This window comes from Roseibium sp. AWQ4_290 (assembly GCF_056160985.1).
The window spans coordinates 56,649-114,095 of sequence record NZ_JBSWYG010000021.1; the positions used below are offsets into that span (position 1 = coordinate 56,649).

The 57,447-nt window shown below is 57.9% G+C and carries 49 protein-coding genes and 1 tRNA gene; 32 read left to right on the forward strand and 18 right to left on the reverse strand.

Annotation, left to right across the window (positions count from 1 at the left end; all coding sequences use genetic code 11):
• Window positions 1-531: 531 nt before the first annotated feature.
• Window positions 532-1,341 carry a substrate-binding periplasmic protein gene (locus ACXAH0_RS20045; protein WP_475194488.1) on the forward strand — a complete coding sequence of 270 codons (810 nt, stop codon included), beginning with the start codon at window positions 532-534 and terminating at the stop codon, window positions 1,339-1,341.
• A 121-nt stretch (window positions 1,342-1,462) separates the two neighbouring features.
• Here the strand turns inward: ACXAH0_RS20045 and ACXAH0_RS20050 are convergent, their stop codons facing one another.
• Window positions 1,463-2,497 carry a GlxA family transcriptional regulator gene (locus ACXAH0_RS20050; RefSeq protein WP_475185756.1) on the reverse strand — a complete coding sequence of 345 codons (1,035 nt, stop codon included), beginning with the start codon at window positions 2,495-2,497 and terminating at the stop codon, window positions 1,463-1,465.
• A gap of 521 nt (window positions 2,498-3,018) precedes the next feature.
• On the opposite strand from ACXAH0_RS20050, the gene ACXAH0_RS20055 reads away from it, so the two are divergent.
• Window positions 3,019-3,831 (forward strand): ferredoxin--NADP reductase, encoded by an 813-nt coding sequence (locus ACXAH0_RS20055; protein ID WP_475185759.1) that lies wholly within the window; start codon window positions 3,019-3,021, stop codon window positions 3,829-3,831.
• Between the two features lie 201 nt (window positions 3,832-4,032).
• On the opposite strand, the gene ACXAH0_RS20060 is transcribed toward ACXAH0_RS20055, so the two are convergent.
• Window positions 4,033-4,176 carry a hypothetical protein gene (locus tag ACXAH0_RS20060; RefSeq protein ID WP_475194489.1) on the reverse strand — a complete coding sequence of 48 codons (144 nt, stop codon included), beginning with the start codon at window positions 4,174-4,176 and terminating at the stop codon, window positions 4,033-4,035.
• Window positions 4,177-4,647: 471 nt separating this feature from the next.
• Here ACXAH0_RS20060 and ACXAH0_RS20065 point away from each other — a divergent pair, with 471 nt between their 5' ends.
• From ACXAH0_RS20065 to ACXAH0_RS20110, 10 genes are all read left to right on the forward strand, one after another.
• Complete coding sequence (locus ACXAH0_RS20065) at window positions 4,648-5,616, forward strand: polysaccharide deacetylase family protein (RefSeq protein WP_475194491.1); 969 nt, start codon at window positions 4,648-4,650, stop codon at window positions 5,614-5,616.
• A gap of 231 nt (window positions 5,617-5,847) precedes the next feature.
• On the forward strand, window positions 5,848-6,912 hold the full coding sequence (locus ACXAH0_RS20070; RefSeq protein ID WP_475194493.1) for a LuxE/PaaK family acyltransferase: 1,065 nt from the start codon (window positions 5,848-5,850) through the stop codon (window positions 6,910-6,912).
• Between the two features lie 7 nt (window positions 6,913-6,919).
• A complete protein-coding gene (locus tag ACXAH0_RS20075; RefSeq protein ID WP_475194494.1) occupies window positions 6,920-8,116 on the forward strand; it encodes an acyl-CoA reductase in 1,197 nt (398 codons plus the stop codon).
• Between the two features lie 41 nt (window positions 8,117-8,157).
• Window positions 8,158-8,397: a phosphopantetheine-binding protein gene (locus ACXAH0_RS20080; RefSeq protein WP_475185782.1), complete on the forward strand. Its 240-nt coding sequence runs from the start codon at window positions 8,158-8,160 to the stop codon at window positions 8,395-8,397.
• Window positions 8,398-8,406: 9 nt separating this feature from the next.
• Window positions 8,407-8,883, forward strand: a complete 477-nt coding sequence (locus ACXAH0_RS20085; RefSeq protein ID WP_475185786.1) for a 3-hydroxyacyl-ACP dehydratase FabZ family protein — start codon at window positions 8,407-8,409, stop codon at window positions 8,881-8,883.
• Window positions 8,880-10,661 carry a thiamine pyrophosphate-binding protein gene (locus ACXAH0_RS20090; protein ID WP_475194497.1) on the forward strand — a complete coding sequence of 594 codons (1,782 nt, stop codon included), beginning with the start codon at window positions 8,880-8,882 and terminating at the stop codon, window positions 10,659-10,661. Before ACXAH0_RS20085 ends, ACXAH0_RS20090 begins: the two co-directional genes overlap by 4 nt.
• Window positions 10,662-10,681: 20 nt before the next feature.
• Window positions 10,682-11,725 carry an N-acetylneuraminate synthase family protein gene (locus ACXAH0_RS20095; RefSeq protein ID WP_475194499.1) on the forward strand — a complete coding sequence of 348 codons (1,044 nt, stop codon included), beginning with the start codon at window positions 10,682-10,684 and terminating at the stop codon, window positions 11,723-11,725.
• A gap of 65 nt (window positions 11,726-11,790) precedes the next feature.
• On the forward strand, window positions 11,791-13,254 hold the full coding sequence (locus ACXAH0_RS20100; protein WP_475194500.1) for an AMP-binding protein: 1,464 nt from the start codon (window positions 11,791-11,793) through the stop codon (window positions 13,252-13,254).
• 261 nt (window positions 13,255-13,515) lie between these two features.
• The gene (locus ACXAH0_RS20105; protein WP_475185801.1) at window positions 13,516-14,217 is read left to right on the forward strand and encodes a class I SAM-dependent methyltransferase; all 702 of its coding nucleotides are present in this window, start codon (window positions 13,516-13,518) and stop codon (window positions 14,215-14,217) included.
• Window positions 14,218-14,358: 141 nt separating this feature from the next.
• Window positions 14,359-15,450, forward strand: coding sequence for a hypothetical protein (locus ACXAH0_RS20110; protein WP_475194503.1), 1,092 nt, complete (start codon window positions 14,359-14,361; stop codon window positions 15,448-15,450).
• Window positions 15,451-15,566: 116 nt separating this feature from the next.
• Here ACXAH0_RS20110 and neuC read toward each other — a convergent pair whose 3' ends face one another.
• The 3 genes from neuC to ACXAH0_RS20125 form a co-directional block, all read right to left on the reverse strand.
• Window positions 15,567-16,688 carry a UDP-N-acetylglucosamine 2-epimerase gene (gene neuC / locus ACXAH0_RS20115; protein WP_475194507.1) on the reverse strand — a complete coding sequence of 374 codons (1,122 nt, stop codon included), beginning with the start codon at window positions 16,686-16,688 and terminating at the stop codon, window positions 15,567-15,569.
• A gap of 13 nt (window positions 16,689-16,701) precedes the next feature.
• Complete coding sequence (locus ACXAH0_RS20120) at window positions 16,702-17,733, reverse strand: N-acetylneuraminate synthase family protein (RefSeq protein ID WP_475194509.1); 1,032 nt, start codon at window positions 17,731-17,733, stop codon at window positions 16,702-16,704.
• A gap of 138 nt (window positions 17,734-17,871) precedes the next feature.
• Window positions 17,872-19,737, reverse strand: coding sequence for a tetratricopeptide repeat protein (locus ACXAH0_RS20125; protein ID WP_475194513.1), 1,866 nt, complete (start codon window positions 19,735-19,737; stop codon window positions 17,872-17,874).
• A gap of 300 nt (window positions 19,738-20,037) precedes the next feature.
• Between ACXAH0_RS20125 and ACXAH0_RS20130 the strand changes: the two genes are divergently transcribed.
• From ACXAH0_RS20130 to ACXAH0_RS20140, 3 genes are read left to right on the forward strand one after another with little or no spacing between them, the layout of a single operon-like run.
• Window positions 20,038-20,991, forward strand: a complete 954-nt coding sequence (locus ACXAH0_RS20130; RefSeq protein WP_475194517.1) for a Gfo/Idh/MocA family protein — start codon at window positions 20,038-20,040, stop codon at window positions 20,989-20,991.
• Window positions 20,988-21,686 (forward strand): acylneuraminate cytidylyltransferase family protein, encoded by a 699-nt coding sequence (locus tag ACXAH0_RS20135; RefSeq protein WP_475194518.1) that lies wholly within the window; start codon window positions 20,988-20,990, stop codon window positions 21,684-21,686. Before ACXAH0_RS20130 ends, ACXAH0_RS20135 begins: the two co-directional genes overlap by 4 nt.
• A complete protein-coding gene (locus ACXAH0_RS20140) occupies window positions 21,676-22,458 on the forward strand; it encodes an SDR family oxidoreductase (protein ID WP_475194520.1) in 783 nt (260 codons plus the stop codon). The genes ACXAH0_RS20135 and ACXAH0_RS20140 overlap by 11 nt, the downstream gene beginning before the upstream one ends.
• Window positions 22,459-22,511: 53 nt before the next feature.
• On the opposite strand, the gene ACXAH0_RS20145 is transcribed toward ACXAH0_RS20140, so the two are convergent.
• From ACXAH0_RS20145 to ACXAH0_RS20160, 4 genes are all read right to left on the reverse strand, one after another.
• Entirely contained in the window at window positions 22,512-23,198 is a 687-nt protein-coding gene (locus ACXAH0_RS20145) for a class I SAM-dependent methyltransferase (RefSeq protein WP_475194523.1), read from the reverse strand.
• 390 nt (window positions 23,199-23,588) lie between these two features.
• A tRNA-Val gene (locus ACXAH0_RS20150) sits at window positions 23,589-23,663 on the reverse strand.
• Between the two features lie 127 nt (window positions 23,664-23,790).
• The gene (gph, locus tag ACXAH0_RS20155) at window positions 23,791-24,459 is read right to left on the reverse strand and encodes a phosphoglycolate phosphatase (protein WP_475194527.1); all 669 of its coding nucleotides are present in this window, start codon (window positions 24,457-24,459) and stop codon (window positions 23,791-23,793) included.
• Window positions 24,460-24,597: 138 nt separating this feature from the next.
• Window positions 24,598-26,382: a methyl-accepting chemotaxis protein gene (locus tag ACXAH0_RS20160; protein WP_475194529.1), complete on the reverse strand. Its 1,785-nt coding sequence runs from the start codon at window positions 26,380-26,382 to the stop codon at window positions 24,598-24,600.
• 381 nt (window positions 26,383-26,763) lie between these two features.
• On the opposite strand from ACXAH0_RS20160, the gene rpiA reads away from it, so the two are divergent.
• The 3 genes from rpiA (at window position 26,764) to gor (ending at window position 29,649) form a co-directional block, all read left to right on the forward strand.
• A complete protein-coding gene (gene rpiA / locus ACXAH0_RS20165) occupies window positions 26,764-27,456 on the forward strand; it encodes a ribose-5-phosphate isomerase RpiA (RefSeq protein ID WP_475194531.1) in 693 nt (230 codons plus the stop codon).
• A 56-nt stretch (window positions 27,457-27,512) separates the two neighbouring features.
• Window positions 27,513-28,028, forward strand: coding sequence for a DUF2059 domain-containing protein (locus ACXAH0_RS20170; RefSeq protein ID WP_475186250.1), 516 nt, complete (start codon window positions 27,513-27,515; stop codon window positions 28,026-28,028).
• Between the two features lie 244 nt (window positions 28,029-28,272).
• On the forward strand, window positions 28,273-29,649 hold the full coding sequence (gene gor, locus ACXAH0_RS20175; protein WP_475186253.1) for a glutathione-disulfide reductase: 1,377 nt from the start codon (window positions 28,273-28,275) through the stop codon (window positions 29,647-29,649).
• 227 nt (window positions 29,650-29,876) lie between these two features.
• Here the strand turns inward: gor and ACXAH0_RS20180 are convergent, their stop codons facing one another.
• A complete protein-coding gene (locus tag ACXAH0_RS20180; RefSeq protein WP_475186255.1) occupies window positions 29,877-31,415 on the reverse strand; it encodes a sensor domain-containing diguanylate cyclase in 1,539 nt (512 codons plus the stop codon).
• A 563-nt stretch (window positions 31,416-31,978) separates the two neighbouring features.
• A complete protein-coding gene (locus tag ACXAH0_RS20185) occupies window positions 31,979-33,187 on the reverse strand; it encodes an aminotransferase class V-fold PLP-dependent enzyme (RefSeq protein WP_475194533.1) in 1,209 nt (402 codons plus the stop codon).
• A 54-nt stretch (window positions 33,188-33,241) separates the two neighbouring features.
• On the opposite strand from ACXAH0_RS20185, the gene ACXAH0_RS20190 reads away from it, so the two are divergent.
• Complete coding sequence (locus ACXAH0_RS20190; protein WP_475194537.1) at window positions 33,242-33,835, forward strand: gamma-glutamylcyclotransferase family protein; 594 nt, start codon at window positions 33,242-33,244, stop codon at window positions 33,833-33,835.
• 255 nt (window positions 33,836-34,090) lie between these two features.
• On the opposite strand, the gene ACXAH0_RS20195 is transcribed toward ACXAH0_RS20190, so the two are convergent.
• Window positions 34,091-34,819, reverse strand: a complete 729-nt coding sequence (locus ACXAH0_RS20195; RefSeq protein ID WP_475194538.1) for a VIT1/CCC1 transporter family protein — start codon at window positions 34,817-34,819, stop codon at window positions 34,091-34,093.
• Window positions 34,820-35,093: 274 nt separating this feature from the next.
• Here ACXAH0_RS20195 and ACXAH0_RS20200 point away from each other — a divergent pair, with 274 nt between their 5' ends.
• The 5 genes from ACXAH0_RS20200 (at window position 35,094) to ACXAH0_RS20220 (ending at window position 41,053) form a co-directional block, all read left to right on the forward strand.
• Entirely contained in the window at window positions 35,094-36,476 is a 1,383-nt protein-coding gene (locus tag ACXAH0_RS20200; protein ID WP_475186266.1) for a class II 3-deoxy-7-phosphoheptulonate synthase, read from the forward strand.
• A 160-nt stretch (window positions 36,477-36,636) separates the two neighbouring features.
• Window positions 36,637-37,182: a response regulator gene (locus ACXAH0_RS20205; protein WP_475194541.1), complete on the forward strand. Its 546-nt coding sequence runs from the start codon at window positions 36,637-36,639 to the stop codon at window positions 37,180-37,182.
• Between the two features lie 84 nt (window positions 37,183-37,266).
• Complete coding sequence (locus ACXAH0_RS20210; protein ID WP_475186270.1) at window positions 37,267-37,992, forward strand: LysE family translocator; 726 nt, start codon at window positions 37,267-37,269, stop codon at window positions 37,990-37,992.
• 94 nt (window positions 37,993-38,086) lie between these two features.
• Complete coding sequence (locus ACXAH0_RS20215) at window positions 38,087-39,754, forward strand: NAD+ synthase (protein ID WP_475194544.1); 1,668 nt, start codon at window positions 38,087-38,089, stop codon at window positions 39,752-39,754.
• 93 nt (window positions 39,755-39,847) lie between these two features.
• On the forward strand, window positions 39,848-41,053 hold the full coding sequence (locus ACXAH0_RS20220) for an MFS transporter (RefSeq protein WP_475194548.1): 1,206 nt from the start codon (window positions 39,848-39,850) through the stop codon (window positions 41,051-41,053).
• 304 nt (window positions 41,054-41,357) lie between these two features.
• Here ACXAH0_RS20220 and ACXAH0_RS20225 read toward each other — a convergent pair whose 3' ends face one another.
• The gene (locus ACXAH0_RS20225) at window positions 41,358-43,496 is read right to left on the reverse strand and encodes a hypothetical protein (protein WP_475194553.1); all 2,139 of its coding nucleotides are present in this window, start codon (window positions 43,494-43,496) and stop codon (window positions 41,358-41,360) included.
• Window positions 43,497-43,835: 339 nt separating this feature from the next.
• Here ACXAH0_RS20225 and gltX point away from each other — a divergent pair, with 339 nt between their 5' ends.
• Window positions 43,836-45,197 (forward strand): glutamate--tRNA ligase, encoded by a 1,362-nt coding sequence (gltX, locus tag ACXAH0_RS20230; protein WP_475194557.1) that lies wholly within the window; start codon window positions 43,836-43,838, stop codon window positions 45,195-45,197.
• On the opposite strand, the gene ACXAH0_RS20235 is transcribed toward gltX, so the two are convergent.
• The gene (locus ACXAH0_RS20235; RefSeq protein WP_475194562.1) at window positions 45,160-46,506 is read right to left on the reverse strand and encodes a DUF2865 domain-containing protein; all 1,347 of its coding nucleotides are present in this window, start codon (window positions 46,504-46,506) and stop codon (window positions 45,160-45,162) included. The genes gltX and ACXAH0_RS20235 overlap by 38 nt on opposite strands.
• A gap of 670 nt (window positions 46,507-47,176) precedes the next feature.
• Here ACXAH0_RS20235 and ACXAH0_RS20240 point away from each other — a divergent pair.
• The 3 genes from ACXAH0_RS20240 (at window position 47,177) to ACXAH0_RS20250 (ending at window position 49,316) form a co-directional block, all read left to right on the forward strand.
• Window positions 47,177-48,364, forward strand: coding sequence for an MBL fold metallo-hydrolase (locus ACXAH0_RS20240; RefSeq protein WP_475186829.1), 1,188 nt, complete (start codon window positions 47,177-47,179; stop codon window positions 48,362-48,364).
• A gap of 154 nt (window positions 48,365-48,518) precedes the next feature.
• Window positions 48,519-48,776 (forward strand): hypothetical protein, encoded by a 258-nt coding sequence (locus ACXAH0_RS20245; RefSeq protein WP_475186826.1) that lies wholly within the window; start codon window positions 48,519-48,521, stop codon window positions 48,774-48,776.
• Between the two features lie 24 nt (window positions 48,777-48,800).
• Window positions 48,801-49,316, forward strand: coding sequence for a CreA family protein (locus ACXAH0_RS20250; protein ID WP_475186825.1), 516 nt, complete (start codon window positions 48,801-48,803; stop codon window positions 49,314-49,316).
• Between the two features lie 96 nt (window positions 49,317-49,412).
• On the opposite strand, the gene ACXAH0_RS20255 is transcribed toward ACXAH0_RS20250, so the two are convergent.
• From ACXAH0_RS20255 to ACXAH0_RS20265, 3 genes are all read right to left on the reverse strand, one after another.
• Window positions 49,413-49,754 carry an ArsR/SmtB family transcription factor gene (locus tag ACXAH0_RS20255; RefSeq protein ID WP_475186821.1) on the reverse strand — a complete coding sequence of 114 codons (342 nt, stop codon included), beginning with the start codon at window positions 49,752-49,754 and terminating at the stop codon, window positions 49,413-49,415.
• Between the two features lie 74 nt (window positions 49,755-49,828).
• Complete coding sequence (locus tag ACXAH0_RS20260; RefSeq protein ID WP_475186819.1) at window positions 49,829-50,017, reverse strand: sugar transporter; 189 nt, start codon at window positions 50,015-50,017, stop codon at window positions 49,829-49,831.
• A gap of 139 nt (window positions 50,018-50,156) precedes the next feature.
• The gene (locus tag ACXAH0_RS20265; RefSeq protein ID WP_475194566.1) at window positions 50,157-51,833 is read right to left on the reverse strand and encodes a L,D-transpeptidase family protein; all 1,677 of its coding nucleotides are present in this window, start codon (window positions 51,831-51,833) and stop codon (window positions 50,157-50,159) included.
• Window positions 51,834-52,108: 275 nt separating this feature from the next.
• On the opposite strand from ACXAH0_RS20265, the gene cysS reads away from it, so the two are divergent.
• Genes cysS through rarD form a run of 4 tightly spaced genes read left to right on the forward strand, consistent with a single transcriptional unit; the run spans window position 52,109 to window position 56,604 of the window.
• Window positions 52,109-53,524, forward strand: a complete 1,416-nt coding sequence (cysS, locus tag ACXAH0_RS20270) for a cysteine--tRNA ligase (protein ID WP_475194570.1) — start codon at window positions 52,109-52,111, stop codon at window positions 53,522-53,524.
• Window positions 53,521-54,033 (forward strand): GFA family protein, encoded by a 513-nt coding sequence (locus tag ACXAH0_RS20275; protein WP_475186811.1) that lies wholly within the window; start codon window positions 53,521-53,523, stop codon window positions 54,031-54,033. Before cysS ends, ACXAH0_RS20275 begins: the two co-directional genes overlap by 4 nt.
• Window positions 54,034-54,062: 29 nt before the next feature.
• Window positions 54,063-55,658 (forward strand): citramalate synthase, encoded by a 1,596-nt coding sequence (cimA, locus tag ACXAH0_RS20280; protein ID WP_475186809.1) that lies wholly within the window; start codon window positions 54,063-54,065, stop codon window positions 55,656-55,658.
• A gap of 28 nt (window positions 55,659-55,686) precedes the next feature.
• Window positions 55,687-56,604: an EamA family transporter RarD gene (gene rarD / locus ACXAH0_RS20285; RefSeq protein WP_475194576.1), complete on the forward strand. Its 918-nt coding sequence runs from the start codon at window positions 55,687-55,689 to the stop codon at window positions 56,602-56,604.
• A 110-nt stretch (window positions 56,605-56,714) separates the two neighbouring features.
• Here the strand turns inward: rarD and ACXAH0_RS20290 are convergent, their stop codons facing one another.
• A complete protein-coding gene (locus ACXAH0_RS20290; RefSeq protein ID WP_475186805.1) occupies window positions 56,715-57,356 on the reverse strand; it encodes an LOG family protein in 642 nt (213 codons plus the stop codon).
• Window positions 57,357-57,447 lie beyond the last annotated feature (91 nt).

Below are 57,447 nucleotides of genomic sequence, written 5' to 3' on the forward strand. Positions count from 1 at the left end.
AACCTGAATAGATAGAAACCCATCTGATGGCGCTGGTCCGGATTGGCCGGCAAGGAGCGTTGTGCAGGACGGCCTGGTTGGCCGTTCAAGCGGCGCAACGCAGTCCGGCGGGCCTGAGCAGGCCACCGAGGCCGTGTTTGAGGACTGTTCAGCTGCGTCCCAGGTTTTGAACGATAAACCATATCGCCCTGCAACCTGCTCCTTGCCGAACAGTCCCCAAAAACGGTCAGATCGGTTCCTAGCTATTGAGGTTGGTATTAAGGGATTTCCAAGGCTTGTGAAAAGATTGATTGCCCCAGAGGCAAGGGGGGCGCCACGATGATACCCGTTAAAAGAGAGAGTTCCGGCGCTTGCATTCACGATAAGTGAAAAAGACGAAAGTTTAATTGTTTAGCCACAACTTAAACGAAAATCAGATGGATGCACGAATGAAAATCAAGTAAATTATTTGTTGAAAATAATTTTTAATTGTAAAAAATGCCAGTCTTTCACAGAGTTGGCAGAAAAGGTGAAAAACGAACTGGTGCGAAGATGCGTAAGGAAAGCAAACTCTATCTTATCAGGCTGAAATGCATAGCAATTTTTCTTCTCTTCGCGCTGGGAGGTGCCTCTCATGCCGAGGTGAAAGAATGCACCGATGCAACGGTGAATGGGTCGAGCCTCTGGTTTCCTGTCTCCATGCGCGACGGATCTTCAGAGAGCCTGATGGGGGTGTTTCCGGATCTTGCCAGATCCATTTTTCAGGAACTGGATGTTGCCGTGACGGTTGGGCGCAGTGTGCCCTGGAAACGGCTTTTTGTTCTGTTGGACCAGGGGGACATTGACGTGGTGGCAGGAGCCTACCGGACCCGGGAGCGGCTGGAAAAATATGAGCTGTCTTATCCGGTCATGGCGGAAGATGTCGCGGTTTTTGTGCGCGCCAGCCTGGCGCGTGAGCCGTCAGGTCTCAAGGATCTGGAGGGGCTGCATGGCATGGCCCCCTTCGGAGCCTCCTTCGGGGAGGGCTTTGAGCAATATCTGTCAGAGAATCTGACTATCCGGCGGGTGCCATTTGAAGACTTCCTGACCAACATGCGTCTGGTAGCTGAAGACAAGATTGACTATCTGATTGTGGCGCGCCGCGAAGGGCAGCGGATGATCGAGCAGCTTGGGGTGGAAGGTCAGGTTGTCGAAATGCCCTGGGCCGCGACCGTGAACACCTTGCATTTCATGTTCTCCAAAGCCTCACCCTGTGTGGATCTTCTGGACCGGTTCAACGCGGTCCTGAAACAGCGGGTTGAATCTGGTGAGATCCGTGACCTTCTGGAAGCCTATCGCGCCGGCGAAGTCAAAATGGACTGATCCTCAGACATGGCGGCTGCCAGACTCTACTCTTCATGATCAGTCCTTTACCCCGGGCTCTGCCTTTTGCCCTCTGCCATCGGGGCGTCCAGCTGACCACTCAAGCCTTAGGGGTCAGCTTTTATTTCGCAATGAGCCGCATCGGCGAGGCCGGGCTGTGGCCGGTGCCGGATTTGGCATTGGCCCACTGATAGGATTGCCGTTCTTCCGTCGGGGTGCACAGGAACCGCTCCCGGTAGCATTTGGTGAAATGGGAGGTGGAGGCAAAGCCGCAGGCAAGCGCCACATCCAGCACCGGGCGGCTGGTCCGGCGCAACAGGTCGCGTGCGGTTTCCAGGCGCAGGCGCAGATAATATTGCCCCGGTGTGCAGTTGAAATGGCGTCGGAAAAGCCGCTCCAGCTGGCGCGGCGACAGGCTCACTGTCATGGCAAGCTGCTGGCAGCTGAGCGGGTCTTCGATATGCAGGTCCATGATCCGGATCGCGTCAAGGATCTTGGCGTTGGAAATGCCGGTGCGGGCTTCAATATCGTGCCGCTGGGCGGATTCGCCGGAGCGCATATTCTGATAAAGCGCGACTTCCGCCACCTCATGGGCCAGATAGGCACCGTGCTGAATGGCGATCAGGCGCAGCATCATGTCGAGGGATGCCAGCCCGCCTGCGCAGGTGATGCAGTTGCGGTCAATGGCAAAGAGGTCGGAGGTCACGTCCACATTCGGAAATTCCTCGCGCAAGGAGCGCAGGTTCTCCCAATGGATCGTGCAGCGGCGGCCATCAAGCAGGTTGTAGCGCGCCAGAAGATAGGCCCCGGTGCAGATGGCGCCGAAGGTGCGGCCCATCGCATTCAGGCGGCGCAGCTTGTTGCCGAGATCTGCGTCGAGGGGCAGTCTTTCCACGTCGATTCCGGAACACAATAGAGTAATATCGGCGTCATTAAAGTCTTTGATAGATTTATTGACGGACACCGCGCAGCCGTTGCTCGCGGTAACCGAATTTCCATCGAGGGAAAAAGTTGTCCATGTGTAATAGTCGCGGCCAAGCAACCGGTTTGCTAGGCGCAGAGGTTCGATCACGCTCGCAAATGCATTCATGGAAAACCGGTCCATGAGCACAAATGCTATGGATTGGCCTGTTTCTTCGTGTGCGCGTCCGGACATTTACTTTGCCTCATTGGAAGGAAATATTGCACAAATTTTTCTTATTGCAGTAATTGTTCCCGTTTTTATTTGGCTGTCAAATAGAAAACGAGACTAGTACAGATAATTTCCAAAAGTGTCATAAATAGGCAGATGCACGGTCTTTCACCAGTGTGCCAGAATGGGATGTCCGGCCCTGCGGTCTCTCCGCAGACCTGCGGAGGGGCTGCTATCATCTTGTTGTTTTTAAAAGGCTATTTTGTCTAAGTTTGCAAAATATATTTGGCGATCATTGGCGTGTGGGGCGGTTTGATCCCGACCCCGGAGCGCGCCAGGGATTTGCTCGCCAAGGCCCTTGGGTGCGGGCTGTCTTTGGGGTGATCTCCCAAGGCAGGTCAGGTTCTTTGCCGGTGCAGGGAAATTTGGGATGTTTTTTTGCAAATTCGCGGATTTGTGGGTCTGCGTTGCTTCACCTCAAAGCGCTTGTGGAGTACATCAGGTACTCTTGATCCAAGATTTTAGACCTACGGACCCTGACTGAGATGAACGTTCTTGCCAAACCCGCCGATCTGGAAGCCGCCGCACCGGCTGGCGCTTTCGTGGAAGAAGTGACGGCTGTTCAGCACTATACCGACCGGCTGTTCCGCTTCCGGATGACGCGCCCGGCAAGCTTCCGCTTCCGCTCCGGCGAATTTGTCATGATTGGCCTGATGATTGATGGCAAACCGCTCTACAGGGCCTATTCTATCGCCAGCCCGTCCTGGGACGAGGAACTGGAATTCTTCTCCATCAAGGTGCCGGACGGCCCGTTGACCTCGCATCTGCAGAAGATCCAGCCGGGGGATGCGGTTCTGATGAAGAAGAAGCCGACCGGCACCCTGGTCAATGATGCGCTTATTCCGGGCAAGCGGGTCTATATGTTCTCCACCGGCACGGGCATTGCGCCTTTTGCCAGCCTGATCCGCGATCCGGACACGTATGAGAAATTCGATCAGGTGATTCTGACCCATACCTGCCGGGAAGTGGCTGAACTGAAATATGGTGAGGATCTGGTCGAGGAAACTCTGAATGACCCGCTGATCGGGGAGTTGGCCAGGGACAAGCTGGTCCACTACACATCCGTAACCCGCGAGGACTTTCCGCGCATCGGCCGGATCACGGACCTGATCCAGTCCGGCAAGTTGTTCGAAGACCTGGGCGTCCCGCCACTCGACCCGGCTGTCGACCGAGGCATGATCTGCGGGTCCATGGACATGATCAAGGACACCAAGACCCTGCTGGAACAGGCAGGTTTGAGCGAAGGGGCCAACAACAAGCCTGCAGAATTCGTTGTTGAACGGGCCTTTGTCGGCTGACAGTCCGCGCAGCCCTTGCTATGTGCCTGCCGGAGACGGGTTTTCAGAAGAAGGGGCAGCGGCCCCTTCTGTCTTCTCCGGGAGGCTGTTGCCAGCGCCCCATAGCGTGTCATGTCGCACGGGCTCAGAGCGTTTTGTCTTTTGCGCCGGCATCTTTGATGGCAGGCCGCGACAGGCAAATCCGATGAAACGCGAAGTGCGTCAGTTGCTGCTCAGACAGGTGAGCGACAGGATCATGGCCTTCTGGCCAAGCGCATTATAGTCTGCCATGTCAAAGCCTGGGTCTGCCTTGATGGCGGTTTGCGCCTTCTTGTCCTTAAGGAGATTGGCGATGGCCAATTCCATTTGCTGTTCGTTCAAAACGGCTGCGTTGCCCTCGTAGAAACATTTACACACCCTCGCTTTTTTCGTTTTCAGGCAGAAATTCATAAATCTCTGCTTCTGCTCATGCGTCGGGGCATCTGCCCAAGACGGGCCGGTGAAGGCCGCAGACACCAGCAGAGCAAGGACGACGGGCGCGAGAGTCCTGAAGTTCATCATTGTTTCCGGTTGTTTTCCAGAGAAGTGGCAGTGCGGATCCTTTCTATGCCATCCGCGTGCAGAACCTGCAATCTGAAATCATGGGTTTGGGGAGCTGCTTCCGGTTTTCCAAATGACCGGCTAAGCCGCTTTGACGGCGGACGGGGAGGGCTCTCGCCCAGCAAACTGTCCTCCAGTGTGGTAATCCACATTTGTTGTGCTGCATTTCTTCTTTTGTCTGGAGAATTTCTTTAAACTGCAGGACTGACAAATGCGGCGCTGAAGGAAAACAAGGGCATGAGATTTGAACGCCCGACCGGATTGATGTTTCACCATTTCCATGGGGGCGGTCATCCTGTGGCGCAAGGAAGCATCAGTGCCGCAGAATTCGGAGATCTGCTCGATTTTGTCCAGACAGGCCACGAGATTCTGAATGCAAAAGCATGGTTGGAGCGGGCGCAGCAGCGAACATTGACCCCCCATGAGGTCTGCATCACCTTCGATGACGCGCTGGCCTGTCAATATGACATTGCCTTGCCGGTTCTTCGGGACAGAGGGCTTACTGCATTCTGGTTTGTCTACACGTCGATTTTGAGCGGCGGTGTCGAGCCCCTGGAAATCTACCGGCTGTTCCGCACAACGGGTTTCCCGGATATCAGTGCGTTCTATGAAGCATTCTTCAGCCGCGCCGCCGTTGAATTTGCCGGGGCTTATCAAAGCGCCAAGGCGGTTTTCGATGCTTCTGACTATCTCAAGCAGGCAAGCTTCTACACCCGCGAGGACCGATGGTTTCGTTTTCTGCGCGATCAGGTCCTTCGGGATGCCGACTATCAGAGGCTCATGGAGGGGTTGATGGAAGAGGCGGCTTTTTCCGTTGAAGAGGCTGCACGGCACTTGTGGCTGACCCCGGCACAGGTCAATGAGCTGGACGCTGATGGCCACATCATCGGGCTTCACTCCCACACTCATCCAACCACCATGGCCAAACTTCCAGTCGCACATCAGCGCCGCGAATACGAGGCAAATGCGGCAGGGTTGGAGAGACTGCTGGGACACAAGGTGGACACTGTTTCCCATCCCTGCAATTCTTACGGTCCCGAAACCTTGGGTATCCTGAAGGGTCTTGGGGTGAAAGTTGGCTTCCGGGCCAATATTGTGGCTGTTGAAAGCCGGTCTATGCTGGAATTTGACCGCGAAGACCATGCCAATATTATGAAAGAGATGACCGCTGCTTCGGGAGCAAAGATCGCAAGCGAAGCAGGCTAGTCATTGATAGGTTGCGATGGGGCGGAGTGTTCCTGTCTCTTTCGGAAGGTTTCTCACTGAAAAGATGACCGATTCCGGGCCACAGACTTTCAGAGGCCTGTAAAATCACGTTTAGTTCCAACAGAGACAAAGATCAGCGAATCGCGCTCAGGAGCGGGTCAGGCTTTCAAGCGGGCGGCGCGAAGCTTCGGGGCGCGGGGCCATTTGCTTGACGTCGAACAGGGCCATAAAATGATGGATGAGGTTTTGGACATTCCGCCATTTTCGATGGCCCGGGCCGAAAAAGCGGCCTTGATGTGTGAGACCCTCAACGCCCTGACGCAGCACCACTACGCCCATTGCAGTCGATACAAGCAGATTGTGGACGCGCTCTTTGGCGGCCCTCGGCTGGTTACGGCTCTCGAAGATGTGCCGTTTTTGCCCGTAAGTGCCTTCAAGCGCTTTCGGCTGCAAAGCATTCCGGAGGATCAGGCGTTCAAAACCATGCGCTCCTCCGGCACGAGTGGCCAGGCGCCATCTCAGATCGTTCTCGACAAACAGACGGCCAATCTCCAGACAAAAGGCCTGACACGCACTTTGCAGCCGGTTCTGGGGGGGCGCCGTTTGCCGATGCTGGTGATCGACACACGCTCAGCGCTTGGTGCAAGCGGGGCGTTTTCGGCGCGCGGTGCGGCGATCCGGGGATTTTCCATGTTCGGGCGCAATCCGGTTTTCGCTCTGGACGACGATTTGCAGCCCGATGCGGAGACAATCGCCGCCTTCTTTGAGACCCATCGGCACAAGCCCGTTCTTGTCTTCGGTTTCACCTTCCTGATCTGGTCCAGCCTCTGCGAGGCTCTGGCGGCCGAGGGGCGGACAATCGACATGTCCAATGCGATTGTTCTTCACGGAGGTGGCTGGAAAAAGCTCGTGGACAGAGCTGTTTCAGCAAAAGAATTCAAGCAACGCTTGAAGGAGCAGTTCGGGATTGCCCGGGTTTACGACTATTATGGGATGGTCGAACAGACCGGGTCGATCTATGTGGAGTGTGAAGAAGGGCACCTGCATAGCAGCGTTTTCAATGATGTCCTGATCAAGGATCCGGTGACCCTTGAAACCCTGGGCCCCGGCGCGGAGGGTCTGATCCAGACCCTGTCCGTTTTCCCGCATTCCTATCCGGGACATTCTCTTTTGACAGAGGACAGGGGTGTGCTCCTCGGCGAGGATGATTGTCCTTGCGGGCGGAAAGGCAAATATCTGAAGGTTCTGGGCCGCGTGGCAGCGGCCGAGGTCAGGGGGTGCAGTGACACACTTTGATCCAGGTATGACGTTGCACAGGCGGGCGGGCGCCGCTTGCCCGGAGGCCGTCCTTCAGGCCGGTCCGTTGCCGGTGTTCGATGACGCGGTTCTGGCCATGCTGGCGGATCTGTCACGGCAGCTGATGGCGCCCGATATGCGGGCCTTTCCTGCCGTTGTCAGTCTCGGGTTTTTCTGCCGCCCGGGCCATTTGAACCGTCTGGCAACTGAAGCGCGCGCGCAGGATGTCTACCGTCTGGGGCGCGGCGTGTCCCTGCACTATGCGCCGTCAAATGTGCCGCTCAATTTCTGCTATTCCCTGATTGCGGGGCTGTTGTCGGGAAACAGCTGCCTCATCCGGCTGTCGGACAAAGCCTCGGTTGAGGCGGACAAGGTGCTGGACGCTTTGGACCGGGTGCTGTCGGCTCAGGAACATCACCCGATCCGGGACCGGTTGTTTCTGTTCCAGGCCCCCCATGGGGAGGGGCTGAACAAGGCTTTGGCGGGGGTCTGTGATGTCCGGGTCATCTGGGGCGGTGATGCGACCGTCACGACCATCCGCAAGGCGCCGCTGAAACCGCAAGCGTTTGATGTCACCTTCGCCGACCGTTATTCGATCTGTCTTGTTGCAAGCCAGGCCTATCTGGAGGAGAGCGAGGCCGGGCGCGTGGCGGCCGCGTTTTTCAACGATACGTTTGTGTTCGATCAGAATGCCTGTTCCTCGCCGAAAGCGGTGTTCTGGGTGGGCCCAAAAGCTGTGACGCTAAAGGCCAAGACCAGGTTCTGGACGGTTTTGCATGATCTGATGGCAGAGCGGGAATACCGGTGCCCTGAAGGGGCCGCGGCAACGAAGCTGATGACAGTTGCCAGCCTTGCCGTTGACGGTCATCAGCCGGAGCTTGAGATCTGCCGCAAGACAGGAAACTTTGTGGTTCAGGCCGCGCCGGAGCAATTGTGCGATCCAACCTATGTCACCGGCAGCGGGTTTTTCCTGCAGGCGGATGTGGACCAGCTCAGCGATCTGCCGGACATGCAGCATCCGAAATTGCAGACGGTCACCTATTTCGGTTTCGACGGTGCGGAGCTTGCGCCGCTTCTGGTGCAACCCTCCCTGAAAATCAGGGCCGACCGCGTGGTGAAAATGGGCACCGCAACGGCCTTCGAGCTTGTGTGGGATGGCTATGACCTGATCAGCCACATGTCCCGCCGTGTGGCCATACACTAACACTGCGCCGAGGCATTCAGCGCTTTAAAACAGGACCCAAAATGTCAGAGAATATCGAAAAATACATCAAGTGCTTTCAGGACGCCTTTCCTGTGGCCAAGGAGGATCTGGACGGGCTGAAATATCAGGACATTCCCGAGTGGGACAGCATTGGCCACATGAATCTGGTGGCCGCTCTGGAAGAAGAATTCGGGATTGAAATGGATATTGACGATATCACGGATATTTCCGACTTCCAGAAGGGCAAGGAAGTGCTGTCACGATACGAAATCACGGTTTGAGCAGCGCTGATGGCCTTGAGTTTTGATATTTCAGGGATCAAGGAATGCCAGCAAAACCGGCATCCGATCCTGTTTCTGGACAAGGTGGTGGATGTGGAACCGGGCGCTTGCGCGACCGGGATCAAGGCCTTCAGCTACAATGAATGGTTCTTTCCCGCCCACTACGAAGACGAGCCGTCCGTTCCGGGGTTCATCATGATTGAAACCATGGTGCAGACCTTCATCATGACGTTTTTGACCTTGCCCGAACACAAGGGTAGCAAGACCAATTTCCTCAACCTGAACAATGCCAGTTTCCGGCGCCAGCTGGTCCCGGGCGACACGCTTGTGGTGCGCGCCACGCTTGAGAGCCTGAAGCGGGGCATCGCGCGGGGCCGGGCAGAGGCGCATGTGGGCGAGGAATTCGCCTGTTGCGCCGATTTTGTCGTGTCGATCCGCTCGGCGACGGACGCCATCTTCAAGAAAATGCGGGAGAAGCATTCTTGATCCGGGTCGCTGACTATGTGTTCGACTTTCTGGCCGCGCAGGGCGCCCGCCACATCTTTCTGGTGACCGGGCGGGGGGCTCTGTTTCTCTCTGATGCGGTGGCAAAGAACGAAGCGCTTGTTCCCATCTGCCCCCATCACGAACAGGCGGCGGCTTTTGCAGCGGTTGCCTATGCGGCAGCTTCGGGCCGTCCCGGTGTCTGCCTGACCTCCACCGGATGTGCCTCGACCAATGCGCTGACCGGAGTGTTGACGGCCTGGCAGGACGGGATCCCGTGCTTTTTCATCTCCGGCCAGAACACGCTTGCGGAGACCACGCGCCACACGGGAGAGCCGATCCGGACTTATGGCCAGCAGGAAGCCGATATTGTTGAGATCGTCTCACCGGTGACCAAACACGCGGCCTTCATCAGCGATCCCGGCCGGATCCGCTACGAACTGGAAAAGGCGGCCGCTCTGGCACAGCAAGGCCGTCCGGGGCCGGTCTGGATCGACATTCCCCTTGATGTTCAAAACATGCGGATCGATCCTGAGGACCTGGAGGGATACCGGTCTGAAACAGCCAGATCGGCCCATCCAGACGCCGGAGATATGGCGTTTTTGAAGCAGAAGCTGGAGGCGGCCGAACGCCCTGTGCTCCTGATTGGCGGGGGCGCGAAACTCGACGGCGGTGCCGAGATCGTCAAGCGGTTGGCTGAAGCGGCCGATATTCCGGTGACCTACACATCTGCTGCTGTGGATGCCTATGGGGCCGGCCACAGCCACTCCATCGGCTCGGTTGGCGTCATGGGATGTTCGCGGGCCGGGGCCTTCGCGGTCCAGAATGCGGATTTCCTGCTGGTGCTCGGCTCCCGCCTGCCGTCGTCGGTTCTGGGCGCGGATGTTGAAAAATTCGCGCGGGCTGCGGAAATCGTGGCCGTTGACGAAACCACGGCGGAATATGAGCGGCACAAGGATCTGTTCGCCAGGGTGATCCCCCAAAGACCGGCGCCGGTGCTGGAACAGCTTGTGACGCTGGAACTGGAGCCCAAGACGCACTGGCTGTCCAAATGCCAGCACTGGAAGGCGTTCTTTGAGGGCCTCGATCAATGGCAGGATGACGGGGCCGCCATTGATCTGCACAATCTGGCAAATGTACTGTCGGCGGTGCTGCCGGAAGAGGCCAATTTCATCTGTGATTCCGGGTTCATTGATGTCATTCTGCCCACGAATATCCGTTTCTCACAGGGCCAGAACTGTCTTCACCCGGTTTATCAGGGGGCCATGGGATTTGCCTTGCCCGCGGCGGTGGGGGCATTTGCTGCAACAGAAAAACCGACAGTTGCCGTGATCGGGGACGGGTCTGTGATGATGAATTTGCAGGAGCTGCAAACCATCGCCCATCACGGATTTCCGGTGAAGCTCATTGTGGTGAACAATAATGGCTATGCCATCATCAAGCGCCGCCAGAACGAGTTGTTCCGCAAACGCACCATCGGCACCGATTTGTCGAACGGTGTCAGCGTTCCGGATTTTGGGAAAGTTGCTGCCGGGTTCGGCATTGAGCATGTTCTCCTGGAGGACTTGTCAACGCTTGAGACCCGGCTGCACAGCCTGCTGCGGGCGCCCGGGCCCATGCTGATTGAGATCGGTGGACTGGCTGATCAGGTTTATCTTGAGGTGGCGTTTGCCAAGAACCAGGACCGGAAATTTGTCCGCCGGCCCCTGGAGGATCAGTTTCCCTTTCTGGAACGCGAGACATTCTTGCGGGAAATGATTGTTCCTGTGATCGACCAGTAAACAGAGAGAGGCACAAGCTCTTGACCCAGACCCATGTGCCGGCCCCGGCGAGCGGGACCGCGCCCTATATCGTGGCCGAACTGAACACCAGCCATTTCGGCAAGACCGATCTCGCCCGGGACATGATCACGTCCTGCAAGAACATGGGCGTGGACTGCGTCAAGTTTCAGTCCTGGACGGAAGACAGCCTTTATGCATCGTCCTATTTCAAGCAGAACCCGATCGCCAAAAGGTTCTTTAAGAAATATTCCATGGGTCCGGACGAGCTGAAGGAACTGGCAACATTCTGCCACGGGATTGGGATCGGGTTTGCCTCCACACCCTATTCAACAGATGAGGTGGATTTTCTCGTCGAGGAATGCGGGGCAGCCTTTGTCAAAATCGCGTCGATGGATCTGAACAACCTTCGATATCTGGAGTATATCGCGCGCAAGAATGTCTACACGATCCTGTCGACCGGCATGGGCAGTTTGGAGGAAATCGAACAGGCGGTGGGCGTGTTTGAGGCACAGCAGACATCCGGTGGCCTGTGTCTGCTGCATTGCGTGTCGCTTTACCCGTGCCCGCCGGAGGCTTGCAATCTGAACAACATTTCCTTGTTCAAGGAGCGGTTTCCCAGGATCGATATCGGCTATTCCGATCACACCAAGGGCCCGGAAGCGGCCATTGCCGCCGTCGCGCTGGGGGCGCAGGTGATCGAAAAACACTTCACGCTCGACAGCAGCCAGATCGGTATGGACAACCAGATGGCCACAGAGCCGGATGCGTTTGCCCAGATGGTGACCTTCTGCCGGAGCGCGGCCCAGGCACTGGGCAGCCGGGACAGGGTGCTGACGGAAGACGAAATTGCACAGCGGCAGGTGATGCGGCGCAGCGCCGTCGCGCTCAGGGATCTTGCGGAAGGCGAGGTGGTGAGCGCGGACGATATCGTCTTCAAACGTCCCGGGACCGGACTGGCACCGGACCGGATCGCGTCTTTCCTCGGCAAGCCGCTCCTGACCGCCCTTGGCGAAGGGGAGGTTCTGACCGAGGCGCATGTCCAGCCTGTGGAAGGGAAATCGTGACACGGCGGGCAAGACCGGGCGCCTTTGCGCCCGAATTCCGCTCGATATAAGGGACTTTGGCCGGAATGTTTGATCTTCAAAGATTTGCCGGACGGGTCGCGCTGCACACAGAAACCGGCCAGACGATCCGCTATGAGGAGCTGATTGCGTCCGGCGAAGCCCTGTCCGCGCATTTGGAGACGTCCGGCGCACAGCTCGTGATCTGTCTGTGCGACACCAGCGCCGGTTGCCTTGCCGGCTATCTGGCCTTTCTGGAGACAGGCACCGTGCCGGTGATGTTGAGCGCCACAATTGAGCCTCCGGTTCTCAAAGGCTATGTGGATGCGTACCGCCCGCGTCATATCTGGTGTCCGGCCTCCTATGCGGCCGGGCTTGAGGGCTATCTTCCGGCCTTTGAAAGCGAAGGCTATCGGCTGTTGACACGGCGCGGCGGCGACAGCGTGGCCTGTCATCCGGATCTGGCGCTTCTGGCCACAACGTCAGGGTCCACGGGAAGCCGGAAGCTGGTCCGCCAAAGCCGCCAGAACCTTTTGGAAAACACCGCCGCCATCATCGAAAGCCTTCGCCTTGAGGCCGATCTGTCAGCTGTCACGACACTGCCGATGAATTACACATTCGGCCTCTCGGTCCTGCACACCCATCTTGCCGTTGGATCGACCCTTCATCTCACCAACCACGCGGTCGTCCAGCGGCCCTTCTGGGATCTCGTGAAAGACCGGTCTGTGAGATGCCTTTACGGTGTGCCGTTCACCTTCGATATGCTGAAGAAGTTCAAGATCAGCCGGCAGGACCTGCCGGATCTGAAGCTTCTGGCCCAGGCAGGGGGAAAAATGCAGCCGGATACGAGCGCCTATTTTCTGGATTGGTGCCAGACCACCGGGAAACGGTTCTTCATCATGTATGGCCAGGCGGAGGCGACAACCCGCATCAGCTGTTTTTGCGTGAATGACTTTCCGCACAAGATTGCCAGTGCAGGCAAGGCCTTGCAAGGGGGCAGGCTTCAGGTGGACGCCGGGCGCGGACCGGAAATGAGGGCGGAGACAGAAGCAGAGCCGAGGCCGGACATGAGCGCGGTGGCCAGCCCTTCCGGAGAGATCCTCTATCAGGGCCCCAATGTCGCCATGGGCTATGCTCTTGGCGCCGAAGATCTTGCCCGGGACGACGACTGGCAGGGCACGCTCCGGACAGGGGATCTGGGCTATCTGGACGCGGACGGATTTCTGTTCATCACGGGCCGCAAGAAACGCTTTGCGAAACTCTATGGCCACAGTCTTTCCCTGGATGACATTGAAACGATCCTGACCCGTGAATTGGCCTTTCCGGCGGCTTGTATCTGTGTGGAGGACCGCCTGATTGTCTTTCATGAACCGGCGGATCAGGCACAAGCGGTGAGGGGCCAACTGGCCGCAAGGCTAAAGCTTCAGACACGGGACCTTGTCTTCAAGGAGATTGCCATGCTCCCCAGAACGGACAGCGGCAAGGTGGCCTATGGTGAGCTGCAAAGTCTTGAGGAGGGGGGGCGAGGGTGAAGGCCCGTAGAACCAGGAGCCTGACGGCATTGAAACGACTAATCACTTGCCAAGACCGCTTGATATGGTCGCCCAAGCGGGGCTGAAAGTGCCGATCTGTTGAGATGCAGCAAGCTTGATGGGCTTTGGAGACTTTGTATAACCGGTTTTGAAGAGGCTTAAATGTTGGAAAGTGGATTCTCGTCATTGCAAGCTAGGGATAAAAGGCTGATATTTTTGAGATCCTAGAATTCGATCATTCCGAACAGAAAAGCAATCCGCATGAGTGAGGCAACCAGACAAGAGCACTGGGACCAGTCGTACCTACGCAAAGAGAACCACTATTTCTATCCTCATGAAGAGATAGTTCGCCTTTTCTCACATCGCGTGGCGCGCAGGGTCGGACCAAACGAAACGACATATCTCGATGGGTTTACCGCCGGAATGCGGGCATTCGATTTTGGATGCGGCATGGGGCGTTATGTGAAGATGTTCCATGAATTTGGCTTTGAAGGCTATGGAATAGATCACTCATCAGAGGCAATCGAGGCGGGAAGAAAATGGCTCGGGTCGGCTGGCATTTCGGATGTTGAAAAGAAGTTGAAACAGGCGGATGGGAGAAAGTTGCCTTTTGATGACAATTTTTTCGACCTGGCATTTTCAACGGGCGTGCTGGATTCAATGAAATTTGAGATTGCTCAGGAGTGTATGCCCGAAATTCACCGGGTGGTGAAACCAGGAGCTATGGTTTTTCTTGACTTGATCAGCAACGAGGATAGTGATCTAGATCCAGGATTTTGCGGCGAAGTGACAGTTAGTAAAAAGACCGAATTTGGAACCATACAAAACTACTATGATCGTATAAAAATAGAAAAACTTTTAGAAGGAAGAGTTAAAATTCTCGAAATGGTGCATGTAAGGCGCGATATTATTTTGACGAAAACTTATGCGAGCCGATACTATCTTGTAGGTGTTTTTAATTGATGGGTCATGCGCAAGAAGCCAGCTTCAATCTATCCGAAGAGAATAGAGCTGCTATCGAGCGCATTGCTGCTTCAAACCGAGGCTGGAGAGCCCTCTAACTTGTTTCTTTGATGCAATTCCAGATACAAATAGGTGCCTATATTGCTGGAATTGTTCTCGTTAGCCTCTCCGGCAGCTGCCTGCCAGAGAAGTGGTGGTCCGGAAATGGTGTCAAAACCTCAAGTATCTCGAAGAGTTCTTAGACTTGATGAGCTGGATCTCTTTCGTGATTTTGTTGCGGAAAACTATTCGGTAGACCATAGCTATGTGAGAAGTCCCGAACTTTTACGCCACTTCTTTGAAGATGAGAGTGGTCTTAATATTTACGGCGCATTCTTGCAAGATGAGCTTGTTGGAGTGTGGCCCTTTCTTTATTATAATATAGGGCGCAAACATGCAGCTGGATGCTTATTTTTGTTTAAGCCCGTTGAGGGCGTTCCTTTTTTAGGTCAAGCTTCAATGAAGTTATTTTTGGAAGATCTTAAGGTAGAGGCTTTTTTTACCGCAGGAATAATTGAGAGGCTGTTGCCGTTTTATAGACGGGTCGGTCATGTATGTTCTCAGTATAAACAATTCTATTGGCGACCTGAATATTGGGAGAGCGACGAAAGAATTGGCGCTGGTGGACAAATAAAGAAGATTGACCCGAATGATGAAACGTTTCTCAACGATTTGAAGCAGGATTTCCCGCAATCAGACTTCTTGCCTGAGAAAGATTTTTGGTACTTTAAAAAAACATATATCGAAAATTTATCTCAAAAATTCGAGACGTTTAGTGGTTTCACCTTGGGAAGGCGAATTTTGTTCGCAACCGCGATCTACTCTACGCCTATCGGAAAAATTCTTAGGCTTTATGATTATTTTGGAAACCTTATCGATTTCCCTATTGTTCTTTCGTTTTTAAAAAACAAAGCGATGGTTGAGGAATGCCGTCACGTGGATGTGATGGTTTCTGGGATGGATGATGAAGTCTTCCTTCACGCCGGTTTCCGCTTCCTGGATCCAGATCAGTCTGAAGTCATAGTTCCCAACAATTTTTTTCCTTTTGAGGAAAAAAACTCCAAAGTATTTTGCGGTATTCGGATGAATGTTTCTGGCTCCGAAGAAAAGCCTGTCGTCCTTTTTAAAGGAGCTGGAGATCAGATTGTTCCCCGGCATATCCATGGATGGGCACTAGAGAATCGGGCGGGATAAGGGAACCCCTCACGATTCTCTTATCTCGCCCGATGCTCAAGCCGAAAGTTGCAGCTGGAATCTTTGCCTTCAGTAAACCGAATAGTCTTTTTAACTGATTGCAAACAGCAACAAATTCATTCCGTTGGTTGAAAGAAATATTTCTGCTGACTGACTGACCAAAACGAATCCAGGCTGAGCACCTCGACAAACCGCCTGGCGGCGTTTCCCGTCCCGAAGGAGACGTCCGCCTCATGGCGCTGTCCCCATTTGGACAAGAGAAAGTCCTTGATCGTGTCTGCCTCAAAGGCTGTCGCGTCGGTAATGGCCCCGGATTGAGAACGCAGATGCTGACGCGAGCCCACATTCAGGCTTGGCAGGCCAAGGAAGGGCGCCTCGCGGACCCCGGCGCTGGAATTTCCCACGATGACACTGGCGTGTTTCATGAGAGAGGAAAAATAGGAGAACCGCATACTCGGCAGGCAGCGGAACCGGTCTTTCGGAAGGCTATCGATTTCCTTGAAAATGTCTTCCCCCCCGGGGTCATTGTTCGGCAGGATGACGACAAAGTTGCGCCCGCTTTCTTTGAGCGTTCCAAACAGCGATTTGGCCTGGGCCGCCATGGTGTCGCGCTCTGACGTGACCGGGTGAAACACAGCGATCCCGAAATCCTCAAAGCTGATTTCATAGTGCCGCTTCACGTCTTCAATCGGAACTTGCGCCCCTTGAAGATGAATATCGAGTTCAGGCGAACCGATGGGAAAGACCGTGTCAGGATCTTCGCCAAGCTTGATGACCCGGTTGCGGGCATCCTGAGAACTGACAAAATGGTAGGTGCACAGCTTGGTGTTGCAGTGCCGGTAGACCTCATCAATCGTCCCGGAGACTTCCCCGCCTTCAATATGCGCACAGCGGATATAGTTGGTTGCACAAACGAGTGCACCGGCAAGCGCCTCGATCCGGTCTCCGTGGAGGATGGTCAGATCCGGCGGATTCTCATGGACCCAGTCCGACAGGCCGATGATCGTTTTGGACAGGATAATGTCCTGGCTGTCGCCAATGCGCTGGTTGATATATTCCTGCCGGGACACGCCCTTGATCCGTTCCACTTCCTGCCGCGTGGAGCCGTAGCGCGCCAGCATGTGCATGCCTGTGACGAAGAAGGTGACATCATGCCCGGCATCTCTGGCCGCAGCGGCCAAAGGCTCGAGCTTGCCGAAATCGGCTCGTGTACCGGTGAGAAACAGCAGACGTTTCATGGCCGGGTCCCGCCTAGTCTTCCAGATCGTCCCAGCGCAATTGTGTATTGCGCTTGAGAGCATGTTTGAGGGTGCGCCCGACCAGCTTGTCAAAGTCATGCACTGCGATCTCGCCAGTGCCGGGGCGGCGGGCCCAGATATCGGCCTCAGAAATTACGGTCCCAGCCGACAGGTCCCTGTCGGCCACGATGGAGCCCCGGGCGAAGCGGTAGACATCCTCTTCCGGACCGGTACGCCGTTTCGGATTGCGGAGGGCGGTATGGATTTCCCTGGACCGGTCAATCAGATGCCGCAGTTCCGCCGGGTCCATGGAACAGGAAATATCCGGCCCCTTGCGGTAGCGGCTGTCGGTAAAGTGCCGTTCCAGGATGGAAGCGCCAAGCGCAACGGAGGCGAGCGCCATGTCCGGGCCGATACTGTGGTCGGAAAATCCGACGACCGCATCCGGAAACGCGGCTCTCAGGTCGCTGACGCCTTGAAGTGAAACAATCTCTGGCGGGGACGGATAAAGGTTTGTGCATTCCAGCAAGGCATAGGGAATACCGGAGGCTTGAAGAATGCCGACCGATGGGCGGATCGTTTCAAGTGTCTGCATCCCCGTGCTCATGATCACCGGCTTTCCGAACTTGCTGATATGGCGGATCAGGGGCAGATGATCGCATTCTCCGCTGCCGATCTTGAAGGCGGGAACGCCGATGGAGGCAAGAAAATCCGCTGCAGCCCGGGAAAAGGGCGTGGAGATATAGAGCAGCCCGAGGTCTTCGGTGAACGCCTTCAGTTCCTTTTCCGCTTCCGGCGGCAAGGCGCACCGGCGCATCACCTCATAGATCGACACATCCGCATTGGGAGGGAAGATCGATTTGGCTTCTTCCGTCATTTCGTCTTCAACGAAATGGGTCTGATGTTTGATCATCTCGCAGCCGCTGCGTGCCGCGGCTTCAACCATTGCTTTTGCCGTCTCCAGACTGCCGTCATGATTGATCCCGATTTCGGCGATCACCAGCGGCGGATGGTCCGGGCCAATGGAGCGATGGGCGATCTGCATTGTGACTTCCTTGCACAGTATGTTTGGAGCGCCGGATGCTAAAGCTTGAAAGCGTTTTTTCTTTTGGTCGCGATGAGCATTGCTCCAGTTTCCAGGTCGACCTAGTTCGGACATTTGAATCCATTTGGCTGACGAGGCCTAAAGCCCTATCCGTCTTAGTCTATCATCTGGCGAGAAGTTCTGCTTCCAGCTGGCAAGCCGCTCAAGGATCTCTGGCACCAGGTCCGATACGGTCTGTTCGAAATCGATCATCGTGTGTTTTAAGGAAGGGTACCAAGGCGAATTTTCCTGTCCCAAAGTGAAATGAGATTGTGAGTCGCCGAAGGTCCAACATGGAACGTTATGCGTTGCGGCGATATCGCCAACGCTTGTAGGGGCCGAAATTATCAGGTCGCACAATTCCGACATCGCTGCGGCGTCCATGAGGTTGTTAAACTGATCAACATCCGGGAAATGAACAAACGTGCTTTTTTCACATTTGTGTTGCAAAAACCGGATTTCTTTTTCGACCGAAGCATATTGAAGATTAAGGAAAATGCAGCCTTCAAGATCAAGAATTGGTGCTAATTCAAGGACCGAAAAGTAATTTCTAAGTCGCGATGTATCTAGATTTTTAGAACGCCACGAAATGCCGATAATTGGTCTCTTGTCTGCATCCCTAGGCAATCTTTGATAGAGTTCTTGGACTCTTTCTGGTCTTGCCTTGAGACATGGAAAAATTGTATTTTTAAAAGACGCTATTGTAGGGCGGAAAATGCAGGCCAAATCTGCCATCGCGACGTGAAAATCATAGTCATCAGACGTTGCTTCCATGGTGTCTGTTTCAAACGTCGCAAGTCTGACAGTAGCCTCTGGAAAGCTGTACGCAAACGTATCCAGTAACTTTTGCGAACCTTCAATAACAACGCTTCCGGCGACTGCAATCAATTCGCCAAGGATTGTCGAGGAGCGCAGGGCATCGCCAACGCCCTGATCGGCATAGACAAGAATGGTCTTGTCCTTCAGGCTCTCGCCTGTCCAGCGTGGTTTGTTGAATTTCCGCGACAGAACGGGAAGATTGTCCGCTGCAAAGCGGGCGTGATGGTATTTCCAGCCATTCGTCAGATCCCCAAGACCGAGATAGGCTAGGCTCATATTCCATTCAGCCGTGGGCAGCTCGCCGTCATAAAGTTCCAGACTGCGCTTGAAACAGGCGACAGCTTCACCGTAGCGGTGGTATCCGTGCAGGCAGACACCCAGTGTGATCTGCCGGTCCGGATTGTCCGGGGCGGCCTTTGCAGCGATTTGTGCCGATTCAAGACCTTCAACCGAGTTGCCCTGTTTGAAGCAGATCCGGGCAAATTCGTGGTGGAGCCTGTCGTTGTCTGTGAACCGGCGCAAGGCATGTTTTGTGAACTTGTAGGCCGTTTTCAGTTGCCCCATGTCCTGCAAAGCCTTTGACAGCAGGTAAAACGGTTCCGGGTTGTCCGGATCCAGAAGGCAGCACTTGTTGAAGAAGACGATTGCCTTCTCGTAGTGCTTTTCGTCCCTGAGAGCGACGCCGTAATTGCGATACGCATCCGGGTGGTTGGGATGCTGCTGGATCAGGCGCTGAAAGATCAGTTCTGCCTCTTCGACCATCTCGAATTTGCACAAGGTGATCGCATGAAGGTTCCAGGCGTCAATGAGGGTCGGATCGAGATCGAGCGCCTTGCGGGTCAGGGCCAGAATGCTGTCATTGTCCGATTTGGGAATGTCGGACATGGCCCGGGCCAGGTTCGAATAAAAGGGGGCCCGGTCACCCGCCAGATTGATTGCTTTCTGAATTTGGGCAATGGCTTCCATCGGTTTGCCCAATTGCCGGTATGTCACCCCGAGCAGATGATTGGCATCTGGGTGATTGGGGACTTTTTTCAGAACCTGCTGGTAGAGTCGCTGCGCCTTCTTGTAGTCACCGGCCTTTTGCAGCGCCAAGGCTTTGTGAAGCTTTTCAAGGGTCGGATTTTGAGCGGTGTTCAGTGCCATAAGCGTTTGAGATCCGTCGATTCTGAAAGCACAACTTTCCTGAAATCTATCAGTGTGTTCTGGCAGAAGACAGTTTTACAGCGGATTTCAGCGCGCTATCCGCAGTTTTCTGCGTTGGACGCCCGGAGTTTCAAGTTCTGCAAGCAGCGCCTGCAAGCAGCAATCGGGGAAACAGGAAAGTAAAATTGCTCAAAAAACTGTGGCACATGGCGTGAAAGGGCTTTCGGCCTGCTACGGTTTGATGGAAAAGTTGCTCCCGGTACAGCGTCTTGCGGCGTTTGAGAGCGGGCAGTCCTGAAAATGACTTTCACCTATTTTGTCATTGGCGCGGGGTCGATAGGCCGGCGGCATTTCGGCAATCTCAAAACGCTTGGATGTAAGGCCCGGCTTGTGCCCTGGCGGGCGTACGACCCGGCTGAATTCCAGGCAGTCTTGAAACAGCACCAGGGTCAGGTGGCAGTCGTGATCGCCACGGCGACCGGCATCCGCCTGGATCTGGTTTCCCTTTGCGCCAGCCTGTCCGTGCCGGTCTATATCGAAAAACCGGCCGGCTATACGCCGGAACAGGTCCGCCAGATTTTCGCAGTGCCTGACCGGCTCAAGCGGTCTTGTGTTGTCGGGTTCATGATGCGCTACCATCCGCTGGTGGCCCATGTGCTGGATCATCTTCCCGAAAAGATATTCCGTTCGCATGTCCAGGTCGGGCATGATGTCTCCCAATGGCGTCAGGACTGGGCATTCTCGAAAAGCTATGCCGCAAAGCCGGACGGGGGCGGGGTGCTGCTGGACTTGTGCCACGAACTGGATCTTGCCTGTGTGCTCGACCCGGATATCAAGCTTCAGAGCGTGCAATGCCTGGGTCATCAGGACTATCCCGGCGTGGATATGGCGGCCTCGGTCACAGGGTTTGGCAAACGGCTGGGCCTATGCACGATCGAACTGGACTATCTGGCGCCCCGGCTTGTGCGGCAGGGCACCCTGGAGGGGCTATCCGGGAAGCTGGAGTACACTCTGACGGACAATGTCGTGCGCAGTTCAACCGGGCAGGATGAAGAGAAGGTGACGCTTGAGTGCGACAGGAACCAGCTGTTCCTAGGGTTGATGCAGGATTTTGTCACCCTTGCAGAGCAACGCGACGGGCCTGTTCATCCCCTGTGCCCGCGGATGGACCGGGTCGAGACCTCCTGCAGGCTGATCGCCGAGGCGTGGTCGAAGAGAACTTTTGTCGGGCAGATTGAGGCGGACGTTCGATGAGACTTGGACATATCGGCGCCCGGAAAGGCTCCAAGGGCGTTCCGGGGAAAAACATGCGGGAGCTGTGCGGCAAACCCCTGATCGACTGGTCGCTGGACCAGTTGCTGGCGAACCCCGTCATCGACAAGGTGGTGGTGTCGACAGATGATCCGGCCCTTCTGCGGCATGCTGTCAAGAAAGGAGCGCTGGACATTGGCCTGCGGCCCGCAGAGCTGGCAACAGACGGTGCCTCCAAATGGAGTGTCTGGCAGCACGCCCTTCAAGCTGCCGAAGCCTTGATCGGCCCGGTGGATCTGTTTGTAGACCTGGACTGCACATCGCCGCTGCGCGCACCGCAAGATATTGTGGAAGCGGTCGCCCTGTTCGAAAGCCAGCGGCCGGACATGGTGATGTCCTGCTGTCTTGCCCGCAAGAACCCCTATTTCAATTTGCTGGAACTTGATGAGACCGGGTCTTTGCGGGTCTCCAAACCTTTGCCGGAGAAAATTGTTGCGCGCCAGAATGCGCCGCTCGTTCTGGAGCACGCTGCCTCCACCTATGCCGTTTCGCCTGCCTATCTGAAATCAGCCGGCGCGCTGTTTGATGGCCGGGTCATTCCTTATGAAATGCCTCAGGAAAGGTGTTTTGATATCGACACGGAGTTTGATTTTCACCTTGTGGAGCTCTTGATGAAGGACAAGTGGCATGCCAGATAGGAAAACTGTGTTCATCACCGGAGCTGGCGGTGTTCTTGGGCGGGTCTATATCCGCACATTTCTGGAGCGCGGCATGGAGGTTGTGGCCTCCGAGCTTCCGGGGGAGCGTTTCGACGGTCTGATGGAAACCTTCGGCGAAGAGCCCGGATTTCACTGCGTGGACCTGGATGTGGGGGAAGAGGCCCAGGTGCGGGAGATCTTTTCTGCGCTCAGATCTAAAGGGCTGCAGCCGAATGTGGTGATCAACAACGCGGCCATCACGGGTGAGTTGTTGATGGGACGGGGGGCCGCGTTTCCGGCCTTTGCCGAAACAACCCTTGAGACCTGGGAGAAGACGCTGAAGGTGAACCTCACCGGCGCCTTTCTCATCGCCCGCCAGATGGACATCGATATTGTCGGCCGCTATCCGGCCAAGCTGATCAATGTGGCGTCCATGTATGCCCTGAACGGGCCACATCACCAGATTTATGAGGGCATGCCGTTCAAGTCTTTCAGCGCCTATTCCACGACAAAGGCCGGCATTCACGGCCTGACGCTGTGGCTGGCCGGATATTGGGCCAAACGCAATTGCACCGTAAACACGATTGCGCCCGGCGCTGTCTTCAACGGCCATTCTGATGAATTCCAGAAGCGGGTCGGAGATCTGATCATGCTGGATCGGATGGCCGCGCCAGAAGAGATCGCAGATGCCATGGCATTTCTGGTCTCAGATGCGTCTCGTTACATGACTGGCCAGATGGTCAATGTGGATGGTGGCTTCAGCGGCTGGTGACGCGCGCGCATTGGTCTGGCGTCAATTGAACGGCGCTCTGGCGGCCTTGAGATTTATTTCCGGGCTTCGCAGATCAGCATTACTTCCTTGGAAAAGCGGATGAATTTGCTTTTCGGTTTCAGCCAGTCCGGACAGAAGGTGCGCGCGGCCCAGACCGCCGCGCCCATCCAGGGATAACGCCAGTAAATGGGGAGTTGAATGAAGCGTCCTGCCCGGACATCCCGGAATCCGGTGATCTTGTGAATGTCGGAGACGGCTTTCAGGGTGAAGGCGGTGCGGTGGGTGAAATCTCCATGAAAGTCCACGATGTTGTATTTCCAGTCGGGCGTCATGGTGATGATCGTGCCGCCCGGTTTCAAAACCCTGAGCGCTTCGGCCAGAATACGCTCCGGATAGTAGAAATGTTCGACGACGGATTTGCTGTAGATCACGTCGAAGAAATTGTCTTCATAGGGCAGGGGGGCTTCCAGGTCACCAACGCGGATATCCGCGTCGGGACACAGGCTCTTGGCACTGTCTGACTGATCAAAGCCATAGCCTTCAGCGCCCAGGGCCATGAACCCTTGGAGGAATTCACCGCGCCCGCAGCCAAGATCCAGAAGCCTGGCGCCCGGGGCCAGCTTGTTGCGCTCCCACAGATGGGCCGTAAGCAGAAACGGATACTGGGTAAACGCCTTGTGCCCATAGGTGACATCCAGATATTCGTTATGCGGCCGCGCTTCGTTGCTGTCTTCGCTCATGTCTTGCCACCCGGTTTCGTGCCGGCGGAGCTCTGGATGCAGAGGTCCTGCCTTGCAAAGGTTCCGGTGTCAGAAGACGCTGTTTGATCCTTCTGAACCCATTGGAAGCCAGGATCGAAGATGTCTGATCACTTCGGCAAGAGCCACAGGGCGAGACTGGTTGAAAACACCGGACGTTTCCAGAAACCTAGTTTCCTTCGCAATTTGCTGCAAGAAACGGCTCCCGCCAAGTCGGAGTTGTCCGCACTTATCTTCATGGAAAGAATTGGGAATTCGCCTGTTGCCCGATCAGCAGCCTTTGCCAGCCGATGCAAGATTGGCCTGCATCTTCCGAAATCCATCCACTCAATTCGGGAGGGTGGATCGAATTGGAAAGCGTTTTTGTAAAAATGGTGGGCGATACTGGGATTGAACCAGTGACCCCTCCCGTGTGAAGGGAGTGCTCTCCCGCTGAGCTAATCGCCCTTGATGCAAACAGCGTGAGCGGCTGTCTAAGGGATCGGCACCGGATTGGCAACCACTTTTTTGTTCCAGCTGTTGACCGTTGCCCCGGCGGGCCGGGAAAAGCTGGCCGCAGAAATCAGAATGAGCCTCAGACCGGGTGGCCAAGGGCCTCAACCGCTTCAGCAAGCTCGTTGAAATGAGAAACAACCTTGTCCGGGCCAAGCTCCTGAACGGGGACGGGCGTATAGCCGAAATCGACTGCAATCACGGGAATCCCGGCATTGCGGGCGGCGTTGATGTCAGTGCCGCTGTCACCGATCATGATCGAGCCGTCAACAGTGCCCCCGGCCCGGAGGATGGCCCCGTGCACCGGCTCCGCATGGGGTTTTGAGACATCAAACGTGTCGCCGCCGACCACCGCATCAAAATAGCCTGTGAGATCCAATTCGGCCAAAAGCGGCAAGGTCAGCTGTTCCGCCTTGTTGGTGCACACGGCCAGCTTCCAGCCTGCCGTCCGGAATGCCTCAAGCGCGTCGGTGACCCCGTCGAAGGGCCGGGTGTGAACGGCAAGGTTTGCCGCATAATGCTCAAGAAAGTGCCGGTAGAGCGGGGCAATCGTCTCTTCGCTCCAGGAGACGCCGTTAAAGTCGAGACCGCGCTGCAGCAGCACCTTGGCCCCCATGCCAACCATGTGCTGGACCTTGTCCTTGGGGATGGCCGTATGCCCGTGCGCTGTAAGCACCGCGTTTAATGTGGCGACAAGATCTTCCATGGACGACACGAGTGTGCCGTCAAGATCGAAAACCAGAACGGACATGAAACCCTCGAAACGGACTGAAAAAGAACGGTTCCTGCCTAGCCGGAATGATCCGGGCACGCAAGGGGCGGAGCAGCTGACCAATGCCTGGCTGCCGCAGCCCCACCGATCTTTTAGACTGCCGGTCTCTTGAAGCTGTCAGAGTTTGTAGGCGGTGCGGAAGCCGCCCCAGTGACGGCCTTCAATCAGGATCGGGGCGTCAATTTCCTTCATCCACACAATCGTGCCGCCGCCCATGTCCCGGGCATAGGACTGGATCAGATAGGGCCGGGTGTTGCGGGCTGCGCTCAGGCCTGCCCGGTCGTCAAAAATCCGTTTGTTGCGGCAATTCGCCGTGTTCCAGACCGGATCGTCAGGCCGCTGCGGCTTGGAGAAGACCAGATTATGCACCGGCAAATAGCCATTGCGGTCGACAGCCGCGCAAAAGGCCATGCCATTGGGTTTGCCGGCCGCCAGTATATCTTCCTGAATCTCCGGCAGAACGGTTTCCAGAAATGGCAGGGCTTTTGTGGAGACCTGTTGCGGATTGGTGCCGTCAATAGGCCGGTAATTGGTGTCAAAGAGATCGTCCAGTGACAGCTGGCGCCGGGAGAGCAGCCCCGCCATTGCCTCAACCACCCGTCTTGCCCCGTCCCGGGCGCAGCTGACATCCCGGGCATGGCGTTCCCGGAAGGTGGCAATCTTCTGGAGGAGGGCTTCCTGAAACGCCGGTGCGGGCCGGTCGAAGCAGCAATGATAGCCATTTTCAGACACAGCCACGATCCGGGCGCCGGTGCGGCCAAGACCAGCCAGCTCCAGTTGAAGCTGTTCGCCTTGCCGCAAGGTTTGCCCATTGGGTATCTTGAAGAGGACACCACCCTCTGAAATATCAAGGGTTTCAATGGCCGCAGAGGCCGTGCCGCCCGAAATGGTGCCGGGCATTTTGACAGGCAGGCGGTCGTGGCGGCGCCGGTTCCCGGCTTCCGTCTGGCGGATCATCATGGTGAACCGGCTTTGAAGCGCGCGCGAGGTGGTGCTCATCTGTGCGCCGGTTTCACGGGCCATGGCGCCGCCATTTTCAGCTGCCACCGCGCTGTCGGAAATCGCTTCGGCGGTCAGCACCACGCCTTTGGCAAAATCTGCCGTCTTGTTGGCTTGTTCGCCAATGGTGTTGGTGGTCTCAACCTGTGAGCGTACTGCATCTTCGACTGCTGCAAAGCTGGGCCGGATCTTGCCCATCACGTCAATGATCCGGTTCACTGACCCGACGCTGGCTTCAGCTGATTGGTTCAGTCTGGCGATATTGGCGACAATCTGCTCAGTTGCGGACTGGGTCTCCACCGACAGGGCCTTGACTTCGTTGGCGACGACCGAAAAGCCACGTCCGGCCTCGCCGGCGCGCGCGGCTTCAATCGTGGCGTTGAGGGCCAGCAGATTGGTCTGTTTTGCAATGTCGGAGATCAGGCCGACCACATCGGCGATGTCGGCAATCGCGTTCTTTAAATCCTGAACACCCTGATTGGCTTCATCGGCAATGTCACGTGCTTCAATCGCAAGCTGGTTGGAGACCCCGACCTGGGATCCGATCTCTGTGCTGGAGGCAGACAGCTCTTTGAGGGACGAGGCCAGGCTGGCCGCGTTTTCATCTGCTGCTGCGGATTGGTCCGATAAAGAGCTCGTGTCGTGCCGGATCGCTTCCAGACGGCTGGTCTGGCTTTCCAGCCGGTCCTGAACCTTGTCCGCAGCAAGAGTGATCGCCTTGGCGGCCACTTGAAGATCGTCTTCAAGGCTGTCGAGAACAAAGGCAAGCTGGTCAGGAGATGGCTCCGTAACGAGGGAAACAGCCTCGACGGGAGATGTGTCATTTTCACAACTCTCCGCAGAAGTATGAGGTGTCTCTTCTGAAACGGGATTTGAATCACGACTTCTTTTGAACAGTCTCATCGGGGTCCAATCTTTCCCGAGTGCGTATCTTTCGAAAAACAATCTCAATTCAATCTAAATTCATGGTTAATGATGTTTAAAATTTTTCAATCTCTCGTAGAGGAAGAAAATTACTTTGCACACTAATGGGTCTTCGGGCAGCGGCGCATGCCACACCAAGCGTGACGTGTTTTTGACCGAGATGGCAGGGGTGCCCAAAAAGCGCCTGTTTTCTGGGAAGGTATGACGCGTCCGGGGTGTTTGCATCGGGGCAGGTCGGGGTTTCCTGCCAGAAGGCGGGAAACACTCTGGACCGGCAGAGGCTGGCCATGGTAAGCACCCGGCGATTAGAAAAGCACCGGCCACGACCCATCCGCTCGGGTGGTGGTTGAAGGGGAGACGATGAGCGATCAGGATAAAAAGGCGGCCGCTGAACGGGCTGCAGAAGATGTGACGCCGGGCATGCGCCTGGGAATTGGAACCGGATCGACCGCGGAATTTTTCGTGCGGGCGCTTGCTGGGCGGGTGCGTGCGGGGCTTGAGGTTATCGGCGTGCCGACATCTGAACGGACCCATGCGCTTGCAGAAGAACTGGGAATTCCGCTCAGCACTCTGGATGAACTTCCTGAGCTTGACATGACCGTGGACGGGGCCGATGAACTCGACCCAAACCTGACCCTGATCAAAGGTGGCGGTGGGGCTCTGCTGCGCGAAAAAATTGTGGCAGCTGCGTCCCGCCGGATGGTTGTCATTGCCGATGCGGGCAAGGAAGTGGCCACACTGGGGCGGTTTCCGCTGCCGATTGAGGTTGTGCCCTTTGGTCTGAAGGCGACCGGGCAGGCGATTGCACACTGCCTTGAAACGAGCGGACTGCCGGCGAAGCTTGTTCTGCGCGGCGGGGCGTCCGATCCGTTTGTCACAGATGGCGGTCATTATATTCTGGATGCCCATCTGGAGGCGATCCCGGATGCTCCGGCCCTGGCGGCCCGGCTTCTGGAAATCCCCGGTGTGGTGGAACACGGACTGTTCATCGGACTTGCAACAAAGGCTTACGTGGCTGGTGCGGAAGGGGTCAAAACCCTGACGCCAGCCTGATGTGTTTGGATTTGGCTGTCCGCGCTGTCGCCGGAGAGCCGTCTAGGAGTAGAAACATGAAACTGACAAGAATGTTCCCGAGCGCAGCCGTCTTCAGTGCGGTTCTGGTGGCTGCTAGTCTCACAAGCGGCGCCGTCCAGGCGCAAGACGCCGTGTCCCCGAGCCATCTGGCCGAAGCCAAGCACGTTGCGGAAGTGACCAAGGTTCTGGAACCTTTTGACGACATTCTGCCGATTCTTGCCGAGCAGACCCGCACGGCTTTCATCCAGTCCCAGCCGACCCGTGCCGAGGAAATCATCGAAGTCACGCAAGGCGTTGCGATCCAGCTGGCCGCGCGCCGCTCGGAGCTGAACCAGGCGGTATATGAAGCCTGGGCGAACAACTTCAGTGAAGAAGAACTGCGGGAGCTGGCGGCGTTCTACAGCACGGATCTGGGCCAGAAACTGACCAAAACCCTGCCGGTCGTCACCCAGCTTTCCGTGGGTGCTGCCCGCGAATGGCAGGACAAGATCTCCACCGAAATGGTAACGATGGTTCAGCAGGAACTGGCCAAGCGGAACGCGGCTGAATAACCAGCAGGCCAACGCAGGTCTTCCACTTTTCAAAGACCGGCCCAAAGCCGGAATGCGGGTCGCAATCGCGGCCCGTTTTGTTTGCCTGCCTCTTTCCGGAAAGGGCTGGAGACATCTTGTCTTGCAGGACGGTGGGCTTTGTCCTATCTGCGGACAGGTTTGACTTCTCAACCGTCCGTCCGGGCAGCGCTGTGCCGCCCGGTACACCAGCCGGCGGCGCACACGCATTCACGACGAGGCACTCATGAGCGATTACGACTATGATCTTTTTGTAATTGGCGGCGGATCGGGCGGGGTTCGGGCGGCGCGTATTGCCGCGACCCACGGGGCCCGCGTCGGGATTGCCGAGGAATACAGATATGGCGGCACCTGTGTCATCCGTGGCTGTGTACCCAAGAAGCTCTTTGTCTATGCGTCGAAATTTTCCGAAGAGTTCGAGGATGCGGAAGGTTTTGGCTGGTCCGTTGGCGAGCGTACCTTCGCCTGGGACAAGCTGATCGCTGCCAAGGATCAGGAGATCACCCGGCTGGAAGGCATTTACCGGCGCAATCTGGAGCGCACCAATGTGGAGGTGCATGACAGCCGGGCGGTGCTGGAGGATGCGCATACGGTCCGGCTGTTGTCGACCGGCCAGACTGTGACCGCGAAATACATTCTCGTGGCCGTGGGTGCATCTCCGAATGTGGACACCAGCGTGCCTGGCATTGAGCATGTGATCACCTCCAATGAGGCGTTTCATCTTGCTGAGCTGCCCAACAAGGTCGTGGTGGCTGGCGGTGGCTATATTGCGGTGGAATTTGCTGGCATTTTTAATGGTCTGGGTGTGGAGACCACGCTAATCTACCGCGGCGAGGAAATCCTGCGCGGCTTTGACCGTGATCTGAGAACCACCGTTCGCCAGGAGATGGAGAAGAAGGGCATCAGGGTGATCCTCAACGACACCTTCACAGCCATTGAGAAACGTGCAGACGGGTCTTTGTTCGGCCGCACAAAGGGCGGACTGACACTGGACGCGGACAAGATCATGTTCGCCATTGGCCGCAATCCGCACACGAAAGATCTGGGCCTTGAACAGGCCGGTGTGGAGATGGATGCGATCGGCGCCATCAAGGTCAAGCCGGATTCCAGCACCAATGTCGCCTCCATATATGCGGTCGGGGATGTGACCAACCGGGCCAACCTGACGCCGGTTGCCATCCGCGAAGGCCACGCCTTTGCCGATACGCTTTTCGGCAATACGCCTTGGACTGTGGATCACAGCCTGATCGCAACCGCCGTCTTTTCCCAGCCGGAAATGGGCACGGTTGGCCTGACACAGGAAGAGGCCCTGGAGCGCACACCCAATCTCGATATCTACAAATCCAGTTTCCGGCCAATGAAACACACCCTGTCCGGGCGCGATGAAAAGATGCTCATGAAGATGATCGTCGATGCGGACACCCAGAAGGTTCTGGGCGTGCATGTGGTTGGGCCTGATGCGGGTGAGCTGGCTCAGATCCTGGGCGTGACCTTGCAGATGGGGGCCACCAAAGCGGATTTTGACCGCACCATTGCGGTCCACCCGACGGCTGCGGAAGAGCTGGTGACCATGCGCGAGCCGACCGAGCAGCTGCGCGGATAAGCCTCTTCAAAGGGCCGCAGGATACCTTGCGCAATGGATGATGACCTGCTTGACCGCGCTTGGAGGGGCTCAGGCCAGGAGCGCGTCGCAGGTCGATACGGGGGAGCGGGTCAGACGTGCGGCAACGTCCGAAGTCCTTCCGCGTGCGGCCTCCGGTAACCCACTCCCGCCCAACGGACATCATTGCACCACATGCCCGGTCAACCAGACCGGGCCGCGTAATGCGCTTAGCCGTTGGCTTTCTTGAGAAAGGGCGGCTTGCCGGTGTCAGGGGCCGCCGGGTCCTTTGGGCGGTTGCCGTCCGGCAAGTCGGAAAAAAAGGAATAACGGCTACGCCCTTGGTCTTTGGAATGGTAGAGCGCGGCGTCCGAGCGGGAGACGATGTCTTCCGCGTTGGAGCCGTCTTCCGGTGCGCGGGCAATGCCGATGCTCAGGCCGATCCGCGCGCTTTTTCCCTCGCTTAAGGAAATGGGGCGCTGTGCAGCGGTGATCAGCGCATCGCAAAGCATGCGCATGCGGTGCCGGGAGGTGTCTTTCCGGAAAATGATCATGAACTCGTCGCCGCCGATGCGGCAGACGAGCCCTTGCCGTCCAACCGCCTCGCTGAGGCGGGCCGCCATCTCCCTGATCACCGTGTCCCCAGCCGCATGGCCATAGGTGTCATTGACGTCCTTGAATTTGTCCAGGTCGCAATGGAGCACCGCGAACCGGTCATTCGGCAGGGATCGCACGGAGCTGGCCAGAACCCGGTTGAACTGCAGCCGGTTGCCCAGACCTGACAAGGTGTCATGGAGGGCCAGATAGCGGTTCTGCTGTTCGCTTGCCTGCAGGGAACTTGTCAGCCGGCCGATCCGCCATGCAATCCCGAAAGCCAGTGCGGCCAGAGCCACGCTCAAGAGCACGATCACCGGAATGATCGTGGGCCAGATGGAGCTGCTGGAGGAAACGCTTTGCCAGTGGAAGGTCCCCAGCGCCTCACCATTCCGTGCGAAGACCGGATGCAGCGGCCCGTCCACGGAGGGCAGGGCATCACTCGTGAAGCCGAACTTTGCAAATTCCAGGTGGGAATTCAATTCCCTCAGCAGCGCCGCGTCCAGATAAAGGGCAGACAGCAGAATCGTTGGCGGGCCGTCCGGCAGCGTCGTTTTGTAGGCGTCGGGAATGACGGGCATGGCTCCGTAAAGAGCAGGCTTTCCGTCAATCAGGACAAAGCCCATGGAGGCGTAGTCGGTCGGTTCTATTCCCAAAAGCGAACGGTGCCCGAAGCCGCCGGGCACGCGCACGCGGTTCCTGCCATATTGGTCCCTTAGATCATTCAAGATGGCGGCAATCGCGGGCGTTTCGGAGACGGGCCGTGAAATGATGTGGGTGTAGTCGTCAAAGGATTCGGCCAAAATGGTGCCGTCTCCGGAGATCAGCATGATCTTGTTGTGCCGGTAATTGGTCCACAATGCGTCAAAGCTTTCGCGGGCATAGGCGGGGGTAAAGCCGCGTACCAGCTGGTCCACGGACCGGTCGGACAGGGTGATGCGCGTTTGTTCGCGGATGATCGCCCGCAGCTTGTCCGACAGCACGCTCTGGAACAGACGGTCCTCGTTGGCGATTGCCTGGCGCGTGGAGGCTTGCGTTGCCACATAGCCTACAAAAAGCAGGGAGACGGAGGTGACGGCAATCAAAAGCCCGGCCAGCACAAAGGCCAGGCGGGAGATGTGCTGCCGGGCCCGGGCCGGAGCCTTGTCACTGTATCTGCGCCGGAAGTCCGTCACGTATGGGGCTTTCGTGTCATCGGCAGGAATCTTAAATACGGTTCTGTTTTTGTGATTATATAAATATTACCGTAGAGATGGAAAGCGATCGAGAGTAAGAAGCCACAGAAGTATTTAATTAAAAGTGTTTTTTGTTTTCGAATATTGTTTGTTGTTACAATGTAAAATTTAAGGGATATTTTTGAATTTTCGGATGACATTGATCTGTATGAAATAACCTCTTTTTAGTTTCCCAAGAGGTGGTTTTCGTTATGGCAAGCGCAGCAGCGCTTTGGCGCTGCGGCTTGTTTTGAGCCGTCCCGGCCCAGGCGCCGGGATCTTCTTTGTCCCAGGATCAGCATGCCTTCAGAAGGCCCCAGCGCGTCGGCCGGAGCAGTGCGGTCTTGAATACCAGAGGCCGCTTGCTGCAGAACTATGGCCTCTTTTCAAGTGGGACCAGCTGGTCCCCCTCAAAATGAGGACGAGGCTGTGGCCGCGTCACGGACAAAGGGCCCGGCACTGCCGGGCAGGCGGGTGTGCTATGGCCGCACGGGCCTCCGTGCCGGACGCGTTGGTCTTGTCTGTCAGATCCGGTCCCGAAGCGCCCTGACAAAAACCTCGATTTCCTCTTCGGTGTTGAAGGCGTGCAGGGAGGCGCGCACGAGGGCTTCAAGGCCGCGATGGGGCAGGTCGATGCGTGAGGAACTGGCCCGGCTCACCGACACATTGATGCTTCGCCCGCCAAGGTGCGTTTTTGCCAGGCGGGCCTTTATCTGCGCAGGCGTTTCCCCGTCCAGGGTGAAGGTCACGATGCCCCCTTTTCGGGCGCCCTTGTCCTGCACCGTGGCTCCGGGCACGGCCGACAAATCAGTGCGGAGCTGGGCCCCCAGGGCGCAGTTGCGGTTGCCGATCCGTTCCATGCCATAGCCGATGGCGTAGCTGACGGCGGCTCCAAGGCCGATCTGCCCGGCTACATAGCGTTCCCAGGTTTCGAAACGCTGTGCGTGGGGCACCAGCTCATAGGTGTCGTCACTGGTCCAGTTCGCTGCCTGAAGGTCAATAAAGGGCGGCTCAATCTGGTCGAGCACCGCATCGCTGACATAGAGAAAGCCGGTACCCCGCGGCCCGCGCAAATATTTGCGCCCAGTGCCCGACAGCATGTGGCAGCCGATCTCACGAACATTCAAGGGGATCTGCCCGGCGGACTGGCAGGCATCCAGAAGATAGAGACAGCCCGCATGGCGGGCGATGTCCCCCACCTCTTCGGCCGGATTGATCAGGCCGCCAAAGGTGGGAATGTGGGTCAATGCAATCAGGCGGGTCCTGGGGGTGATCGCCGCTTTCAGGGCCGCCAGATCAATCTGGCCATCCGCGTCATCCTCCACCAGGTCGATCTCAATGCCCTTGCGCTGCTTCATCTGCAGAAAGGCCACATAGTTGGACACATATTCCGCCCGGCCGGTGACGATCCGGTCGCCTTCGCGGAAATCAATGCCGTAAAAGGCCATGTCCCAGGCGCGGGTGGCATTTTCCACATAGGCGATTTCCTGGGGCATGCAGCCGATAAGGGCGGCAAGGCCCTTGTAAAACCCCTCCATGGCGGCGCTGGCCACGCTTGCGGCCTCGTAGCCACCCAGGCGGGCCTCCAGCTCCAGATGCTCGGTGACTGCGTCCAGGGACGGCTTGAGCGCAAGGCCCGTGCCGGCATTGTTAAAGTGGATCAGCTGGCCTACACCGGGCGTGTCCTGCCGCATGGCCATCACATCCTGTTGGGAAAGGGAGGGAACGATCATGGGACACCTTGCCTTTGGAAAACGGATGTTGCGGGAAAAGAGAAAGGACAGTTAGTGACAATCACATATTTTGGATATGGTTCTCTCGTCAATGCCGCAACGATCCCGGCCGCGGCTGAGATGACGCCCGGAACCTTGCGCGGCTGGGTGCGCGAATGGCGGGTCTGCGGCGAGGGCGAAGACGGCCAGGGCCGCTGCGCGCTCAGCATCCGGCCGGAGCCGGGGGCTGAGATCTGCGGGGTGATGGTGCGCGAACCGAAGGCCCGCCTTGCGGCGCTGGAACAGCGCGAGCAGCGCTATCAGAAGATTTTGGGCCAGGGCCCGGCCTTTTCCTGTGACGCGCTAGGGGCCCCGGGGCCGGAGGATCTCTTTGTCTTTGCTGCAGCGCCTGAGCACCGGCGCTGGGGCAGCGCAACCCATCCCATTTTGCAAACCTATCTCGACTGCGTTCTGGCGGGCTTTGACCGGCTGTGGGGCGAAGCGGGCATCGCCCATTTTCTGGACACCACCGACGGATGGCACGTCCCCATCCTGCGCGACCGTGACGCACCCCGCTATCCAAGGGCCGTTCAACTGGACGAAGCCACGCGGGGGCGGATCGATAGGGCTCTGGCTGGCCTGGATCTGGTGTTTGTTGAGGAGGGATAAAGAGCGGCCCTTGGGCGTTCTGGACAAGTAGTTTGATGAACGCCTTCTCTCACATTTGACCAACGAGCACTGCGTCATCCTGAGGAGGTGCACAGCGCTGTCTCGAAGGAGGGGCAGCAGGCTTAAACACCTGTGGCCCATCTTTCGTGACAGGCCTATGGCCTGCCTCAGAATGTGGGGGGCTTTGGGCGGCGTTCATCGAAACGGTCTTTGCTTTTGCGCGCGTCAGGACACGAAAAATGGCTGGCAGTTTTCTCATCCCAGCCCTTGCAGCGCGTATCCGGCAAGATAGGCGATCCCGGCGGCGGTGAGGCCGATGGCGGTGGTTTCCAGTCCGGAGCGGAGCCAGGATTTGGTCGACCAGAAGGACTTGATCGAGCCGATCAGGAAAAAGGCGGTGCCCGTCAGCGCTGTTGTCAGAAGGCCGCTGGCGCCCAGATTGAACAGGAATGGTGCCAGCGGCAGGCTGCCACAAAGCGCAAAGGCGGCAAAGGTGGCCAGCGCGGCCAGAAGCGGCGACCGGGTGGGCGCAGCAAGGCCGTATTCCGCCTCCATCATAGTGTCCAGCCAGGTCGCCCGGTTGGAGGTGACGAGGCGCACAAGAGCCTCCAGATCCGCGCCTTCAAACCCCCTGGCCTTAAAAATCTGCCGGATTTCTTCCCGCTCGCCCTCCGGTTCTGTTGCAATGTGCTTTTCTTCAATTGCCCTCAAGCGGGCATAGTCTTCTTCTTCCGACTTGGAGCCGCTGTAATTGGCCGCAGCCATGGAAAAGCCGTCGGCCAGCAGATTGGCAATGCCGAGGATCAAAATAATGCGCGGGGGCAAACTGGCGCCGACGGCACCTGCGACAATGGCAAAGGTGGTTACCGCTCCATCAATGCCGCCATAGATCCAGTCGCGCAGATAGCTGCCCCGTGGCTTTTGCGATAGCCGGCGGGCAATGGCATCGGGCCTGTGGCTGTGCTCCAGTCGCGGAGGTGGCATCGGGCGATCCTTAACCTTGCGTCAGAGGCACTCTGACGGCCCTTTTCAGCTCAGGCCATGATCCGGATCAAGGCGGTTTGAAGCTTTGTTGGGGCGGGAAAGTCGGGTCCGGGCCGGAAACGGGCGAATTTGGCGGATTCCCCTGTGGCCTTGGCGGGCGGGGGCGTGTATAAGGCCGCACGTTTGCGTTCATCAGGCAGACAGAAAAGATCATAAAATGTCGCGGACCGGGCCCGAAAAGCAACGACAGGCCGGTCCAGTAGGAGTAGGAAAAATGGCGGAGAAGTGGAGCCCGGACACTTGGAGATCGAAACCGATCCTGCAGGTGCCGGAATACCCGGATCAAGAGGCTTTGGCGGATGTGGAACAGCGCCTGTCGACTTATCCGCCGCTGGTTTTTGCAGGTGAAGCGCGCGCGCTCAAGAAACAGCTGGCCGATGTCGCCCAGGGCAAGGGATTTCTGCTTCAGGGCGGGGATTGTGCCGAAAGCTTCGCCGAGCATCATCCCGACCATATCCGCGACTTCTTCCGGGTGTTCCTGCAGATGGCCGTCGTCCTGACCTTTGCAGCCAGCCAGCCTGTCGTGAAGGTCGGCCGGATTGCCGGTCAGTTCGCCAAGCCGCGCTCGTCGAACACGGAAAAGAAAAACGACGTGGAACTGCCGAGCTACCGGGGCGATATCATCAACGATATCAACTTTTCCTCCGAAAGCCGCATTCCCGACCCGAACCGCATGGCCATGGCCTACCGTCAGTCTGCGGCAAGCCTGAACCTGTTGCGGGCCTTTGCCCAGGGCGGGTTTGCCAATCTGGATCAGGTCCATCAATGGATGCTCGGGTTCATTTCGGACAGCCCGCAAGGCCACCGCTACAAGGAACTGGCGGACCGGATCAGCGAATCCCTGGCCTTCATGCGTGCCTGCGGCATCAGCTCTGAAAACGTTCCGCAGATGCGCGGCACTGATTTTTTCACCAGCCATGAAGCGCTGCTGCTGGGCTACGAAGAGGCGCTGACCCGCGTCGATTCCACCACCGGCGAATGGTACGCCACCTCCGGGCACATGATCTGGATCGGTGACCGTACCCGCCAGCCGGACCATGCCCATGTGGAATTCTTCCGAGGCATCAAGAATCCGATTGGTCTGAAATGCGGCCCCTCCCTGACGCCGGATGGCCTGATGGAGCTGATCGACATTCTGAACCCGGAAAACGAGCCGGGCCGGTTGACCCTGATTGCCCGCTTCGGCGCCGACAAGGTGTTCGACCACCTGCCGCAGCTTGTGCGCGCGGTTGAGCGGGAAGGCAAATCTGTGGTCTGGTCTTGTGACCCGATGCATGGCAACACGGTGACGGCCGGGGGCTACAAAACCCGTCCGTTCGACCGCATCCTGAAGGAAGTGGAAGCCTTCTTTGCGGTCCACCGGGCAGAAGGCACCCATGCGGGTGGCGTTCATGTGGAAATGACCGGACGGAATGTCACCGAGTGCACTGGCGGTGCCCGGGCTTTAACCGCCGATCAGCTTGGTGACCGTTACCATACCCATTGCGATCCGCGTCTCAATGCGGATCAGGCCCTTGAACTGGCCTTCCTGATCGCGGAAAACCTGAAGAAGGAACGGGACGGCCGCAAGGTTGAACCGGTTGCGGTCAACGGCTGACGATTGCGCGGACTCACTTTACGTTAACCGAAAGGGCGGCTTTGGCCGCCCTTTTTGCATCTTCCGCCGGATTTCCGCCGGTCCGGTGCCCTTCGGTAAGCCGGATTTAACGCCCTCGGTCTTATATGTCGATAGGTACATTTTGCGGGGAGACGTAACATTGCGGGACAAGTGGGATCTTTCCAGGATTTCCTGCCTGATTGCGGAAGACAATCCGCATATGCGCACCATTTTGCGCTCTGTGCTGTCCGGCTTTGGCATCCGTTCGGTCTATGAAGCCAGTGATGGCGCCGAGGCGCTGGAGATGGTGGTGGACCGGAAGCCCGACATTGTTTTGCTGGACTGGATGATGAACCCGTTTGGCGGCAATGAGTTTCTCAGAATTTTGCGCGGCGATCAGGATCTGGTGATCAGCACCGTGCCGGTGCTGGTGGTCACCGCCCATGCCAAACGCGCCACCATCCTGGAAGCGCTCGGGATCGGTGTGCATGGCTTTGTCGCCAAACCGATTGCCCCGGCGATCCTCTACAATCACATCGGCGAAATTCTGGAGCGCCAGCAATTGACCGGCCGCTCCAAAGGGGTGATGGGCACGGGCTCAGAGAAAAAGACGCGTAAAATGTCCATCACAGGGCTGCCCGGCCTGAACGCCCCGGTCCCGCCTGCAGCCGCCGTTGAGGACAGGGGCATGGCGTTGCTGCTTTAAGGATGCTGCAGATTGGTGGTGTCGATCTGCAAGATTTAGAGAGTGTAGCAGAAGCACATCCGGAAAAGTTGTGTCCGGATCGCCTTGTCTCCTTTTGCGCGTATTAGTATGCTGACTTTCCGTGCAACAGCGAAAGGAGTGGAAATGGGGTTTGGGCTCGCCGGATTCTACGCGATTTTCTGTCTTGCAACGATCTCCGTCGCGATCGAGCCTGGACCGGTTCAACTCCGCCTTGCAAAAGAAACCGCGCTTTATGGCCGTTTGAATGGCCTCGCCCTGAATGTAGGCACGCAGCTTGCCAATATTCCAACCCTTCTGCTGGTTGTGTTTGGCCTGAGCTACATAGTGGAAGCCGGAACGCTTGTTCTGGATATTCTGCGCTGGCTTGGAATTGCCTATCTGGTGTGGGGCATTGTGTCTCTTTTGCGCAGGGAACCGCCACTCGACGGCTCTGATGGTGCTGTTGAAAAAGGAGCGCTGCCACAAAAGAGATCGGTGCGTCCAATTTGGAAAAGTATGCGCACAGGCTATGTGATGCAGATGTTAAATCCGGCGCCCTGGGGCTTCTTTGCCGCCTTTCTGCCGATTTGGGTAAGGCCAGAGCTGGCTATGTCCACATCTTTGCAGCTTGGGAGTCTTGCCGGGGCATTGCTGGCAATATTCTTTCTCTGTGATGTCGTGTTTGTGCTGACAGCAGCCAAGATGAAATCGGTTCTCGGGAACAAACGGTTTGCAGTCAAATGTCTGAAATGGCTTGGAGCCAGCTGGCTGGGAATTCTGGCGTGCAGGCTCGCGCTCGACCGGCATTGAGTTTCCCATAAGCTGGCTTGCCAGATTTGAATGATTGCCAGCGGTTCCCCTTGCGGCTAAATCAGGGGGAATGATATCTCCTGGCGAACTTCCCATGATTACTGATCACTTCCGGCTGGCCGTTGCACAGCTCAACCCGACCGTCGGCGATGTGGCCGGCAACGCGGACCTGGTCCGCACGGCCCGGCGTGAGGCGGCTGAAAAAGGCGCGAATCTGGTGCTGGCCTCCGAATTGGTGCTGGCCGGCTATCTGCCGGAGGACCTGGTGCTGAAACCGGCCTTTGTGGAATGCTGCATGGAGGCGGCTGAAGAGCTGGCCCGGGAAACGGCTGATGGCGGGCCGGGCCTTGTCATCGGCTCCCCCTGGAAAGGGGAGGACGGCCAGGTCTATAACGCGGCCCTGCTGCTGGATCAGGGTGAGATCCGCGCAATCCGCTATAAATATGATCTGCCCAATTACAGTGTTTTTGATGAAAAGCGCGTCTTTGCCGCCGGGCCGCTGCCCGGGCCGGTGGATTTTCGGGGCGTTCGTATCGGCCTTCCGATCTGTGAGGACATCTGGAACGATGAAGTCTGCGAGTGCCTTGCAGAAACCGGCGCGGAGCTGCTGCTGGTGCCCAATGGCTCGCCCTATTGGCAGAACCGGGCCGACGAGCGGCTGCAGGTGGTGGTCTCCAGAGTGGTCCAGACGGACTTGCCGCTGATCTACTGCAACCAGCTTGGCGGGCAGGATGAGCTGGTGTTCGATGGTGGCTCCTTTGCCCTGCAGGCCGACCGGGCGCTGGCCTTTCAGCTGCCTCAGTTTGAAGCCGCGCTTGGGATCAGCGACTGGAAACGGCAGGGGGACGGCTGGATTTGTGAAGGTGGACCGGTAGCCAAACTGCCCGGTCTGGATGAAGCCAATTGGCGGGCCTGTGTGCTCGGCCTTGGCGATTATGTCACCAAAAACGGCTTTCCCGGCGTGGTGCTGGGTCTGTCGGGTGGCATCGATTCGGCCATCTGCGCGGCCATGGCCGTTGATGCGCTGGGGGCGGACAAGGTGCATGCGATCATGCTGCCCTACCGCTACACGTCACAAGAAAGCATCAAGGATGCGGCGGCCTGCGCGACTGCGCTCGGTATCCGCTACGACACCGTGCCAATTGCCGAGCCGGTCGAAGGCTTCCGCTCTGCTCTCGGCAGCCTGTTTGAGGGCACGCAAGAAGACACAACGGAAGAAAACCTTCAGTCGAGGGCACGCGGCGTCATCCTGATGGCGGTGTCCAACAAGTTCGGCCGGATGGTGATGACAACCGGCAACAAGTCGGAAATGTCGGTTGGCTATGCCACGCTCTATGGCGACATGAATGGCGGCTACAACCCGATCAAGGATCTCTACAAGACCCAGGTTTATCATTTGTCCGCCTGGCGCAATACCATCCGGCCGGAAGGGCTGAAGGGCCCCGGCGGGGAGGTGATCCCCTCCAACATCATTACCAAGGTGCCGACGGCGGAGCTGCGGGAAAACCAGACGGATCAGGATTCCCTGCCGCCCTATGACGTGCTCGACGATATCCTGTCCTGCCTGGTGGAAGAGGAAATGTCGGTCAGCGAAATCGAGCAGCGCGGTCACGACAAGGCCCTGATCCACCGGATCGAGCATCTGCTTTACATTGCCGAATACAAGCGGCGGCAGGCGCCTCCGGGCGTCAAGATCACAGACCGGAATTTCGGCAAGGACCGCCGGTATCCCATCACCAACCGGTTCCGGGACCGCGACTGATCTGAAAGGCCGTTGCAAACGGCCTGGGGCAGAGCGTTTGTCCGGGACCGGCCGTCTTCAGAAAGGCCCGGCGCGGGCAGGCGGTTTCCTGGCATGACCTATCTTGTGTTTTTGCGCGACAATGCGCGCTGGCTGTCGGCCTGCTATCTGCTGGCGCTGTTCTCCGGCTTCGGGCAGACCTTTTTCATTTCCATGTCCGCAGGAGATCTGCGCGCCGAATTCGGTCTCAGCCATGGGGAACTGGGTCTGCTTTACATGCTGGCGACCCTCGGAAGTGCCTTGACCCTGCCTTATGCCGGCAAGACCCTGGATCACTTCCCGGTGCAGAAGATCGCGGTTGTGGTGATGGCCGGCCTTGCCCTGTTCTGCCTGGTGATGGCCCATTCCTTTTCCGTCTGGACCGTGGCGCTTGCCTTTTACGGCCTGCGCCTATGCGGGCAGGGCATGATGACCCACACATCGATCACCGCCGCCGGGCGCTGGTTTTCCGCCCAAAGGGGCCGGGCCATCTCCATCGCGATCCTTGGTTTTCCAAGCGCCGAGGCCCTGTTTCCCCTGTGTTTCGTACTGCTCAGCGGCTGGATCGGATGGCGCTCTGCCTGGACTGTTGGCGCGCTGGTGCTGATCTTTCTGGCCATGCCGGTTCTGTTGGCGCTTCTGGCCCGGGACCGGGTGCCGACCGCCGGGGAGATGGCCGCTGCCAAGGTGGAGGGGCGTCAGTGGACACGGGGCGAAGCCTTGCGCGATCCAAGGTTCTGGCTGGTCTCCTGTGGCATCAACGCGCCCGCCTTTATCGCAACGGCGGTCTTTTTCCATCAGGTCTATCTGGTGGAGTTGCGAGGCTGGTCCCTGGAAGTCTTTGCCAGTGCGTTTCTGGTCATGGCCTGCGGGGTTGTCTGCGCCTCGCTGGCGATTGGCCCCATGATCGACCGCTTTTCTGCACGGCGCCTTTTGCCGCTTTCCCTGCTGCCCCTTAGCGCAGGCTGTCTGGTGCTCGCACTGGTGCATCAACAGGCCGCCGCCTTTGTGTTTTTAGGCCTGATCGGCATCGGCAACGGCATCAACAGCACACTGGTCGGCGCCTTCTGGCCGGAAGTCTATGGCACACAGCATATGGGGGCGATCCGATCTGTCGCCTTTGCCTTCATGGTGTTTGCCTCGGCAGCCGGGCCCGGTCTGGTCGGCTGGCTGATCGACCTCGGGGTGTCTTTCGATCTGCAGGTGCTGGGTATGGCGTTCTACTGCCTGGTTTTTTCCGGAGGCCTTGCGCTGGCCTCCAGAGCCTACGGAGAACGGTGAAGGGGCCTCGGGAACCTGAGTGACACCGCAATGCGATGCATCACGAGACAGCGCGCGGTGCCGGACGAAACCCGTTCAGGTTCGGTTCAGACTGGATGCTTAAGCTGCGGCATATCTTGAAAAATGGCCTGCTTTCGGCTATCTTGGGTCTATGGAGATTGCTCAGATGATGAAGAAGATATCCTTTACTGGCATGATGCTGGCCGCTCTGCAATTTGCAAGCGCTGTGGCTCAGGCGACGCCGTATCTGCCGCAACCCTGATCCAGAGCGTTTTGAGGCCTACACTTTAGTTTGGTGAGCCTCTTATTGAAGGCGCGCAAGCCTCGCCTGGGTTCGATTCCGAAGATTGATCAGGTTGTATCTTAGTTCGGCCTGAACGCTCTCCAGTTTCAGGGCGCTCAAGTCTTTCTTGTCTTCATCGGTTGCCTCATTGCGCGCCAGGACTTGCAGAGCAAGCGTGGCCGCATTGTCGATCAGGTCCAGCCGGTCCCTCAGCCAGGCTAGATGATTGGCCGAGATGTTCCGCTTCGCCTCGCTCATGCGTTCTTCGTAAAGCGCATAGATATAAAGGAACGAGGCCCGCTGCTGCCGCACCAGCGCCTCGGGGTGGCTGAGCACCTCAATCGTGCAGTGCAGGTCGATATTGGCAATCACCTCCGCCAGATGCCCGGCTTCCTTCTCATAGCGCTCGTTGAAGTCGGGATGGTCCAGCGCATGCTGAACGAAGAGAGACTGGACGCTGTAATAGAGATAGCTGAAGGTTCCGGCCTGCCGTAGGGTGAGGGTCCCGCCGTCATAGCCGTCTTGGCTGCTGGCAAGGCTCTTGTCCGGACACTCATAGCGGAAGCCCGGGTCATTTTTAAAACGGGCGTCCACCAGGGTGCCGGAAGTCCCGGCCAGATGATTGCCGAACAGGGAGGTGTGGGGAATCCGCTGGTCGATCCGTTCAATCAGGTGAGCGTAGAATTTCAGATTGTTCAGATGCATCTCCAGAATGTCCGGCGGCGGCGACCGGGTTTCGGTGATGAAAAAATCTTCCACCATGAAGATCACGTCAAAAAGAGCCCGTTGCAGGTACCAGAATTCCGGGGCTGAGACATCGGCTCGCTTGAAGCGTGTCTTGAATTTATCGACATCCGCATTCAGGGTCCGGATCGCTGCCAGCTTCTGATTGTCCATGTAAAGCAGAGACGCATAGATCGTCGCCAGATAGGGGCGCAGCGAGACCGAGGCCACTTTGAGATCGTCCGGAAGCTGGATGGTGTTGATGTTCAGGTCGGCACAGGCGCTCACACCGTGATAATCTTCCCCGAAGGTTTTGATCTCGGTAAAAGCCGCCCTGATCGGCTGCATGGACGGCGCGTGCCCTGCGTTGAATTTGCTCACGACCTCTTCCAGCCGGGCCCGAATCTGCTGTTTCTGGCGGGTCTCTTCCGTAGACAGGTCTTTGCCTTCGAAATCCTCAAGGGCAATCAGATTGAGGTAAAGCGCCCCGATCAGGGGCCGGAATGGGGCCACACGGTTGAACAGATAGCGCCTGTCGTCGGTTTTCTCCAGCGACCCGGCAATACAGTCGAACAGGGTCTTGAAAGAGGCCTCAAAACCCATGGTGACCGTGTAGTGGTGTTTGATTTTCTGAAGCTTCAGGGGCGCCGCCGCTTCGGGGGGCGGCGCTGGCGCTGCCACCGCCAGTTCAGCCGGGAAGGCCCGGGTAACGGTTGCAGCCGCGGCGCTGGCCAGAACGGGGGCGTCTGGCAGGAGCGCGGCAAGCTCCGGATTATGCGCTTTGATATAGGCATAGTCGCGCTTCATGGTGCCGATCATGCCCTTGATGGGCCCGAACCCGCCCAGGAAGAAAGATTCCTTGTTGCTGCTATCATTTTCGGTCTTTTCGGTGTTCACCGACTGGGCTTCCTGTCCGCTGGACTGGCGGGCGGCAGGTTTGGCAAGCTGGAAATTCACCTTGCCGTCATTCAGGCTGACGGAGCGCAGCAACTCGTCCAGCGAGGCGGTGGTCATTCCGGCAATCAGCAGGAACACCAGCGCCACGCCCTCGATCTTTTCCAGAAGGGTCAGTTTTGTCTCGGCCGGACGCCGGTAATTCCTGGAGACCCAGACCGCCAGCAACCCGCCGAAGACAATGCCGAGGATAAGCTTGGCAACAATCTGGGAGGTCAAAAATTCATGCCAGCGGTAAAGATGATTGTAGCTCGGCAGAATTCCGGCCCAGCTCAAAAGGACTGCAAGCCCGAACAGGACAAGAAAGAAGAAAAACACCAGTCCTGCCAGCACATCCGCCCGGATGATGGCCGTGATATATTTGTTTTCAAACAGCTTCCTGTGATCCTTGCCCTGGATCTGCACGGTTCGTTCATCCACCGTGATGATAGCAATCATCGCCAGGAAGGTCACAATTGCGGACAGAATAAAGGTCGTGGTCACCCGTCAACGCGCCTCTTTTAAAAGGATCATAAGCGCCAGGAAGCAGAAAGCGCTTGCTCCGCGCTGCTGACCTTTGAAAAACAAGAATAAGCAATCAGAAAAATACCCGGCTTTTATATCACGTAAGGGAATAACTTCCTAGGGTTCTGAAGTTATTCAGCTTATGATAGAGTAAGCGGTTGCAAATGCAGGGGACGTCTCACGAGCCTCAGATGATTGGCCCGGGATTCCACCCCATTGCTGATGCTCCCGGCCGCAAAGGGGTGAAACAGCCAGCTGATGTCCAAGGGCGGGGATTCCCTCTTGCCGCGCGGCGCCGGGCGGGCTAACTGAAGCGCCATGACTGTCACTGTACGTTTTGCGCCGTCGCCGACCGGCCATATCCACCTCGGCAACAGCCGTCCCGCGCTCTTCAACTGGCTTTTTGCCAAAAAGGAGGGGGGCCGGTTCATTCTGCGGTTCGACGACACCGATCTGGAGCGCTCGAAGCAGGAATACGCGGACTCGATCGAGACGGATTTGCGCTGGCTCGGCATCGAGCCGGATGTGATCGAACGGCAATCGGCCCGGGTGGCCAGCTATGATGCGGCGGCCGAAAAACTGAAACAGGCCGGTTTGCTCTATCCGTGTTACGAGACCCCGGACGAGCTGGAGCGCAGGCGCTCGCGCCAGCGCGCTCTCGGACGGCCTCCGGTCTATGACCGGGCTGGGCTGAAACAGACAGCCGACGAGCGCGCAACGTTCGAAGCGGAAGGCCGCAAGCCGCATTGGCGCTTTGTGCTGCCCAATCATGACGGCGACCCGTTTGCAACGAAACGCACCGATGTCACCTGGACCGACCTGTGCCGGGGGGAACAGTCGGTGGATCTGGCCTCCCTGTCCGATCCGGTCCTGATCCGGGCCGATGGCACCTATCTTTATACGCTGCCTTCCATCGTCGATGACATTGATATGGGTGTCACTCATGTTATCCGCGGCGAGGATCATGTGGCCAACACAGGCGTCCAGATCGCGATTTTTAAGGCGCTTGTGGCCAAGGCCCCCATCTTCGGTCACCACAATCTCTTGACGACCCGGGACGGGGAGGGGCTCTCCAAGCGCAAGGGAGCCCTGTCGATCGGGTCCCTGCGCGAAGACGGGCTGGAGCCGATGGCCGTTGCCTCGCTCGCGGTCCTGACCGGCACCAGCCAGGCGGTGGAGCCTTTGACGGATATGGCGGCGCTGACGGACAAATTTGATCTTGCCAGCGTCTCCCGTTCCTCGGCGAAGTTTGATCCGGAAGAACTCAAAAGCCTTAATGCGAGGCTGGTCCATGATCTGCCCTTTGACGCTGTCAAGGACCGGCTGGAGGCGCTGCAGATCGGCGGTGGAGCCGCCTTTTGGGACACGGTGCGCGGCAATTGCGACACGGTCGGCGATGCGGCCCCGTATTGGGCCATCCTCACCGGGCCGGTAACCGGCCGCATCGAAGAAGAGGACCGGGAGTTTCTGTCAAGCGCTGCTGCGCTTTTGCCTGACGGCGACGTGACGGAAGAGACCTGGGGCGCCTGGACCTCCGCGCTCAAGGCCGAAACCGGGCGCAAGGGGCGGGGCCTGTTCATGCCGCTGCGCCGGGTCCTGACCGGGCTCGACCATGGTCCGGACATGAAGGCGATGCTGCCGCTTATTGGGCGACATAATATTCTGGACCGACTACCCTGACGGTTCCCGCCGGGGCGCGCGTGCGGCCTCTCCCGGCTGACCCGCTTGTGAAGACCGGGGTTGTGACATCTGTTTCCACCGGCACGTCTTCTGTGTTGCGGCGCAGGCTCAACAGCGGGAAGCCGCCGCCTTCCGGGGGGCTGGCAACGGTGCCGACGGCCCCAGAGCTGGCCGCTTCAAGCGCGGTCAGCTTGGTCACGTCAAACCCTTTTTCCAGATTGGTCAGAGTGTCGGGGTCCTCATAAGGAGGCAGCTGGGCTTTGGTCAGCGGCAGGCGCGACAGCGAAGACGGGGCCGATGGGCCATCGGGGAAGGTGACACCTTGGCCCGGCGGAAGGGAGGCGCGCGGCAAGCCTGCGCTGATATCGGCGAAAGAGACCCGGTCGCCCGACGGGGCGCTGATCACCGACCAGGCCGAGCGGCGCTTCCTGCCTCCGGTCTTCCGGCAACTGCAATCCTTCACAAATTCCGATTTGTAGCGGAAGGCGAAGGGCTGATCCGCATAGGCAATGCCCGCGAGCGACATCATCTCCGACTGGTCACCGCCCGGATTGCGGTAGACATAAAGCTCGGTCGGTGACGCGGGGCAGATTTCCGAACAGCGCGCTTCATCATTGGCAAACTGGCGCCGCCCGGTGGAAAAACTCACTGGGAAAAAATAGCCGTCACATGTGCGCACACACAAGGTTCTGAAGGTGCCGCCGGAAGGCAAGGTGCGGCGTGTGGAAAGGGTCTTGCGCTGCGGTCTGCTTTGGGAGATTTCCCGGTCGCCAGGCGTGGCGGCAGCCGTCTTCGCCTGTGTCCCGGACCTGAAAAGACGGGCGAGGAAGGAGGGGCCGCTTTCGGGCCGCGCCTCCTGCCGCTGTGCGCTGGCCTGACGGGGAGCGGGCGGGGCATCGCAGTTTTGCCGTTTCAAGGCGGCGCGGATCTGACGCGCGCGCCGTGTGTCCTTTGCCGAAGCGCCACCGCCTGCCTTGGCCAGTTGTCGTTCGATGGCTGCCAGATTCGCACTCATCCGTTTGATCTTGCGCTGAAGCTGGCGGCATTTGTCGGTTTTTTCGCTCGAACAGGAGAAATAGCGTGCATCGCGATTGGCGGCGGCAAGCGCCTTTTGCTGCTGCTTTTGGGCAGAGCGCCATTTTTGCGCAGCGGGCGAGACGGTCTTGGCCGGAGACGTCAGGCGGCGCAATTCGGATTTGAGCGACGCACAGCTTGCCGCCGCCGCGCTCTGCGGCACAAGCAGCAGCCCGGCAAGGGCGAAAACCGCCCCGATGGCTCTGATGGATTTGGCTCTTGATGAAAGCCGCATCGCCTGTCCCCTGATGCGCGTTCGCCGCGCAGCGCTGATCCCGTTTCTGATCACAACGATAGCATGAAAGCGCTCACGTTGAGTTAATCCCCTGCCGTTTCGATCATGTTCAGATGATGACGGTGAAGCGTATACCGGAGAGGTCTGCGTGGTGGCCGGCCTGCCGCTTACAAGATTCCGTATAGTTAGAAAAAGGGCTTTGAAACCTCGTCTGAAGCCTGACCGGATGGGCGCGCGGCAGAGCCGCGAGCTGCGGAAACGGGAGCCGGTCTGGGAGATATTGTTTTTCAGATACATGCCAATCCTGGGGTGGTAAAATTAACCATCTCGCGCGATAGCTGGAAATTCTGCCGTGTTCCGGCCACTTTGTAACAATAGAGGCTTGGAAAGTATAACCCCATGAATAGGGTGCTTAGACAAAAGCGGTGCCTTGAAAACGAGGCAGAAAGACCAAGCAGATTTGACAGAGAGCTTTGACCGGCGAAGTCGTGAAGTGGTGAAAGTGGCGGACCTATCTGTTGATAAGGAAGGAATAGTTAAGGAATTGGGGCATGAGAAATTGCGAATCAACAGTGGAAACTGAGACGCTGCAGTCAACAGAAACGTGGCGTGGGTCGGGTCAAGAGACCGCAGAAGTCAAACGAACAGCTGGCAGGAAAGCGAGGCCGCAATGACGCGCAAATCGAAGAGCAAAAAGGCCGTGCCGGGCGCGAATGAACGGTTCGAGCAGCTTGGCCCTGGTTGTTATGCGTATAGCGCCGACGGGTGCACGAATACGGGGGTGGTGATCGGCGAAAAGGGCATTCTGATCGTGGATGCCCAGGCAACACCGGCTCATGCGGACAAGGTGCTTGAGAAAGTCCGGGAGATTTCCGGCAAGCCGGTGAAACAGGTCGTCCTGACCCATTTTCATGCGGATAGCACGCTTGGCGCGCCAGCCTTTGAGGCGGGCGAGATTGTTGCGTCCGATCTGACCCGGCGCATGATGGACACGCGCGGGCCAGAAGATATCGAGATTTCCCTTCAGCGCCAGCCTGATCTTTTTGAAGATCTGCCTGCGGGAACCGGCAGCAGCCTTCCAAGCATGACGATTGCCTCGTCCATGTCGATTGATCTGGGTGGTCTTGATGTGCGGCTGATGCATCTGGGCCGGGGCCATACAATGGGGGATCTTGTGGTCTGGGTGCCTGCCAGCGGCGTTCTTTATGCCGGGGATCTGGTGCAAACCTCCGCGTCGCCCTATTGCGGTGATGCCCATCTGGCTGACTGGCCGCGGGCGCTTGACCGGATCACGGCCTTCCGCCCGGCAGCGCTGATGCCAGGCCGGGGCCGGGTTGCGGCGAGTGCCTCTGCTGTTGCCAATGCGGTTGAAACAACAAGGGATTTTGTCGCCACTCTGCGCGACACGGCAACGGCCTGTGTGGAACAGAGCATGGGGTTGAAGGACACGCTCAATACCGTTGAAGAGGCGCTTGCGCCCAGATTCGGCTCCAGAACAGACTTTGAACTGCATCTTCCGTTCAGTGTTGCCCGGGCCTATGACGAGGCTCTTGGCCTTGACCAGCCCCAGATCTGGACACGGGAACGGTTTGCTGACCTTCAGGACGCACTCGGGGGGGCTGGGGCGCCCGCCGGTGAGGACGAAGACAGCGATTTCGAAGCTGACGAGGTTGGCGAGGCCATAGATGGGGATGAACTGGTGTCCGACATGGATTTCGCAGCCTCTCTGGCCGATGCCCCGGACACGTCCGCAGAAGAGGAAAGCGACTCGCTGGACCTGTCTGCGGACGATATCGTGGAGCTGGAAGAGGGCGGCGGCGAGGATGATCCCGAGCGGGAACTTGAAACCATCCGCTGAGACCCTTAAGCGTTCAGTCTGCCAAACGCGCGCCATCCGGCGCGCGTTTTGTATTTGGGGCGGGCGCTCCATCCGGCCGCTTGACCGGACGCTCAGGCACCCCACATGAGACCTCGAGCACCTAAACCAATCGCAATTGATAGAGACCTATCTGATGGCGTTTTCCAATTTGCAGGCAAGCGCGCTGTGCACGACGGCGAGTTGGCCGTTTAAGCGTCGCAACGCTGACCGGCAGGTTGGAAAACGCCACCGAAGACCGCTTTTGGTCCCCGTCGGCCAGAGCATCGTTCGTTCGTTGACCGAACAAAAGATGCTCTTGTTGCAGATCTTGCCCGAAACCCTTATCGCGCTGAGGTCTGCACCTCGCCGAGAGACCTCCAAAACCGGTCAGATCGGTCGCTATCAATTGTGATGGGTATAACCTGGAGGATATTTGATGCAGTTTCCTGCTGCCGGACCCCTTGCCCTGGCAACCTGTCTTTTGGCGGCCGCGCCCGGCTTTGCGGCTGACGACCCGGATCTGATTTTCAAGAAATCGACCGTCTGGAAGTTCCTGACCCCGGATCACAAGCTGGCCACCTATGCCATTGACGATCCGATTGTTGACGGGGTGGCGTGCCATTTCACCGTGCCGGAAAAAGGCGGCGTGTCCGGCTGGCTCGGCGTGGCGGAGGAAGTCTCTGATGTGTCTCTGGCCTGCCGTCAGGTCGGACCGGTGACCATCAAGGAGACCTTTGAACAGGGCGAGGAAATGTTCCGGCAGCGCCGGTCGCTGATGTTCAAGAAGATGCGCATTGTGCGGGGCTGTGACACGAAGCGGAATGTCCTGGTCTATCTCGTTTATTCCGACAAGCTGATTGAGGGCAGCCCGAAAAACTCCACATCAACCGTGCCGCTCATGCCCTGGGGCGACCAGACGCCGCCGCAATGCGCGGACTATGTCTCGAACTGACCGGAAATTTCGGGGAAAGAGCAGCTGCGCAGCACCACATGCGTTGTGTTCCCGGGGAAAAGCCTGAGCAGATTGCCCTTGAAGGCGCGCGCGGCTCTAGCCCGCGTCCAGGGCTTCCAGCCGCTTGGCCGCCGGCAGATCGGCTTCTGCGCAGAAATGCTTGTAGAGCATGGCCATGACGTCTTTGACCGGTTCGCTCGACAAACGGTAATAGATGGTGGTGCCTTCGCGGCGGGTGGCCACCAGGCCTTGAGCGCGCAACAGGGCCAGCTGCTGCGATACGGTTGGCATGCGCATGCCGGTTGTCTCAGCCAGTTCGCTGACACAGCGCTCTTCTTCAAACACAAGACACATGAGGAGCAGACGAGGCGCGGAGGCCATCATCTTCAGAAATTCGGCAGCAGATTCTGCCTTTTCTTCGATTGCTTTATAGTCCATTTGCCGACTCTGCCAAACACAGGGTAAAACTTCAAGCTGTCGCTCCCATACCAACTTGAACACTGGACGCTCTTTTACAGGCGGCTTGCGACCGTGACAATAATGTTTCCGTTGCCACATCCAGTTCCGGTTAACAGACAGAGGCTTTTCTGTTGCAGTTCATTGCCAAAAGCCTTGGTTCCATCGGTGATTGCGACCAGCGCCGCAAAGGGGGCGCCGAGAACAAGCAACACAAAAAGAATCACAAACAAACGGTTCAGCATGGTGGTCTCCAGATGGCAATCCGTATCGATTGCCTGAAGACTAGGCCCGAAGGCTTGAACCTGTTCTGACTGGCATGTTCAGCGGCTGTTCAGATATCTAAACATCCTGGAAAGAAAAGGAATATCAGTTCGTTAGGCGTCACAGATTCTCCGTCATGGCCCGCCGGAGCGCCTTCAGAAGCACCGCATCGCGGCCATAGATATCTTTCCGGAAGTGGGTCGATCCATCCTTGTTCATCCAGGCGGTGAGGTAAGTCAGGTGCACCTGGGTGGAGACCACAGGTTTGACAATTGTCCGCTTGGCCGTGTCCCGGATCTTTTCCCAGTGGCCCGGTGTGGAATTCACGTCAACCAGAAGCACATCGGCGAGTGCGAAAGGATCGGAAGCCCGGATACAGCCATGGCTGAAGGCGCGCTCGGACCGGGCAAACAGGGATTTTGACGGCGTATCGTGGATATAGATGTTGAACCGGTTCGGAAACATGAACTTGATCCGGCCAAGAGCGTTGCCGTCGCCAGGGTCCTGGCGCAGGCGGAAGGGAAAGTTCTTGCCCGAATAGCTGTGCCAGGAAATCTGGGTTGCGGCCACTTCCCGGCCGTCCTCAAACACCCGGATTTTCTGCCGGGTGAGGGCCGAAGGGTTTTGCTTGAGCTTCGGCAGGTATTCCTTGGTGGCGATGGAATAGGGCACATTCCAGAACGGATTGATTTCCACATAGTCCAGCGTGTCGGAAAACACGGGTGTTGCATGGTAGGGCTTGCCGACCACAACGCGTGTGGTGTGGATGGTCTTGCCATCGCGCACCACTTTCAGGTTCTGATCCGCCAGGTTCACAAACACAAAGAAGGCTCCAAGATCGTCCGGCATCCAGCGCCGCCGCTCCATGTTCAGTTCCATCTGGATGAGCTTGTCCTGAAGGGGAATGTTGAGCCGCTCCAGCGTGTTTTTTCCGATGACCCCGTCCTGTTCGAGCCCGTTTTGGCCCTGAAACGTCTTGACCGCGTCCACGAGTGAGCCGTCATAGGTCCCGCCGGAATGCTCCTTTGCGCCGGGAATGTCTTCTGCCATCAGACGGGTTCGCAGCACCGGGACCCGGGAATCGTTCATGCCGGGTTTTAAAACCTCGCCCTTCGGTATCACGGCAAAGCCGCCATCTGCGGCCTTTTGCCGGTACTGGGCCAGACGGCGTTTCAGGCGGGCGTAATTATCGGACTGGGGCGCGAGGCTTTCCAAGAACGCGCTGAAGTCGGGTGTCGCGACAGCCGTTTCAAACAGGGCTCTTGGGTCTGGGCGGTCCGGAAACAGATTGAGCGCCTTGTTGACCTTGTTGGGCTGCACCCGGCCCGAGGAGAGATGAGTGGCATAGCGCAGAAACTGATGGGACAGGCCAAGGTCAAACCGGGCCCACTCCGCCGGGGTCTGGGCCTGATCTGCCAAATCGGCCAATTGCAGTGGCTGGTAGTTGCCGGGATCGAGCGCATGGTCGTTGGCGGCCGCCATGGCGGCGATCGCCAGATGCGCTCGTTCCTTCAGGCCCTCCTGATCGAACCAGACCGGCGCAAAAATCCGCTCGGCATAGTATTCTTGAAGGCCTTGGGGAAGATCTGCGGGCAAGGCATTCCGGATAGCCCTGGCAATCGGCGTTTGAGGGCCGTTGTCCGTGCTGGCCGGGGCTGCCGTTTGCTCCGCCGGAACTGCCGGAGCTGGTTGGGCGGCCGATTGGGCGGCCGCATCCGTGGCCGGAGAGGAAAGGATGAGGCTGGCGGCAAGCAGCAGCCAGACCCGGACATATCGACTTACCCCCAAAACTGCCATGTGCTTCCTCCCTGTGATTCCCTTGCGGAAAGTTTACGGCAAGGAGCAGTCCCCGCCAACGGAGCCGTTCTTGTTCTGCCTGCCCCGCTAAAATTGCAGCCTTGACCGCGTCCTGTGTTCCGGTCCATATAGAGCCCCATGATGACGGCCCTTTGGAACATCATTACAATCACCATTATTTGCAGCTAGCGACACCGCTGGCTGTGGCCGTTCCCTCTTGGCAAAAATTCCTCTGAGACGGATCGCCCGGTCAGCCGGCCAGGAGACCCTATGACATGAGCGCCGCCGAGACAGCACAATCGGGCACAAGCAGGGGCTTGAAGCTCACCAACACCATGACCCGCGAGAAGGAAGACTTCCGGGCCATCGATGATGGGAATGTGCGCCTTTATGTCTGCGGCCCGACGGTCTATGACTTCGCCCATATCGGCAATGCCCGGCCGGTGATCGTGTTTGACGTCCTCTACCGGCTGCTCCGGCATCTTTACGGGGTTGGTCATGTCACCTATGCGCGCAACATCACGGACGTGGACGACAAGATCAACGCCCGGGCCTTGCGCGACTATCCGGACCTGCCGCTGAACGAGGCGATTGCCAAAGTCACCCAGAAAACCGCTGATCAGTTCCACAAGGACATCGCCGCGCTCGGTGTTCTGAACCCGGACCATGAGCCCAGGGCCACCCAGCATATTGAGGGCATGGTGGCGATGATCGGCCAGCTGCTTGACAAGGGGCACGCCTACGAAGCGGGCGGGGAAGTGTTGTTCGATACCGCGTCCATGCCGGACTATGGCGGCCTGTCCAAGCGCAAGCTGGATGAGCAGCTCGCCGGCGCCCGGGTTGCCGTTGAGGATCACAAGAGATCTCCGGGAGATTTTGTCCTTTGGAAACTCTCCTCCGGCGATGAGCCGGGCTGGGAGAGCCCGTGGGGACGCGGGCGTCCGGGCTGGCATATCGAATGCTCGGTCATGAGCGCTCACCACCTGGGCCAGGTGTTCGACATTCACGGCGGTGGGCTCGATCTGATCTTTCCCCACCACGAGAATGAAATCGCCCAGTCCCGCTGCGCCCATGGCACCTCCACTATGGCCAACTACTGGATGCACAACGGTTTCCTTCAGGTCGAAGGCAAGAAGATGTCCAAGTCGGAGGGCAATTTTTTCACCCTTCAGGAGCTTCTGGAGACGGAGCGTTTCGGCGGCCGGTCTTGGCCGGGGGAGGTGCTGCGGCTGGCCATGCTGATGACCAATTACCGCGAGCCCATCGACTTTTCCAAGCGCAAGCTGGAAGAGGCCGAACACCTGCTGGCCAAATGGCCGGAGCCGGTTGAGACCGCTGCGGAGCCTGCTCCCGAGGTTCTGGCGGCGCTTCTGGATGATCTCAACACATCGGCGGCCGTTCAGCATCTGCATGCGCTGGCGGTGGAGGCAGCGAAGGACCCGGCAAAGCTGCCCGTCTATTCAGCCTCGGCGGCGCTGTTGGGGGTTGGGCCGGTGAAGGTGGATCTGTCCGGAATTGATGAGGCCGCGATCCAAGGTGCCGTCACCTTGCGCCTGGAAGCCTTGAACAGCAAAAACTGGGCAGAAGCGGACCGGATACGAGATGAACTGATGTCTCAAGGAATTCTATTAAAGGATTCAAAAGAAAAAGAAACTGGAGATAGAATAACAAGCTGGGAGGTGAAGCGGTGACAGGCACGCCTGCCAGTCAGGTTTGGGCCGGAGGCTGCCAGTGCGGGGCGGTCCGGTTCCGGGTGGACGGTGCCCTCGGCACCGCCTCCATCTGCCACTGCCGCATGTGCCAGAAGGCCTTTGGCGCATTTTATGCGCCCTTGGTCAGCATCCGGGACGGCGGAAAACTGACCTGGACGCGGGGCGGCCCCAAGCGGTTCCAAAGCTCCAACCATGTGGCGCGGGGCTTTTGCGAGGCTTGCGGCACACCGTTGACCTATGAGGCCCCCGACGGGGTGGCGCTGGCCATCGGCGCGTTTGACGCGCCGGAGGATTTGGCCCCTGAAATCCAGTATGGGGTTGAAGCCAAGCTGTCCTATACGGACCGGATGTCCTGCATTCCTGAGCGCCGGACAGAAGAAGACCTGGAGACAGCGGCGTTTTTGGACGGAATTGTCTCTTATCAACATCCCGACCACGACACGGAGACCTGGCCACCGGCTAAGGTTCCTCCCCAAGCAAAAGACTAGACCCAGCCACGCTGCCAGGTAGGAAACCCATGACCAAGGAACGCCTGTACCTTTTCGATACGACCCTGCGAGACGGTGCCCAGACCAGCGGCATTGATTTTTCCGTCAACGAGAAAATCGGGATTGCAGGGCTGCTGGAGCGGTTGGGGGTCGACTATATCGAAGGCGGCTATCCGGGAGCGAACCCGGCCGACACGGCGTTTTTCAGCGAGCCGCGCACGAAAACCGCCGTCTTCACCGCCTTTGGCATGACCAAGCGGGCTGGGCGGTCTGCAGCCAACGACCCGGGGCTTCAGGAGGTGCTTGCAGCCCGGTCCGACGCCTGCTGTTTCGTGGCCAAGGCCTGGGACTATCACGTGAAGGTCGCGCTTGGCTGTTCCAACGAGGACAATCTGCAGTCGATCCATGACACGGTGTGCGCGGCCCTTGCGGCGGGCAAGGAAGCGATGATCGATTGCGAGCATTTCTTCGACGGTTTCAAAGCCAACCCGGATTATGCACTTGATTGCGCCCGGACTGCCTATCAGGCAGGCGCCCGCTGGATCGTGCTGTGCGACACCAATGGCGGCACATTGCCGGATGAAATCCATCATGTTGTGACAAAGGTTCAAGAGGTTGTGCCCGGCAGCCATCTGGGCATTCATACCCATGACGACACTGGCCAGGCAGTGGCCAATGCGCTGGCTGCCGTCGATGCGGGGGTGCGCCAGATCCAGGGCACGTTGAACGGCTTGGGCGAGCGCTGCGGCAACGCCAATCTGATCACGCTGATCCCCACCTTGAAACTCAAGGGCGCCTATGCGGACCGGTTCGAGCTTGGGGTCAGCGACGCACAGCTGAAGGAAATCACTTCGATTTCCCATGCCTTTGACGAGATCCTCAACCGATCGCCCTACCGGCAGGCGCCCTATGTGGGCGAGACAGCCTTTGCGACCAAGGCCGGCATCCATGCCTCCGCGATCCTGAAGGATCCGCAGACCTATGAGCATGTGGCCCCGGACGTGGTCGGCAACCAGCGCCGGGTGCTGGTGTCCGACCAGGCGGGCAAAAGCAACCTGCTTGGGGAACTCTCCCGGGTGGGAATTGAGATCGACAAGTCCGATCCGCGCCTTGACCGGCTTCTGGCCCTCGTCAAGGAACGGGAAGCGGAAGGCTATGCCTATGAGGCTGCGGATGCCTCCTTTGAGCTTCTGGCCCGGCGCGAACTGGGCGGCGTGCCGCGCTATTTCGATGTGAACTCTTTCAAGGTGATGGTGGAACGCCGCTTCAATGCCATTGGCGATCTGATCACCGTATCCGAGGCGGTGGTGAAGGTGGATATTGACGGGGAAACCCGCATGTCTGTCGCAGAAGGCAACGGGCCGGTGAACGCCCTCGACATGGCCCTGCGCAAGGATCTTGGAAAGTACCAGACGGCAATTGCAGGGCTGGAGCTGATCGACTACAAGGTTCGTATCCTGAATGGGGGCACGGGCGCCGTCACCCGCGTTCTGATTGAAAGCCACGACACGGACAGCCACCGCCGCTGGTTCACGATCGGGGTATCCTCCAATATCGTCGACGCCTCGTTTCAGGCCCTGCTCGACTCCATCACATTCGCGCTGCTGAAGGCCGACGCCGCCTGAGGGCTATGCGCGCCAGAAAGGCAATAGAATGTCGCATCCGGCAACGGACACCGACGCACGGGAGCGTTTTCGCGAAGGCCTGCTCTACGGCCTTCTGGCCTATGGCATGTGGGGCTTCTTTCCCGCCTACTACAAACTGACCGCAGGTGTTCCAGCAGATCTGGTGGTGTCTCACCGGATCATCTGGTCGGTGTTGTTTGTCGGACTGTTTCTTTTTCTGCGCGGCCGGTGGCAGGAAGTACGCGAGGTGTTCCGCCAGCCCAAGGTGCTGGGCGGCCTGATGGCCTCTGCCACGTTCATCGGGGTCAACTGGCTGGTCTTTGTCTGGGCAATTGAGCACGAAAAGGTGCTCGACATCTCGCTCGGCTATTTCATCAATCCTCTGGTGAGCATTCTGGTCGGGCTGGTGGTGCTGCGCGAGCGCCTGTCAGCCGGGCAGGGGATTGCGGTCGCCATTGCCGGCATTGCCGTGGTGGTGCAGGCAGTTCTAGCCGGAGGCCTGCCCTGGGTTTCGCTGACCCTGGCCGTGACCTTTGCCGGATATGGGTTCGTGCGCAAGGTGACCCCGGTCAAGGCGACGCCGGGCATGTTTGTGGAAACCGTGCTGCTGTTGCCGGTTGCTGCCGGCTATCTTCTGTTCAGTCTGGGGCAGGGCCGGGATGCGATGGTGCTGAACGATTTGCCTGTGCTGCTGGCGCTGGTGGGCACCGGAACGGTGACCGCGCTGCCCCTGATCAGTTTTTCTGCTGCCGCGCGCAGACTGCCGCTCTTCATGATCGGCTTGATGCAATATATCGCCCCGTCCATGCATTTCCTGATGGCGGTTTATATCTGGGGCGAGCCGTTGGATTCGGCCAAACTTCTGACCTTTGCCATGATCTGGGCCGCGCTGGTGATTTTCACCTTTGACAGCTGGCGCGGCTACCGGCGCAAGGCGCAATCGTAAGGGCAAGGCAAACAGCGCCGGATGTGTCCCTCCGGCGCTGTTGACTGATTGTCGCCAAGGCTTGCAAGCCCCGGGTTGCCAAATGGCGGGGGGAGCCTCCTGCGCTGATGTCAGAGATCCTCGATGCCCACCGCAGTGCCAGCCTGGGCTGTGTCCGTGTCCGGGTCTTCAGAGGCGCGCCGCAGCATGGGCAGGATGTCGTCAACCGACTTGGCGACCAGATAGGGCACTTCTGAATCCGGCCGGATATAACCCTGTGCGCGCATATGATCGAGCAGTTCCATCAGCGGCGACCAGAAGCCGTTGATATCGGCCAGAATCACCGGCTTCTTGTGCCGCCCGAGCTGGGCCCAGGTCATCATCTCGACAACCTCTTCCAGGGTGCCGATGCCACCGGGAAGGGCGATGAAGGCATCGGATCTTTGGAACATCAGATGTTTGCGTTCATGCATGTCCTGCGTGACCACGAGGTCCTTGAGGGCGGTCAGCATGACTTCCCGTTTTTCCAGAAAATGCGGGATGATGCCGGTGACATCGCCGCCAGCTTCCAGGGCGGCCCTTGCAACCGTTCCCATGAGCCCGACATTGCCGCCGCCATAGACCAGACGCAGGCCCGCTTCCGCCAGAACCTGGCCAAGTCGGGTTGCAGACGCTTCGTGAACCGGGTCCGAGCCAATGCTGGAGCCACAATAGACACAAACGCTTTTGAGTTGATTTTGAGAGACCGTATTCATGACGCAAAGATGTGGCATTGTGTTTGTCTTAAGGTCAAGCATTCTATGCAAGACCTTTGACTTTTCTGCCGGATTTCTTGCCGTCCCTTGAAAAGACGGGTATGGATGG

Coding starts and splice junctions, on each gene's coding strand:
- ACXAH0_RS20045 (WP_475194488.1), top strand. CDS start 532: ATGCGTAAGGAAAGCAAACTCTATCTTATCAGGCTGAAATGCATAGCA.
- ACXAH0_RS20050 (WP_475185756.1), bottom strand. CDS start 2,497: ATGTCCGGACGCGCACACGAAGAAACAGGCCAATCCATAGCATTTGTG.
- ACXAH0_RS20055 (WP_475185759.1), top strand. CDS start 3,019: ATGAACGTTCTTGCCAAACCCGCCGATCTGGAAGCCGCCGCACCGGCT.
- ACXAH0_RS20060 (WP_475194489.1), bottom strand. CDS start 4,176: ATGGAATTGGCCATCGCCAATCTCCTTAAGGACAAGAAGGCGCAAACC.
- ACXAH0_RS20065 (WP_475194491.1), top strand. CDS start 4,648: ATGAGATTTGAACGCCCGACCGGATTGATGTTTCACCATTTCCATGGG.
- ACXAH0_RS20070 (WP_475194493.1), top strand. CDS start 5,848: ATGATGGATGAGGTTTTGGACATTCCGCCATTTTCGATGGCCCGGGCC.
- ACXAH0_RS20075 (WP_475194494.1), top strand. CDS start 6,920: ATGACGTTGCACAGGCGGGCGGGCGCCGCTTGCCCGGAGGCCGTCCTT.
- ACXAH0_RS20080 (WP_475185782.1), top strand. CDS start 8,158: ATGTCAGAGAATATCGAAAAATACATCAAGTGCTTTCAGGACGCCTTT.
- ACXAH0_RS20085 (WP_475185786.1), top strand. CDS start 8,407: ATGGCCTTGAGTTTTGATATTTCAGGGATCAAGGAATGCCAGCAAAAC.
- ACXAH0_RS20100 (WP_475194500.1), top strand. CDS start 11,791: ATGTTTGATCTTCAAAGATTTGCCGGACGGGTCGCGCTGCACACAGAA.
- ACXAH0_RS20105 (WP_475185801.1), top strand. CDS start 13,516: ATGAGTGAGGCAACCAGACAAGAGCACTGGGACCAGTCGTACCTACGC.
- neuC (WP_475194507.1), bottom strand. CDS start 16,688: ATGAAACGTCTGCTGTTTCTCACCGGTACACGAGCCGATTTCGGCAAG.
- ACXAH0_RS20120 (WP_475194509.1), bottom strand. CDS start 17,733: ATGCAGATCGCCCATCGCTCCATTGGCCCGGACCATCCGCCGCTGGTG.
- ACXAH0_RS20125 (WP_475194513.1), bottom strand. CDS start 19,737: ATGGCACTGAACACCGCTCAAAATCCGACCCTTGAAAAGCTTCACAAA.
- ACXAH0_RS20130 (WP_475194517.1), top strand. CDS start 20,038: ATGACTTTCACCTATTTTGTCATTGGCGCGGGGTCGATAGGCCGGCGG.
- ACXAH0_RS20135 (WP_475194518.1), top strand. CDS start 20,988: ATGAGACTTGGACATATCGGCGCCCGGAAAGGCTCCAAGGGCGTTCCG.
- ACXAH0_RS20140 (WP_475194520.1), top strand. CDS start 21,676: ATGCCAGATAGGAAAACTGTGTTCATCACCGGAGCTGGCGGTGTTCTT.
- ACXAH0_RS20145 (WP_475194523.1), bottom strand. CDS start 23,198: ATGAGCGAAGACAGCAACGAAGCGCGGCCGCATAACGAATATCTGGAT.
- gph (WP_475194527.1), bottom strand. CDS start 24,459: ATGTCCGTTCTGGTTTTCGATCTTGACGGCACACTCGTGTCGTCCATG.
- ACXAH0_RS20160 (WP_475194529.1), bottom strand. CDS start 26,382: ATGAGACTGTTCAAAAGAAGTCGTGATTCAAATCCCGTTTCAGAAGAG.
- rpiA (WP_475194531.1), top strand. CDS start 26,764: ATGAGCGATCAGGATAAAAAGGCGGCCGCTGAACGGGCTGCAGAAGAT.
- ACXAH0_RS20170 (WP_475186250.1), top strand. CDS start 27,513: ATGAAACTGACAAGAATGTTCCCGAGCGCAGCCGTCTTCAGTGCGGTT.
- gor (WP_475186253.1), top strand. CDS start 28,273: ATGAGCGATTACGACTATGATCTTTTTGTAATTGGCGGCGGATCGGGC.
- ACXAH0_RS20185 (WP_475194533.1), bottom strand. CDS start 33,187: ATGATCGTTCCCTCCCTTTCCCAACAGGATGTGATGGCCATGCGGCAG.
- ACXAH0_RS20195 (WP_475194538.1), bottom strand. CDS start 34,819: ATGCCACCTCCGCGACTGGAGCACAGCCACAGGCCCGATGCCATTGCC.
- ACXAH0_RS20200 (WP_475186266.1), top strand. CDS start 35,094: ATGGCGGAGAAGTGGAGCCCGGACACTTGGAGATCGAAACCGATCCTG.
- ACXAH0_RS20215 (WP_475194544.1), top strand. CDS start 38,087: ATGATTACTGATCACTTCCGGCTGGCCGTTGCACAGCTCAACCCGACC.
- ACXAH0_RS20220 (WP_475194548.1), top strand. CDS start 39,848: ATGACCTATCTTGTGTTTTTGCGCGACAATGCGCGCTGGCTGTCGGCC.
- gltX (WP_475194557.1), top strand. CDS start 43,836: ATGACTGTCACTGTACGTTTTGCGCCGTCGCCGACCGGCCATATCCAC.
- ACXAH0_RS20235 (WP_475194562.1), bottom strand. CDS start 46,506: ATGCGGCTTTCATCAAGAGCCAAATCCATCAGAGCCATCGGGGCGGTT.
- ACXAH0_RS20240 (WP_475186829.1), top strand. CDS start 47,177: ATGACGCGCAAATCGAAGAGCAAAAAGGCCGTGCCGGGCGCGAATGAA.
- ACXAH0_RS20245 (WP_475186826.1), top strand. CDS start 48,519: ATGGCGTTTTCCAATTTGCAGGCAAGCGCGCTGTGCACGACGGCGAGT.
- ACXAH0_RS20250 (WP_475186825.1), top strand. CDS start 48,801: ATGCAGTTTCCTGCTGCCGGACCCCTTGCCCTGGCAACCTGTCTTTTG.
- ACXAH0_RS20255 (WP_475186821.1), bottom strand. CDS start 49,754: ATGGACTATAAAGCAATCGAAGAAAAGGCAGAATCTGCTGCCGAATTT.
- ACXAH0_RS20260 (WP_475186819.1), bottom strand. CDS start 50,017: ATGCTGAACCGTTTGTTTGTGATTCTTTTTGTGTTGCTTGTTCTCGGC.
- ACXAH0_RS20265 (WP_475194566.1), bottom strand. CDS start 51,833: ATGGCAGTTTTGGGGGTAAGTCGATATGTCCGGGTCTGGCTGCTGCTT.
- cysS (WP_475194570.1), top strand. CDS start 52,109: ATGAGCGCCGCCGAGACAGCACAATCGGGCACAAGCAGGGGCTTGAAG.
- cimA (WP_475186809.1), top strand. CDS start 54,063: ATGACCAAGGAACGCCTGTACCTTTTCGATACGACCCTGCGAGACGGT.
- rarD (WP_475194576.1), top strand. CDS start 55,687: ATGTCGCATCCGGCAACGGACACCGACGCACGGGAGCGTTTTCGCGAA.
- ACXAH0_RS20290 (WP_475186805.1), bottom strand. CDS start 57,356: ATGCCACATCTTTGCGTCATGAATACGGTCTCTCAAAATCAACTCAAA.